The sequence below is a fragment of the Paractinoplanes durhamensis genome (genome assembly GCF_016862175.1).
GTDB classification, from domain to species: Bacteria; Actinomycetota; Actinomycetes; order Mycobacteriales; family Micromonosporaceae; genus Actinoplanes; species Actinoplanes durhamensis.
This window is the reverse complement of sequence record NZ_BOML01000085.1, coordinates 1-57,426: the sequence shown is the minus strand read 5'-3', so window position 1 is coordinate 57,426 and position 57,426 is coordinate 1. Positions and strand designations below refer to the sequence as shown.

Here is a 57,426-nt window from a genome sequence, read left to right as displayed (position 1 = left end):
CCGACGCGCACGCCGAGCCGGGCGAGGCCGACCTCATGGAAACCGGACCGGTGAACGCCGGACTGGTCGACGAGGACCTCGGCGATGCCGACGACGACGATCCGGCCGACGAGCCGCTCCCGCAGGTGGTCAGCCCGGGCGACGCGGTCCGGGTGGCCCGGCTCGACGCCGAGGTGCTGGTCGTCGACGGCCGTCCGCGCTACCACGTGTCCGACTGTCAGCACCTGGTCGGCAAGCTGAGCGAGCCGATCCCGGTGAACGAGGCGGTCGAGCTGGGCTTCAGCCCCTGCGGCCTGTGCCGCCCGGTCGACCGCCTGGTGGCGGCGGCCGCCCGGCACTAACGGGGTGCAGCGGCACCTGCACAATGGGGCATGGTCAACCACCCGCCGAAAAGCGCAGGTCTGTCCGTCGCCGTCCGGGTTCGCCCGGGGGCGGGGCGCACCCGGGTCGGCGGGCGGTATGAGGGGCCGCACGGCCCGGCGCTGATCGTCGCGGTCGGTGCGCCGGCGGTCGACGGCAAGGCCACCGAGGCGGTGCGGCGCGCGCTGGCCGACGCGCTCGGCGTACGCCCGGCGGCGGTGGCGCTGAAACTCGGCGCGACCAGCCGGGACAAGGTCTTCACGGTGACCGCGGACGGCGACGGCATCCCGGCCCGCCTGGTCACCCTGCGCGACGGCGCCGGATCGGCGTGACCGGCTACCTCGATCTCGCCCTTCTCGTCGGGGCCGCGGTGCTGCTGGTCGCGGTGTTCGCGGTGCGCGTCTCCACCCGGCTCGGCCTGCCCAGCCTCCTGGTCTACCTCGGGATCGGCATGGTCATCGGGGAGGGCGGCTTCGGCATCCGCTTCGACGACGCGGAGCTGACCCGCACGCTGGGCTTCTGCGCGCTCATCGTGATCATCGCGGAGGGCGGGCTGACCGCGCGCTGGAGCACGCTGCGCCCGGTGCTCGGCCTGTCGGTCTCGCTGGCCACGGTCGGGGTCGCGGTGAGCGTCGCGGTCGTCGGGGTCGCCGGGCACTTCATCCTCGGCCTGGACTGGCGGCTGGCGCTCCTCTACGGCGCGGTGCTCTCCTCCACCGACGCCGCCGCGGTCTTCGCCACGCTCCGGCGCCTGCGGCTTCCGCCACGGCTGGTGACCACCCTGGAGGCCGAGTCCGGCCTCAACGACGCCCCGGTGGTCCTGCTGGTCGTCCTGCTGAGCGCCACGACGGCGGCCACCCACCCCTGGTGGTACGAGATCTCGATCGTCACGTACGAGCTGGTCGCGGGCGCCGCGATCGGGTATCTGGTGGGCGCGGCCGGGAAGTGGACGCTGCGCCGCGCCGCCCTGCCGTCGGCCGGGCTCTACCCGATCGCCGCGGTCGGGCTCACCGTCCTCGCCTACGCGGCCGGCGCCGTCGCGCACGCCTCCGGCTTCATCGCCGTCTACGTGGCCGGGGTGGTGCTCGGCAACGGCCGGCTGCCGCACCGCCGGGCCGTGCTGGGCTTCGCCGACGGTCTGGCCTGGGTGGCCCAGATCGGCCTGTTCGTGCTGCTCGGCCTGCTCGCCTCGCCCGACCGGCTGGCGGCCGCGCTGGTGCCGGCCCTGGTCGTCGGGGTGGCCCTGGTGCTGCTGGCCCGGCCGATCTCGGTGCTGGTCGCCGCGGTGCTGGCCCGGCCGGTGCGCGGCCCGCGCCGGCCCGGCAACCGGGTCGGCTGGCGGGGCACCGCGTTCCTCTCCTGGGCCGGGCTGCGCGGGGCGGTGCCGATCGTGCTGGCCACCATCCCGCTCTCGGCCGGCACCCCGGGCGCGGACGGTCTGTTCGATGCGGTGTTCGTGCTGGTCTTCCTGTTCACCCTGGTGCAGGCGAGCACGCTCGCCCCGGCCGCCCGGCTGCTCGGGGTGACCGCGCCGGCCGAGCTCGCCGAGATCCACGTGGAGATCGCGCCGCTGGAGAACATGCAGGCCGACCTGCTGCAGCTGGACGTGGCGCCGGGATCGCGGCTGTCCGGCGTCTACATCGACGAGCTGCGCCTGCCGGTGGGGGCCTCGGTGACGCTGGTGGTGCGCGACGGCGCCGGTTTCGTGCCCGGCCCGGACACCCGGCTGCGCACCGGCGACGCGCTGCTCATCGTGGCCACGGCGGCGGCCCGGGACGTGGCCGAGCGGCGGCTGCGCGCGGTGAGCCGGCGCGGCCGGCTGGCCCGGTGGTTCGGCGAGGACGGCCGCGAGGAGTCGCCGTAATCGGGAACGGTCGGGTATCTGACCGGCCTGTTTGTGACCTTTGCCCGGTCAAGATCGGGGGGCCGTGTTGTCGGTGCCGGATACGTTCCGTATCCTTGCGAACCTCCGGAGTGCGCGGCTGCCCGTTCAGCCGCGCCGTTTGTGCAGGTGGGGCAAGATCTAACGGCGCGCCCGCGCCCGGGGAAGTGCTACGCCGCCCGTCGGGAACCCTTCCGAGGGGCGCGCGGCCGGCTGTTTCTGGGGGGATCCCGCCGGCAATTTCAGGAGACAGGCAGGCGCGGCCCGGCAGGGGCCGGGACCGGCTGGTCTCGAGGACCGCTGATCGCCGCGCCGGGGGTGCGGCCGAGGGAGCGACGATGGCCAAGGCAACCGATACTCCGACCGCCGCCACCGCCAAGGCCGCCACCAAGCGGACCCGCAGCACGGCCGAGACCGAGAAGATCCGGGTCGCACTCACCGACCGGCTCACCGAGCTGCAGACGGAGTACGACACGTCGATCACCGAGCTCACCGAGCTGCAGCGGGAGCGGCTCGCCGACTCGGCCGGGGACGACCAGGCGGACACCGGCACCAAGACGCTCGAGCGTGAGCAGGAGATCACTCTGGCGAACAATCTGCTGGAGCGGATCAATCAGGTGGAGCGCGCCATCGACCGGCTCGGCGAGGGCAACTACGGTTGGTGCGAGCGGTGCGGCAACGCGATTCCGGTCGAGCGACTGGCGGCGTTCCCGTCCGCGACTCTCTGTGTCTCTTGCAAGCAGTTGGAGGAACGACGCTGAACGCCGACGAGGCAGCGGGCGCGACGGTCGTGGGCGAGCCGGAGCCGGGTCCGAAACCCGGTTTCAGCGGCCGCGCCGTCGCCGTGCTGGGCGCTACCGCGGTGCTGGCCGTGGCGCTCGACCAGTGGATCAAGTGGCTCTCCACCGAGCACCTCACCGAGGGCGAGCCGGTACGCATCCTGGGCGGGCTGATCTATCTGTCGCTGCTGCGCAACAGCGGGGCAGCGTTCAGCATGGGCGAGAACCACACCTGGGTCTTCCCGGTGATCACCCTGGTGGTGATCGGCTGGATCGGTTACATGGCGACCCGGCTGCGGTCGGTGCCGTGGGCCGTCTCGCTGGGCCTGGTGCTCGGCGGCGCCTTCGGCAACCTCGGCGACCGGCTGTTCCGGGCGCCCGGCCCGTTCCACGGGCACGTGGTCGACATGATCAGCCTCTTCGCGCCGTACGCGGAGAAGTTCGCGGTCTTCAACATCGCCGACAGCTGCCTCACGGTGGGTGTCTGCCTGGCGGTGCTCCTCGAGTTGACCGGACGACAGCGCGACGGCCGACGGGTCGTACGCAAGAAAGTGGAGCCGGCGTGAGCGAGCGCACCGAGCGCGAGTTGCCCAGTGGCGCGACCAGCCGGCCGAGGGCCACGAGTCCACGCCCAGGAGGCGCAGCGTGACCCAGCGCTCCCTGCCGGTGCCCGACGGGTTGGACGGCATGCGGCTCGACCAGGCCGTGTCCAGGCTCTTCGGGCTCTCCCGGACCGCCGCCGCGACCCTCGTCGAGGCGGGTGACGCGCTTGTCGACGGCTATCCCCGGCCGAAGTCGGACAAGGTCGCGGCCGGCTCCTGGCTCGAGGTCACGCTGCCCGCGCCGGTCGCGCCGCCGAGCGTGGTGGCCGAGCCGGTGACCGGGCTGACCATCATCTACAGCGACGACGACATCGTGGTGGTGGACAAGCCGGTCGGCGTGGCCGCGCACCCGAGCCCCGGCTGGACCGGACCGACCGTGATCGGCGGGCTCGCCGCGATGGGGCAGAACGTCGCGACCAGCGGCGCCGCCGAGCGGCAGGGCATCGTGCATCGGCTCGACGTCGGCACCACCGGCCTGATGGTGGTGGCCAAGAGCGAGATCGCCTACAGCGTGCTCAAGCGGGCCTTCAAGGAGCGCGAGGTCGACAAGCGCTACCACGCCGTGGTGCAGGGGCACCTCGATCCGCTGCGCGGCACCATCGACGCGCCGATCGACCGGCACCCGACCGCCGACTACAAGTACGCGGTGATGAACTCCGGCAAGCCGAGCGTGACCCACTACGACACGCTCGAGGCGTTCCGCTCGGCCAGCCTGATCGACGTGAAGCTGGAGACCGGGCGCACCCACCAGATCCGGGTGCACTTCTCGGCGATGCGGCACCCGTGCGTCGGCGACCTCACCTACGGCGCCGACCCGACCCTCGCCGCCCGGCTCAAGCTGCACCGACAGTGGCTGCACGCCCGAGAATTGGGGTTCGTCCATCCCCGAACGCACGATGAGGTTCGGTTCGTCAGCGACTATCCTGATGACCTGAAGTACGCGCTGGACGTCCTTCAAGACGCGAGCTGATCTTCGGGGGAGCCATGGGGCCCGCGGAACCCGCGCGGGAGCCGACCGTGGACCGCGCGGCACTCCTACGCATCGCGAGCGGCATGGCCGTCGTCGCGGCGGCCGCCCTCGTGCTCGGCATCATCCTGGCCGGTCGTCATGAGGTCGCGATGTCCGGTGCGGATCCCGGCGCCGTGGTCAAGGTCGGCGTGGTGCAGGGGCAGACGGTCGGCGGCTATCTGCAGTCCACCGAGACCGAGCTGGCCGCGCTCACCGATCCCTCCGCGCCGGCCACCGGCGTCACCTGGGCGCTGGTGAGCCTGGACGACTACATGCCGCCGGGCGCCCTGGCCGGGCTGCTCGACGGTGCCGCGGTGGCCCAGGTCTACACCCGGGTGCCGCTGCCCGGGGCGCACACCCAGGTGGTCCGGATCCCGGTCTACCGGCTGCCGGCCGACGTGCTCTCCGGGATGCTCGATGCCGCCCTCCAGCGCGATCAGGAGCAGGCCGGCTATCAGCAGCTCAGCGAGCGGCTCGACGACAGCGACGTGAACCAGCGGCGGGCCCGCGCGGCGTACGACGCGTCGGCCCGCACGGCGCACGCCGAGGCCGAGGCATACCGGTCGGGGTGTTCGTGCGTCTTCGCGGCCGTGGTGCGGGCCAGCGCGGCCGGTCTGCAGACGGTCGCGGACCGGCCGGGCGTGCGTGCGGTCGACCCGGCGCCCGAGGTTCGGCAGCTCGATCGGGCCGAGTTCCGGCCGCCGCTTCCGGAGCAGGAGGGCACGATTCCGGCAGAGCCGAGCGGATCTCCGATTCCTGTGCCAAACGGCGGTTCAGCCATTGCTTCCCGTACGCCCGCGCCGATACTGTCTTCGTCCGGAGCCCCTGTGACATCTACCTCACCGGTTGTCTCCGACCTCTCGCCTGATTCATCAGCCGCGGCACCGGAGGAGCGGGCTGCGGTGCCCTCAGCAACAGACGCGAGCGCTGCTCAGGGCGTGCCGAGCCCGTGACGAACACATCTCGACAGTCATCCGGCCGTTAGGTTTCTCGTCCGCGAACCGTACGGACGGCCATACGCGTGTGACCTTTGAGGCGTTGTTCGATCAAGGAGACCGGCCAGGGTTGGTCGCTCGGGCAGTGGCCCGAATAGGGTTCGCTCCGTAGCCTGTCATGGGCATAGCACGAGCCGTGGGCATCACCGGAAGTAAGCGCAGGGAGGACGAGCCGTGGATGGGACCGAGACCGGCTGGGGCCGGCCTGCGGAACCAGCCCCGCGTTGGCGGGCGCTGCTCGACCGCGCCCGGCACGGCGCACGCGCCGCCGAGGAGCAGGCCGCCGAGACGGAGCGGGAGGCACCGCCGGCACCGCCGCAGCAGTTCGGCCAGCCACTGCCGACCCGCCGGCCCTACAACCCGCTCGACCCGCGCTCCCAGCAGCCGCCGGCCGGCCAGCAGCCCGGCTACGAGCAGTCCGGTTACGAGCAGCCCGGCTTCGACCAGCGGGCGCCGGAGCAGCAGTTCGAGCCGCGCCCGATGCCGCAGCGGCCGATCAATCCGCTCGACCCGCGCCACCAGGTCCGGCAGCCGTCGCCGCAGCCGCAGCCTTCACCGCCGCCGCACCCCGAGCCGAACGGCCGGCGCGGCGTCCCGGAGCAGCCGCACAGCTTCTTCAGCCCGGCCCCGGCGCCGGCCAGGTCCACCCCGGTGGCCCCGCCCGCGCCGATCGCCCCGCCGCCGATCGCCCCGCCACCGGCCCCGCAGCGTGACTACCCGCGCGGTCGCGCCTCGGCCGCCGCCCCGGTGCGCGCGCCGTCGCCCGCGCCCGCGCCGACCTCACCGGCCGGTGCCCGCATCGAGTGGCGGCAGACCGAGCCGTCCGGCGAGATGGAGCGCGCCGTCGCGGTGCTGCGCCGCAAGCTCGGCAAGCCGCGCGTGCTGGCCTTCGCCAACCCCAAGGGCGGCGTGCACAAGACCACCGCCACCGTGCTGGCCGCGGCCACCATCGGCAGCGTCCGCGGCCGTGGCGTGCTCGCCTGGGACGACAACGAGCTGCGCGGCACGCTCGGCCTGCGGGCCGGCAGCGCCCGGCACGCCCGCACCATCAAGCACCTGCTCGCCGACCTGATGCAGATCGAAAATCTGCACGGCGACGGCCTGCTCAGCGAGCTCGACGCCTACCTGCGGCACGCCTCCGACGGCTCCTACGACGTGCTCGCCGGCGAGGAGAACCCGCGCTTCGCCCAGCGGCTCGACCAGGGCACCGTGCGCCGGGTGATGGACCTTCTGCGCCGCACCCACGACGTGATCTGCGTCGACACCGGCAACAACGTGGAGAGCGTCAACTGGCAGACCGTGATGCGCCAGGCCGACCAGCTGGTGATCACCACCGTGCCCCGCGAGGACGCCGCGTTCACCGCCGACTGGATGCTCGACGTGCTCGACGAGAGCGGCATGGGTGACCTGGTCGCCAACGCCGTGACGTTGATCTCCTGCCCGTCGCCGGGACCGCTGCCGATGCTCGCCGATTTCGCCAAGCATTTCGCCACCCGGACCCGCGGCGTCGCGGTCGTGCCCTACGACCCGTCCCTCGAGGTCGGCTCCTCGATCGAGTACCAGGATCTCCAGCCGGAGACCAAGCAGGCGTGGCTCAAGGCCGCGTCGATGATGATCGAGCCGTTCGCCGAATAGGCCCAGCGCGCCCCTCGAATCTTGTCGGGGGGTCGGACTAGAGTCGCTCGGGTCGTCACAACTTAAGGGGGCCCCGGGTGTCTGACTCGTTCGTGCATCTACATGTGCACACCGAGTATTCGATGCTCGACGGGGCCGCCCGGATCAAAGAGTTGCTCGGCGAGGCCAAACGGCTGGGCATGCCGGCCGCGGCGATCACCGACCACGGCAACATGCACGGCGCCTACGACTTCTACACCCAGGCCAAGGCGGCCGATCTCATCCCGGTGATCGGCGTCGAGGCCTACGTCGCGCCCGACTCCCGCCTCACCAAGAGCCGCGTCAAGTGGGGTCGTCCCGAGCAGAAGGGCGACGACGTCTCCGGTAACGGTGCGTACACCCACATGACGATGTGGGCGCGCAACGCGGTCGGCCTGAAAAACCTCTTCCGGCTCAACTCGCGGGCCTCGATGGAGGGGCAGCTCGGTAAATATCCGCGGATGGACTTCGACATCATCGCGGAGCACGCCGAGGGCATCATGGGCACCACCGGCTGCCCGTCCGGCGCGGTGCAGACCCGGCTGCGGCTCGGCCAGTTCGACGAGGCGCTGAAGTCGGCCGCGATGTACCAGGAGGCCCTGGGGAAGGACAACTACTTCCTCGAGATCATGGACCACGGCCTGTCGATCGAGAAGCGGGTCCGTGACGGCCTGCTGGAGATCGGGCAGAAGCTCGGGATCAGGCCGCTGGTCACCAACGACTCGCACTACGTCTACGAGGCGCAGTCCGAGGCGCACGACGTGCTGCTGTGCGTGCAGACCGGCAGCAACGTGGCCGACCCCAACCGGTTCCGCTTCGACGGCAACGGCTACTTCGTGAAGTCGGCCGACCAGATGCGCGCGGTCGACTCCTCCGATGCCTGGCAGGAGGGCTGCCGCACGACGCTGCTGGTGGCCGAGAAGGTCGACATCGACGGCATGTTCACCTTCAAGAACCTGATGCCCCGGTTCCCGATCCCGGAGGGGTATTCGGAGGAGGAGTACTTCCGGCACGTCGCGTTCGAGGGCCTGCACCGGCGCTTCCCGGACGGCATCCCGGAGACGCACATCAAGCAGGCGGAATACGAGTTGGGCGTGATCATCCAGATGGGCTTCCCGGCCTACTTCCTGGTGGTCGCCGACTTCATCCAGTGGTCGAAGAACAACGGCATCGCGGTCGGCCCCGGCCGTGGTTCCGCCGCGGGCTCCCTGGTGGCCTACGCGATGGGCATCACCGACCTCGACCCGCTGCCGCACGGCCTGATCTTCGAGCGGTTCCTCAACCCCGAGCGCATCTCGATGCCCGATGTCGACATCGACTTCGACGAGCGCCGGCGCGGCGAGGTCATCAAGTACGTGACCGACCGCTGGGGCGAGGACAAGGTCGCGCAGATCGCCACGTTCGGCACGATCAAGGCGAAGGCCGCGATCAAGGACTCGGCCCGGGTTCTCGGTTACCCCTACTCGGTCGGCGACCAGATCACCAAGGCGATGCCGCCGGATGTGATGGGCAAGGGCATCACGCTCTCCGGCATCTTCAACAAGGACGACAAGCGGTACAGCGAGGCCGGCGAGGTCCGCTCGCTGTACGAGGGGAACCCCGACGTCAAGAAGGTGATCGACACCGCGCGCGGGATCGAGGGCCTGATCCGGCAGACCGGTGTGCACGCGGCCGGCGTGATCATGTCGGCCGAGCCGATCATCGACCACATCCCGCTGATGCGCCGGGCCTCGGACGGCGTGATCATCACGCAGTTCGACTACCCGACCTGCGAGACGCTCGGCCTGCTCAAGATGGACTTCCTGGGCCTGCGAAACCTGACGATCCTCGACGACGCCGTCAAGAACATCAAGCTCAACCACAGCCTCGACCTCGACCTGCTGGCCCTGCCGCTGGACGACCCGGCAGCATACGAATTGCTGGCCCGGGGCGACACGCTCGGCGTCTTCCAGCTGGACGGCGGGCCGATGCGGTCGCTGCTGCGGCTGATGAAGCCGGACAACTTCGAGGACATCTCGGCCGTCCTGGCGCTCTACCGGCCCGGCCCGATGGGCGTCGACTCGCACACCAACTACGCGCTCCGGAAAAACCAGCTCCAGGACATCACCCCGATCCATCCGGAGCTGGAGGAGCCGCTGCGCGAGATCCTCGAGCCCACCTACGGCCTGATCGTCTATCAGGAGCAGGTGCAGCGCGCCGCGCAGATCCTGGCCGGCTACACGCTCGGCCAGGCCGACCTGCTCCGCCGGGCGATGGGTAAGAAGAAGAAGGAGATCCTCGACAAGGAGTTCGGCCCGTTCCAGCAGGGGTGCATGGAGCACGGCTACTCCAAGGAGGCCATCCAGGCGGTGTGGGACGTTCTGGTCCCGTTCGCCGGCTACGCGTTCAACAAGGCGCACTCCGCGGCGTACGGTCTGGTGTCCTACTGGACCGCCTACCTCAAGGCGCACTACCCGGCCGAATACATGGGTGGGCTGCTCACCAGCGTCGGCGACGACAAGGACAAGATGGCGATGTACCTGGCCGAGTGCCGGCGCATGGGCATCCAGGTCCTGCCGCCCGACGTCAACGAGTCGGCCGGCCCGTTCACCCCGGTCGGCAAGGACATCCGGTTCGGTCTGGCCGCGGTCCGCAACGTCGGGCACAACGTGGTCGAGGCGGTCGCCCGCTGCCGTAAGGAGAAGGGTAAGTATCAGGACTTCTACGACTTCCTGTCGAAGGTGGATGCGGTCGCCTGCAACAAGAAGACGATTGAATCGCTGATCAAGGCGGGCGCCTTCGACTCGATGGGGCACAGCCGCAAGGGCCTGCTCGCCGTGCACGCCGAGGCCATCGACGCGTACGCGGATGTGAAGCGCAACGAGGCGGCCGGCCAGTTCGACCTGTTCGGCGCGTTCGGCGACACCGACGGCGGCAGTGCCGCGACCGTCGCCATGCCGACCATCGGCGACAGCGAGTGGGACAAGCGCGACAAGCTGGCCTTCGAGCGCGAGATGCTCGGGCTCTACGTCTCCGACCACCCGCTCGCCGGTCTCGAGCAGCTGCTCGCCAACTCGGCCGACACCACGATCGCCGCCCTCAACGAGGAAGGCTCCGTCCCGGACGGCCAGGTGGTCACCCTGGCCGGCATCCTGACCGGCGTGCAGCGGCGGATCACCAAGCAGGGCCGGGCGTGGGCGTCGGCGACCCTGGAAGACCTGGCCGGCGGGGTCGAGGCGCTGTTCTTCCCGAACACGTACGAGGTGATCGGGCAGTACATTGCCGAGGACGCGATCGTGATCGTGAAGGGCCGGATCGACCGGCGCGACGACACCCCGCGCATCATGGCGATGGACATGTCGCTGCCGGATGTCACCCACAACCCGGACAGCAAGCCGATCACCCTCACCATGCCGATCACCCGCTGCACCCCGCCGCTGGTGACCGAGCTGAAGGACATCCTGATCAGCCATCCCGGCGACGCCGAGGTGCACGTCCACCTGCAGAACGGCAGCCGCACCACGGTCCTGCGCCTGGGCGCGGTCCGGGTCGCGCCGACCCCCGCGCTGCGTGCCGACCTCAAGACGATCCTCGGCCCCTCCGCAGTTGCCTGACCGGACCTGGCAGGATCGTAGGGTGAATCCGAGTGAGGAGACGCCCGGTTACGGCCTGGCCCATCCGTCCGGTCCCGAGCCGGAGCCCGAGGCGGCTCCGCGCTGGTGGGAGCTGAACATCACCACGCGCCGGCCGTGGCGGCGCACCGCCGCGGTCGCGGTGCTGAGCGCGGCCGTCGTGCTCGCCCTCGGCGCCCCGTTGGGCCTGCTGTGGGCGTGGCTCGCGCCGGCCGTGCCGGTCGTGCAGACCGGGCAGGGCATCGTCATCAACGACTCCTCGCCCGAGGAGTACATCGCCGCCGACGGCTGGTACACGTTGCTCGGCCTCGGCTTCGGCCTGCTCGTGGCGGTGGTCGCCTGGCTGGTGCTGCGCCGCGACCGCGGCCCGTTCCTGCTGGCCGGCGTGATCGCCGGGGCGCTCGGCGCCGGTTACCTGGTCGGCCCATGGGTCGGCGAGATGGTCGGGAAGAGCGCCTACCAGCAGTGGAGCGAGACCGCCGCGCGCGGCGCCACCTACCTGGCGCCGCCCGAGGTGCACTCGACCGGGCCGATGCTGGTGCCGGCGTTCGCGGCGGCGATCGTGCTCACCCTGCTGGCCGGCTGGTCGAACGACCCCGACCTGGAGCATCCCGGCGCGCGACCCGGTTACGGGCCGAACAACGTCGCGGCCGAGAACGAGTGGCCGCCGCCGCAGGAGCAGTTGGTCGAGGAATCCGAGCCGGGCCGCCCGATCAGTTAGGGCTGGCGGGCCGGGCCAGATCCGACAGCGGCACCGGCACCGCGCGGACCTTGGCGAGCAGCCCGGCCTCACGGTTGAGCAGCTTCAGCTCGGCGCGCAGCCGGCTCGCCGTGTCCGGCGCGGCCAGCAGCAACTGCCGCTCGTCGGTGGTCAGCTGGGCGGTGGCGGCGATCAGGTGCGACAGCACGGTCGGGTCGGCGGGGACCGCGTCGAGCGCCTCCGAGTCGGGGCGCAGCAGGTCGAGGTAGGTGCGGAAGGCAGCCAGCGCGCGCGGGGCCAGCGCCGCGGCGATCTCGTCGGCGGACTCCTCGGGCAGCCACTCGACCCGGGCGGTCAGGTAGGGCTCGGCGCCCTGCTGCACGTCGAGGATCGTGAAGCGGCGGCGGCCCACGGTCATGATGTCGAAGCGACCGTCCGGCAGCTCGGTCACCTGGCGCAGCTCGGCGGTGCAGCCGACCGGGTAGAGATCGTCGGTCTTCACCGCCGCGGGCTCCGGGCCGGAATCGTCGTCGGCCGCCGGGGACGGTGCCTCGGCGCCGCGGCGGAGAGTGACCACCCCGAACTCGTGCGGGCCGTCCTCCGGGCTGGCCACCAGCTCACGGACCAGGGAACGGTAGCGTTCCTCGAAGATGTGCAGGGGCAGCACGAGGCCGGGAAACAGCACCGTACCCAGGGGGAATACAGGTAGCCGCTCGCTCACGGCCTCAGCCTATCGGCCGCCTCACCATGGTCAACCCTGGCACCGCCGTGGCGGGGTAAAGGGGCGGGGTGCGGGGGGCACCGCGGACGCGAGGAACTTTTGTATAGTGCCGCCGTGTCCCCATCGAGTACCGCCACTGTCGACGACACGGTCGTCATGACGTACGACGAGCCGTCCGGCTGGCGGCAGCGGCTCGCGCCGTGGCGCCCGGCGCTCGTGGCGGCGTTCGGTTCCTGGCTCGCCGCGAACGTCGCGTACGTGGTGGCCAGCGTCTACACCTGGCGGGTCACCAAGACGCCGGCGCCGGGCCTGCCCGACATCGGCAACACCTGGCACCACCAGGACGCCACCTTCTACACCCAGATCGCCGAGCGGGGCTATCACGCCAACCCGGACTCGGTGGCGTTCTACCCGCTCTACCCGATCACCGTGCGGGTGGTCGACTGGGTGCTGCCGGGCCGGGCGCTGATCGCCGCGTTCGCGGTGACAACGGTCTGCGCGTACCTGCTGCTGGTGGTGATGTTCCGGCTGGTGGAGACCGAGTTCGACACGAGGGTCGCGGGCCGGTCGATCGCCTTCCTGGCCGCTTTCCCGACCGCGTTCTTCCTGTTCGGGGCGTACAACGAGTCGATGTTCGTGCTGCTCTGCGTGGCCAGTCTCTACGCCGCGCGCCGGTCGAACTTCTGGCTGGCCGGGGCGTTCGCCGGGCTGGCCGGTGGCACCCGGCTGTTCGGGCTGCTGCTGGCGGTGCCGGTCGCCTGGGAGTATTTGCGGCAGCGCGACGGGAAGCTCGGCCGGATCCGCTGGGACGTGCTGAGCTTCGGCCTGATGCCGCTCGGCCTGATCGCGTACATGATCTATTGCAAGGTTTCCTGGGGTAACTGGCTCGCGTTCGTCGACGCGCAGAAGCACTGGGACCGGCAGTACACCTGGCCCGGGCACGCGCTGTGGGACGGGATGAAGGCGATCGGCGGCATGCCGTGGCTGAACGAGTGGCACACGCTCACCCTGTTCGAGGTGGCTGCCACCCTGTTCGCGATCGTGCTGACCGTGCTGGGCTTCGTCGGCCCGTGGAAGTTCCGCAAGGATCAGTATTATCTGCTGCTCGCCACGGTGCTGCCGCTGCTGCTGACCAACTGCACCATCGTCGGCAACAACCGCTGGCTGATGTCGGCGCCGCGGTTCGTCCTGGAGTACACGGCGATCTTCATCGTGCTGGCCCGGATCGGGAAGAGCCCGGCCTTCGAGAAGGTCTACATCGCCGCCGGTTACATGCTGCAGGCGCTGATGCTGGCGACCTTCCTGCTGGACGTGACGTTCGTGGCTTGAGAGCCGCGTCTCACGCGGTGGGCCCGGGCCGGTGGCAGGCGCCGGGCCGGGGAGCGGGCCGCCTAGAATTGCGGCGTGCTGAAACTGACTGACCTGCGTGGCTCCCGCCGGGATCCCCGGGGCATCCTGCCCCGGGCACAGCTGGACGTGTCTGTCGCCGTCGAGCGGATCCGTCCGGTGGTCGAGGCGGTCCATCAGCGCGGCTTCGCCGCCATCCAGGAGGCCACCAGCCGGTTCGACGGGGTCGAGCTGACCCGGCTGCGGGTGCCCAAGGAGGCCATCACGGCCGCCGGAGAGGCCCTGGAACCGGAGATCCGGGAGGCCCTGCTCGAGTCGATCAAGCGGGCCCGCAAGGTGCACCGCGACCAGCGCCGCTCGGATGTCACCACTCAGGTGGTCGACGGCGGCACGGTCACCGAGCGCTGGGTGCCGGTCGAGCGGGTCGGGCTGTATGTGCCCGGCGGCCTGGCCGTCTACCCGTCGACCGTGGTGATGAACGTGGTGCCGGCCCAGGAGGCCGGGGTGGATGCGCTGGTCGTGGCGTCGCCCCCGCAGAAGGAGAACGGCGGCCTGCCGGATGCCCGGGTGCTCGCCGCCTGCGCGCTGCTCGGCGTCGACGAGGTCTACTCCGTCGGTGGCGCCCAGGCCGTCGCGATGCTCGGCTACGGCTCCGACGGCGCCGACGAGGGTGACCGCTGCGAACCGGTCGACGTCATCACCGGGCCGGGCAACATCTGGGTCACCGCGGCCAAGCGCCTGCTGCAGGGCACGGTCGGGATCGACGCCGAGGCCGGGCCGACCGAGATCGCCATCCTGGCCGACGAGACCGCCGACCCGCGGCACGTCGCCGCCGACCTGATCAGCCAGGCCGAGCACGACCCCCTGGCGGCCAGCGTGCTGGTCACCGACTCGGAAGCGCTGATCGCGTCGGTCGAGGCCGCGCTCGCCCCGATGGTCGCGGCCACCAAGCACGCCGAGCGGGTGCGCACCTCGCTGACCGGCGAGCAGTCCGGCGTGGTGCTGGTCGACGATCTGGAGCAGGGGCTGGCGGTGGTCGACGCGTACGCGGCCGAGCACCTGGAGATCCAGACGCGCGACGCGCGGCAGTGGGCCATGCGGGTCCGTAACGCCGGCGCGATCTTCGTGGGGGCGTGGTCGCCGGTCTCGCTGGGGGACTACGCGGCCGGCTCCAACCACGTGCTGCCGACCGCGGGCTGCGCGCGGCACTCCTCGGGGCTGTCGGTGCAGTCGTTCCTGCGCGGCATCCACGTCATCGAGTACGACGAGGCCGCGCTCAAGGACGTCGCCAAGCACGTGGTCACCCTGGCCAACGCCGAAGACCTGCCGGCGCACGGCGAGGCGGTCCAAGTGAGGTTCGGCCGATGAGGATCGACGATCTGCCGATCCGGGACGATCTGCGCGGGCAGACGCCCTACGGCGCGCCGCAACTCGACGTGGCGGTGCGGCTCAACACCAACGAGAACTCGTACGCCCTGCCGGACGACGTGGTCGAGGCGATCGGCAAGGCGATGCAGGCCGAGCTGCGCGATCTCAACCGCTACCCGGACCGGGATGCGATTGCTTTGCGTACGGCGCTGGCCGATTACCTGGGGCACGGGCTGACCGTGGCCAACGTGTGGGCGGCCAACGGGTCGAACGAGGTGCAGCAGCAGTTGCTCCAGGCGTTCGGCGGGCCCGGTCGGTCAGCCCTCGGGTTCGGGCCGTCGTATTCGATGCACCCGCTGCTCGCGCTGGGGACCGGAACGCGCTGGATCGGCGCGCTCCGCGACCCTGATTTCAGCCTGAATCCGGATAAAGCGGTGGCAGCGCTCGAAGAGCACGACCCGGACCTGGTCTTTCTCTGCTCGCCGAACAACCCGACCGGGACGGCGCTCGACCCCGACGTGATCACGGCGGTCCTTGAGGCGGCTCGCGGCATGGTCATCGTGGACGAGGCTTACGCGGAATTCGCCCGCGAGGGCACCCTGAGTGCGCTGACGCTGCTGCCCGAGCACCCGCGCCTGGTCGTCAGCCGCACGATGAGCAAGGCGTTCGGGTTCGCCGGCGGCCGGCTCGGCTACTTCGCGGCGGGCCCGGCGGTGGTCGACGCCGTCCAGCTGGTGCGACTCCCGTACCACCTGAGCTCGCTGACCCAGGCCGCCGCCCGCGCGGCGGTGGCGCAACGTGACGCTCTGCTCGCGACCGTCGAGGCGATCAAGGAGCAGCGTGACCGGATCGTCAGCACGCTGCGTGAGCGCGGCCACCGGGTGGCCGACAGCGATGCCAACTTCGTTCTGTTCGGGGTAGGCGGCGACCAGAAAATCGCTTGGCAGCGCCTGCTCGACCAAGGTGTATTGATCCGCGACGTCGGCCTGGCCGGCTGGCTGCGGGTGACCGCCGGGACCCCGGCCGAGACCGACGCGTTTTTGCAGGCAACGGAGGCCCTGAAGTGAGTCGCACCGCGAAGGTGGAGCGCGTCACCAACGAGACCAAGGTGCTCGTCGAGATCGACCTCGACGGCACCGGCAAGGGTGACCTGAACACCGGGGTCGGCTTCTACGACCACATGCTCAACCAGCTCGCCAAGCACGGCGGGTTCGACCTGACCGTGCGCACCGAGGGCGACCTGGAGATCGACGCGCACCACACGATGGAGGACACCGCCATCGCCCTCGGCGAGGCGTTCGCCCGCGCGCTGGGCGACAAGGCCGGCATCCGGCGGTACGGGTCGGCGACGATCCCGATGGACGAGGTGCTGTGCCGGGCCGCGGTCGACCTGTCCGGCCGGCCCTATGTGGTGCACGACGAGCCGGAGCTGGCGCCCTACGTCGGCCCGGTCTACCCGACCAGCATGACCCGGCACATCTTCGAGTCGTTCGGCTTCGCGGCCAAGGTGACCCTGCACGTCAGCGTGCTGCGGGCGGCCCGCGACGGCGGCAAGGCGGACGCCCACCACGTGGTCGAGGCGCAGTTCAAGGCGTTCTCCCGGGCGCTGCGCGAGGCCGTCGAGATCGACCCGCGCAACGCCGGCGCGCTGCCGTCCACCAAGGGCGTGCTCTGATGGCGGTCGTCTGCTTCATCGTCGCCGGCTTCCTGGTCGGCGGCGTGATCCAGCTGGTCAGGTCGGGTGCCACGAAGTTCAGCGTGGGGCTGGTCGGCGTGCTCGCCGCGCTGGCCGTCGCGGGCGGCGTGGCCTGGATGCTTCCCGGAGGCTCGTGATGACCTCGGTCGTGGTGCTCGACTACGGGTCGGGCAATCTGCGGTCGGCCGAGCGGGCCGTCGCGCGCACCGGTGCGGACGTGACGGTGACCAGTGACCTCGACGCGGCGGCGGCCGCGGACGGGCTGTTCGTGCCGGGGGTGGGCGCCTACGCGGCGTGCATGGCCGGGATCGAGCAGCTCGGGGCCGGGCCGGTGATCGCCGAGCGGGTCGCGGCCGGCAAACCGGTCATCGGGGTCTGCGTCGGCATGCAGATCTTCTTCGACTCGGGCGTCGAGCACGGGGTGGAGACCAAGGGCCTCGGCCTGCTGCCCGGCGTGGTCAGCAAGCTCGACGCCGCGCGCATCCCGCACATGGGCTGGAACACCGTCGAGATTCCGGACAATTCCGAAGTGTTCCAGGGCCTGCCCGCGGATGTCCGGTTCTACTTCGTCCACTCGTACGCAGCACGGGATCTTGATCTTCTGAAGAGCGCCGGCGCCACGGTGACCACCGCGAGCCACGATCGGCCGTTCGCGGCCGCGGTCGAGCTCGGCAGCCTCACCGTCGCCCAGTTCCACCCGGAGAAGTCGGCCGACGCCGGTTACGCGGTGTTGCGCAACTGGGTCGCCGGGCTGTAACCGAAGTGTCCAAGGAGCGGGCGAAGAGACGCGCCGAGCGGCTGGCCGTACTCGAGAAGCAGAAGGCCGGCCGGGCCCGGAAGGTGGCCCGCCGGCAGCGTCGCCGGCAGTTGGTCCGCAAGCTCACCCCGCGGGTGGGCCGCACCGGCCGGCTGTACCGCCGCAGTCGCCGCGAGCGCCTCGGCATCCTGGTGGTGGCGCTGGTCGCCGCGGCCGCGGTCTGGCTGTTCGTGCCCGAGCTCGGGCTGCGCATCGTGCTGACCATCGTGATCGTTATGGCCCTGCCGGCCCTGGTAGTCCTCGTCCTGGGCCGGAAAGCATGAAGGAGAAACCGTGACCCTGACCCTGCTGCCGGCCGTCGACGTCGCCGACGGCCAAGCCGTCCGCCTCGTGCAGGGCGCCGCCGGTTCGGAGACCGCCTACGGCGACCCGCTCGACGCCGCGCTGGCCTGGCAGAACGACGGGGCCGAGTGGGTGCACCTGGTCGACCTGGACGCGGCGTTCGGGCGCGGTTCCAACGCCGGCCTTCTCGCCGACGTGGTGCGGCGGCTCGACGTGAAGGTCGAGCTGTCCGGCGGTATCCGCGACGACGAGTCGCTGACCCGTGCCCTCGCCACCGGCGCGGCCCGGGTCAACATCGGCACCGCGGCCCTCGAGGACCCGGAGTGGTGCGACCGGATCTGCGGCGAGTACGGCGACCGGGTCGCGATCGGCCTCGACGTGCGCGGCCGTACTCTCGCGGCGCGCGGCTGGACCAAGGACGGCGGCGACCTCTACGAGGTTCTCGCCCGGCTCGACAAGGCGGGCGCGTCCCGCTACGTCGTCACCGACATCACCAAGGACGGCACCATGCGCGGGCCCAACCTGGACCTGCTGCGCGAGGTGTGCGCGGCCACCGACAAGCCGATCATCGCCAGCGGTGGCGTGTCCACCCTGGACGACCTGCGCGCCCTGGCCACCCTGGAGTCGATCGGGGTGGAGGGCGTGATCGCCGGCAAGGCGCTCTACGCGGGCGCGTTCACGGTGGCCGAAGCCCTAGCGGTGTTGGGCCCACGCTGATCGGAGGGCTCGCTCGGCCGCTTTGATGGCCGGGCGGGCCGCCGCGGCCTCGCGCCAGGCGATGACGATCTTCCGGCGGGGCTCCGGGGTGAGACGGACGACCCGGACGCCCTCGGGGAGCGTGGGGCGGCCGAGCCGCGGGATGACCGCCACCCCGAGCCCGGCCGCGATCAGCGTCAGCTGGGTCTCGAACTCGACCACGTGGAAGTCGGGCTGCACCCCGGGCTGCACCCGGACCAGCCACTCGTGGCAGATGTCGCCCATCTTCGCCGCGATCCAGCGTTCGTCCCGGCACTTCGCGAGCGTCGTCGAGCCGGTCAGGCGGTGGCCGCTCGGCACGATCAGGTCGGCGGTGTCCCAGCCGAGCTCGACGTGCGCGATGCCGGCCGGATAGTGCAGCGCGACCTCCGGCCAGTCGTCCAGCACCGCCAGGTCGACGTGGCCGCGGTGCAGCGCTTCCAGGCCCTCGTGCGGGTTCACCTCGATCAACCCGGTGGACAGCTGCGGATGCTCGGACGCGAGCCGGTGCAGCGCCCACGGCAGCAGCGCGCGGCAGGCGGTGGCGAACGCGGCCACGGTGAGCCGGCCGGTGACCGTGTCGCGGTGCGCGGCGAGGGCCGCCTCGGCCTCGTCGACGGTGGCGAGGACCCGCTCGGCGTGCTGGGCCAGCAGCCGCCCGGCCTCGGTGAGGCGCAGGCCGCGCCCGTCCTTCTCGACCAGTGTGGTGCCGGTCTCCCGCTCCAGCTTGGCGAGCTGCTGGGACACCGCCGACGGGGTGCAGTGCAGGGCCTGGCCCGCCGCCAGGACGGTCTTGTAGCTGGCCACGGCGTGGAGGGCGCGCAGGCGGCCCAGGTCAATCATGTAGTGAAGCTACAACATGACTAAAGCACTATTCGATGGTGCTTAACGGTTTTTCGGGCCAGCGTTGAGCATATGAAATCGAGGGACATCGCGCTGGCCGTGGCCGTGATGGCGATCTGGGGCGTCAACTTCGTCGCCATCGAGACCGGGCTCGACCACTTCCCGCCACTGCTGTTCAATGCGCTGCGCTTCACCCTCGCCGCGTTCCCGGCCCTGCTCTTCGCCGGTCGCCCGCGGGTGCCGTGGAAGTGGGTGATCGCGGTCGGGCTGGCCCTCGGGGTGGTGAAGTTCTCGCTGCTGTTCGCGGGCATGGCGGCCGGGATGCCGGCCGGGCTCAGCTCGCTCGTCCTGCAGAGCCAGGCCGTGTTCACCGTGCTCTTCGCGGTGCTGCTGCTGCGCGAACGCCCGCGGCCGGTGCAGGTCGCCGGGCTGCTGGTGGCGCTGGCCGGGGTCGGCGTGGTCGCCACCCGGATGGGCACCAACCTCGGCGCGTTCCTGCTGATCATCGGGGCGGCCGCGGCCTGGGGCCTGTCGAACATCGCCACCCGCAAGGCGTCGCCGCCGGACACGCTGCGCTTCATGGTCTGGGTCAGCGCCGTCGCGAGCGGCCCGCTGATCGTCCTCTCGCTGCTCATCGACGGCCCGGCGGCCGACCTCGCCGCGCTGCGCGCGATCGACGGCGAAGCCCTGCTGGCCTTGGCGTACGTCGCGCTGGTCTCGACCCTTGCGGGCTTCGCGGGCTGGGGCTTCCTGCTCAAGAAGTACGGGGCCTCGACCGTCGCCCCGTTCTCGATGCTCGTCCCGCTGTTCGGCATGGCCTCGGCCGCCCTGGTGCTCGGCGAGAAGATCCACCCGACCGACCTGATCGGCGGCGCCCTCGTCGTCGGCGGCATCCTGATCGGCCTGGCCCGGGCGCGGGCGCCGCGGCCCGCGCTGGTTAGGGTTGAAGCATGACGGTGGCGGTGCGGGTGATCCCTTGTCTCGACGTGGATGCCGGGCGGGTGGTCAAGGGGGTCAACTTCGTCGACCTGCGGGACGCCGGTGACCCGGTCGAGCTGGCCGCCGCCTACGACGCGGCCGGGGCCGACGAGCTCACCTTCCTCGACGTGACCGCCTCCTCCGACGCCCGTGGCACCATGCTCGACGTGGTCCGGCGCACCGCGGAGAGCGTGTTCATCCCGCTCACCGTGGGTGGCGGCGTCCGCTCGCCCGGCGATGTCGACGTGCTGCTGCGGGCCGGTGCCGACAAGGTCGGGGTCAACACCGCGGCGATCGCCCGGCCGGCGCTGATCTCGGAGATCGCCGAGCGGTTCGGCAACCAGGTGCTGGTGCTGTCGCTCGACGTGCGGCGGACGGCCGAGCAGCCCGGCGGGCGGTCGGCTGGGCAGCCCGGTGGGCGGTCGGCTGGGCAGCCCAGCGGGTGGGAGGTCACCACGCACGGCGGGCGGCGCAGCGCCGGGCTGGACGCGATCGAGTGGGCGCGTACGGTCGCCGAGCTCGGCGCCGGGGAGATCCTGCTCAACTCGATGGACGCGGACGGCACCAAGGCCGGCTTCGACCTCGACCTGATCCGGGCGGTGCGAGCCGTGGTCGGCATCCCGGTCATCGCCAGCGGCGGCGCGGGCGCGGTGGAGCACTTCCCGCCGGCCGTGGCGGCCGGGGCGGACGCGGTGCTGGCGGCGAGCGTCTTCCACTTCGGAGACCTCAGCATCGGCGAGGTCAAGGACAGCCTGCGGGCCGCCGGCAGCCCGGTGCGCTAGCGGCCGTCGGCCAGCCGCAGCGAATACTCGCGGACGGCGGTGTTGTAGGTCTGCTCGTCGAGCACCCAGTCGTGGACGCCGGGGCTGGTGGCCCGGTTGAGCTGCGCCTGCAGGGTCATCACCGCGGAGGACAGGCCGCTGAACGGGCGGGTGCGCCACAGCTGCTCACCGGCCGGGGCGACCTCGACGATGTCGTCCTCCACCACGATCAGGCCGGCTCCGGCCAGGCGGCGGATCGACTCCTCCAGCTCCTCGCGGGCCGGCACGGCGTGGTGCAGGAAATCGGCGGCGGCCAGCACGTCGGCCAGGCTCGCCCCGGTCACCGGCAGGGCGGCGTGCATGGCCCGGTCGCGCTCCAGGCGCTCGGCGATGACCGCGGACACGAAGATCCAAGCGTCGTTCCACTGCCAGCCGCCAGCCCCCATGGCGCAATGATGCCGCGTCGCGGCTCCGCCCGGAAGGAAATGTGTCCGGATGATCACCGAGGTGTATCGGTGAACAATTGTCAACCTGCCATCGGGCCTGCGGTTCCGGTCCGATGACTGGCGCCGGGAGCTGCAGCCCTCGCCATGTTGAGAAAGGTTCAGTCCACAGGGGCCAGTCTTCCCGCGGGCTGGGACGGGACCGTGCACAGCGGCAGGAACAGGTGCACCAGGGGGCCGATCGCCAAGGCGTACGCCACCGTGCCGATCCCGGCGGTGCCGCCGAGCAGGAAACCGGCACCGAGGACGGACAGCTCGATGGCGGTCCGGACGACGCGGATCGACAGCTTCGGGAAACGACCCGTGATACCGGTCATCAGGCCGTCGCGCGGGCCGGTGCCGAACCGGCTGCCGATGTAGAGGCCGGTCGCCAGGCCGTTGAGCAGGATGCCGGCCACCAGGTAGCCGACCCGGGCCGGGAGGTCGTGGCCCTCCGGGAGCACGGCCAGCGCGCCGTCCACGGCGAAGCCGATGACCACCAGGTTGGCGATCGTGCCGAGGCCGGGGCGCTGCCGCAGCGGGATCCACAGCAGCAGGACCGGGATGCCGACCAGGAACACCACCGCGCCGAAGCTGATCCCGGTGACGTCGGACAGGCCCTGGTGGAACACGTCCCAGGGGTTGAGACCCAGGCCGGATTCCACCATGAAGGCCATGCTCACCCCGTACAGCACCAGGCCGATGAAAAGCTGGATCAGTCGCCGGGTGAGACGGCGATCTCCGTTGCCAGGTGCGGTCATAGATGCCACTCTGGGGGCCAATTGACGCTGGCTGAATAGCCAATTTCCGGGAGGTGGCTGTGACGAGCACCGTACGAGGGGCGCAACTGGCCCGGCTGCTCGGTCAGTGGCACTCGCTGCCCGGCCGCCACCGCAGCCCGGACTACGCCGCCCTCGCCGGTGCCGTGCGCGGCCTGCTCTCCGACGGGCGGCTGCCGCTCGGTGTCCGGCTGCCGGCCGAGCGCGAACTCGCCGAGTCCCTCGCGGTCAGCCGGACCACGGTCAGCGCCGCGTACCGGACCCTGCGGGAGAGCGGCCACCTCACCAGCCGGCGCGGCGCCGGCAGCTGGACCACCCTGCCGTCCGGGCACCGGGTGGCCACCTCCGGCCTGTGGGCGGCCGGCGACGACCGCGACATCCTCGACCTCGGGGTGGCCGCCCACCAGGCACCCGAGGAGCTGATCGGGGCGGCCCGGGCCGCCGTCGACGACCTGCCGCGCTACCTGGGCAGCGCCGGCTACCTCCCGAGCGGGCTGGTCGAGCTGCGCGACGCCGTCGCGGCCGGCTACACCGCCCGCGGGGTGACCACCTCGGCCGAACAGATCCTGATCACCGCCGGCACCCAGCAGGCCCTCGACCTGGTGCTGCGGCTCAGTGTCCCGGTCGGGTCGCCGGTGCTGGTCGAGACGCCCACCTATCCGAACGCGCTCGCCGCGCTCGCCGCCCGGCGGGCCCGGATCAGCACCCACGGCCTCGACTCGGCCACCGGCTGGGACTCGGAGATGCTGCTCGAGGCGTTGCGGCAGGGCCGGCCCCGCTGCGCCTACCTGATCCCGGAGTTCCACAACCCGACCGGCCACCTGATGGACGCCGGGCTGCGCGAGCGGCTCGTCGCCACCGCGCACGCGGCCGGCACCGAGCTGATCGTCGACGAGTCCTTCGTGGACCTGCCGCTGGACGGCGACGGGATGCCGCCGCCGGTCGCCGTCTTCGACCGGCACTCCCGGGTGGTGTCGATCGGCGGGATGAGCAAGGCCTACTGGGGTGGGCTGCGGATCGGCTGGGTGCGGGCGTCGGCGCCGCTGGTGCAGCGGCTCGCCGCCATCCGGGTCGGCGTCGACATGGCCAGCCCGGTGCTGGAACAGCTGGTCGCGGTGCGGCTGCTGGCCCAGGCCGGGCGGATCGTGGCGGCCCGGCGGGCCGAGCTGCGGGCCCGGCGGGACACCCTGGTCACCGCGCTGCGCGAGCAACTGCCGGAGTGGACCTTCACGGTTCCGCGCGGCGGGGTGATGCTCTGGGCCGAGCTGGACGGGCCGATCTCCAGCGCGCTGGCCCGGGCGGCCGAGGACGTCGACGTCCGGCTCGCGCCGGGGCCGCGGTTCGGCCTCGACGGCACGCTCGAACGCTTCCTCCGGCTGCCGTTCACGCTGCCGGAGGACGACCTGGTCGAGGCGGTGAAGCGGATCGCGTCGGTCCGCTACGACCTGGACCGGGCGGTCCGGCCGTCCTGGCGGACTTCCTCGGTGATCACGTAGAGCGGGTCTGCTCCAGCCAGGACGCGTAGAGCTTGGCGTAGATCGAGTTCTCGTCGGCGACCAGGGCGGCGTGCGGGCCGCGCTGCACCACCCGGCCCGCGTCCACCACGATCACCTCGTCGGCGGACTGGGCGGTGGAGAGGCGGTGCGCGATCGCGACCGTGGTGCGGCCCCGGGTCACCGTGTCGAGGGCGCGCTGCAACCGCACCTCGGTGGCCGGGTCCACGGCACTGGTCGCCTCGTCCAGCACCAGCAGGTCGGGGTCGGCGACGTACGCCCGTACCAGAGCAACCAGCTGACGCTCGCCCACGCTGAGCGCCTCACCGCGCTCGCCCACCGGGGTCTCCATGCCGGCCGGCAGGCCGTCGACCCAGTCGGCCAGGCCGAGCTCGGTGAAGGCCGCCGCCAGATCGTCGTCGCTCAGCGACGGCGCCGCGAAGCGGATGTTCTCCGCGATGGTGGCGTCGAAGAGGAAGCCGTCCTGCGGAACCATCACCACCCGCGCCCGCAGCGACGAGAACCGCACCGACGGCAGCGGCGTGTCGGACAGCAGCACCTCGCCGGCCGCCGGGTCCATCAGCCGGGTCAGCAGCTTCGCGAACGTGGTCTTGCCGCTGCCGGTCTCGCCGACCACCGCGTACTTCTTCCGCGCGTCCAGCCTCAGGTCGACGTCGGCGAGCACGACCGGGCCGTCCGGGTAGCGGAACGAGACGTCCCGGAAGTGCACCGACAGCGGGCCGGCCGGCAGGTCGACGCCCTGGTCGTCGGGGTCGGCGACGTCCGGGTCGAGGTCGAGCACGTCGAGGACGCGGCGCCAGCCGGCCACCGCGTTCTGCGCCTCGTTGAGCATGTCGGTGGCGATCTGCACCGGCTGGATGAAGAGCGTGACCAGGAACAGGAACGCGGTCAGCTCGCCGACGGTGAGGCCGCCGTCGAGGCCCATCAGGGTGCCGATCACCACCACCGCGGCCAGCGCCAGGCCGGCGCCGATCTCGCCCGAGGAGAAGCTGGTCACGCTGGTGCGCAGGGCCTGCTGCTGGGACACCCGCAGCCGCTCGATCGAGGTGTCGAGGCGCTCCTCGGTGCGGCCGGCCACGCCGTACGCCCGGATGACGGTGGCCCCGACGACGCTCTCCGCGACCGCGCCGAGCATCACGCCGGTCCGCTCGCGGACCTGGCGGTAGGTGCCGGCGAGCCGCTTCTGGAAGAGCCGGATGATCACCACCGACGGACCGAAGGCGAGGAGTACGACGAGGGTCAGCTGCCACGAGTAGAAGAGCATGACCAGCGTCGACACCAGCAGCTGACCCGAGGAGAGCAGCAGTTGCACGCCGCCGAACTGCAGGAACTGGGAGATCTGGTCGACGTCGCTGGTCACCCGGGACACCATCGAGCCGCGCCGCTCGGACTGCTGGTGCAGCATCGACAGGTCGTGGATGTGCCGGAACGTGCGGGACCGCAGGGCGCCCAGCGCGGTCTCGGAGACCGTGAACAGCCGCCGGGTCATCAGGTAGCCGGCGATCGTGGAGATGGTCAGCGCGACGAAGGTGATCGCCACGACCTTGACCACGAAGCCGAGGTCGGGGCCGCCGGCCGCCCGGATGCCGTGGTCGATGCCCTGCTGGACGGCGATCGGCACGGCGACCCGGCCGCCCATCTGGACGAGGGCGAGGGCGATCGTGCCGGCCATGCCGGGCCGCAGCTCGGGGGAGAGGGCGAGCCCGCGGCGGACCGTGGCGAGGGTGCCGTCACTCATGCGTTCTGCTCAGCCTTCTCGTACGCGGTGACCAGGTCGGCGTAGCCCTGGTTGGTGGCCAGCAGGCCGGCGTGCGTGCCGGTCGCCACCACCTTGCCCTGCTCCAGGTAGACGACCTGGTCGGCGAGCGCGATGGTGGCCCGGCGGTACGCGACGACCAGGATCGACGCGCCCGCGCCGGCGGATCGCAGCGACGAGAGGATGGCCGCCTCGACCCGCGGGTCGACCGCGCTGGTGGCGTCGTCGAGGACCAGCAGCCGGGGGTGGTCGGCGAGCGCCCGGGCCAGGGTGATCCGCTGGCGCTGACCGCCGGAGAGCGAGGTGCCGCGCTCGCCGACCGCGGTGTCCAGACCCTCCGGCAGCTTCTCGACGAACCGGTCGGCCTGGGCCAGCCGCAACGCCGACCAGGCTTCCTCGTCGCCGAGGCCGTCCCGGTCGAGGGTGACGTTGCTGCGGACGGTGTCGTCGAAGACGAACGGGATCTGCGGGACGAGGGCGGTGGTCCTGGCCAGCGAGGCGGCGGTGAGATCGTGCACCGGGACGTCGTCGAGGACGATCCGGCCGCTGTCCGGGTCGACCAGCCGGATCGCCAGGGCGGCGATGGTCGACTTGCCGGAGCCGGTCGGCCCGACCAGGGCGACGGTCCTGCCGGCCGGGACGTCGAAGGTGACGTCGTGCAGGACGAGCGGGCCGTCGCCGTAGCTGAAGTCGACGTGCTCGAATGTCAGCGTCGCCGGAACTTTACGATCAAGAGCGACATTTCCGTACGCCAAATCGCCTGTTGCCGTCAAAACGGCCTGGACCCGTTCCCAGCCCGCCACGCTTCGTGGCAGCTCGGCCACCACCCAGCCGATCGCCCGCACCGGGAACGCCAGTACGGTGAACAGGAACGACACCGTGACCAGCTCGCCGACGCTGATCGCGCCGGACTCCAGGCGCCACGCCCCGAGCAGCAGCACCGCCAGGGTGCCGACGCTGGGCAGGCTGTCCATCACCGGGTCGAACAGGCCACGCAGCCGGCCCACCGAGATCAGCGCGTCGCGCAGCTCGGTCACGAAGACCGCGAACCGCTGCGACTCGTCCTCCTCGCGGCCCATCGTCTTGACCACCAGGGCGCCGTCGAAGCTCTCGTGCGCCACCGCGCTGACCTTCGCGCGCATCTGCTGGGCGCGGATCTGCCGGGGCGACATGTAGCGGGAGTAGATGACGTTGAGGCCGAACAGGGTCGGGAACAGGGCCACCCCGACCAGGGCGAGCACCCAGTCGGTGAGGAACAGGATGAGCACCGCGGCGAACACCATGATGATCGTGCCGACCGCGAACGGCAGCGGCGCGATCGGCACGAACGCCGCCTCGACGTCGGAGTTCGCGTTGGACAGCAGGGTGCCGGTGGCGTGCTTCTGATGCCAGGACGGGGGCAGCGACAGGTAGCGGCGGGTCACCGCACGGCGGTAGCGGGCCTGCAGCCGGAACTGCATGAACCCGGCCCCGAGGCGGCGGCCGAAGACACCGGCCACCCGCAGCGCGCTGATGCCGAGGAAGGCCGCGGCGACCAGGGCGAGCGAGCCGGTGGCGACCCGGTGGTCGGTGAACGCGGGCACCACGACGTGGCCGATGACGGCGCCGACGACGTACGAGTTCGCGATGATCAGCAAGCCGAACAGGCTGCTGCCGACCACGCCGATGGTGAACATCCGCGGTTCGGTCCGGATCGCCTGCCCGAGCACCCGCAGTCCCCGTCCCAGCACGTCTCGGCTGGGTCTGCTGTGGCTCATTTCCTACCTGACTGGTAAGGGTTAGCCGGGGTTGCCGGCCTTACCGACCCATCCTGCCGGGCGGGCGCGATCGTTTACATACATGACAATGTGTCTACGATCACGTTCGTGACCGCCTTTGCGAAGAGCGAGCGTCATCTACTCGCCGACCTGCTGCTGCGCCTCGGTCCCGACGCGCCGACGCTGTGCGCCGGCTGGACCACCCGCGACCTGGCCGCCCACCTGGTGGTGCGGGAACGCCGGCCGGATTCCGCGGCCGGGATGCTGCTGCCGCCGTTGCGCGGCTACGGGGAAAGGATCCGCCTGGCCAAGGCGGCCGAGCCGTTCGAGCAGGTGGTCGCGCAGGTGCGCACCCCGCCCTGGTGGAGCCCGGTGAGCAACCCGCTGACCGGCGAACTGGCCAACGCCGGCGAGTTCTTCATCCACCACGAGGACGTGCGCCGGGGCGCCGAGGGGTGGCAGCCGCGCGAGCTGACCCGGGAGCATCACGCCGCGCTGTGGCGCGGCGCCCAGTTCGCCGGGCGGATGGGCCTGCGCCGGGCGAAGATCGCGGCCCGGGTGGTCGAGTCGGGCGGCCTCGGCGAGTTCACCGTGGGGGAGAACCCGCAGGTCACCGTGCGCGGGACGGCCGGCGAGCTGACGCTCTTCCTGTCCGGCCGGCAGCGGGCCGCCCGGGTCGAGATCGACGGCCCGGACACGGCGATCCGGCAGGCCCGGCTGGGTCTGTAATGGTCCAAGCGGTTAGCGCGTAATTGGCTCGAACGGCGAGCCAATCCCGCCGTACGTTGCCGGTATGAAGCTTTCCGTGGCGCAGGGGACCGCGCTCAGCGTCGGGGCCGTGCTCGGCACCGGCGTGATCTCCATGCCCGCCCTCGCGGCCGGCGTCGCCGGGCCGTCCTCGCTGGTCGCCTGGCTCGCGCTGATCGTGCTGTCGGCCCCGCTGGCCTGGACGTTCGCCGCGCTCGGCGCCCGCCACCCGGACGGCGGCGGGGTCTCCACCTACGTCCGGCTGGCGTTCGGGCCGCGCGCCGCGGCCGCCGTCGGCTGGTGCTTCTACTTCGCGGTGCCGCTCGGCACGCCGGCCGCGACCGCGTTCGCCGGCGGCTACGTGGCCGACGTCCTCGGCGGCGGCGACACCACCGTGCTCGTCACCTTCCTGGCCGTCGTCGGCCTCGTCTACACGATGAACTGGTTCGGGCTGCGGATCTCCGGCCGGGTCCAGCTGGTGCTGACCGCCGTCCTGGCCGCGTTGCTGCTGGTCACCGTGGTGATCGCGCTGCCGCACGCCGATCTCGGAAATCTGCGGCCGTTCGCGCCGCACGGCTGGGCCGGGATCGGCGCGGCCGCGGCCCTGCTGGTGTGGGGCTTCGCCGGCTGGGAAGCGGTCTCCTCGCTGTCGCCCGACTACCGCAACCCGCGCCGGGACGTGCCGCGCGCGACCGCGGTCGCGGTGATGGTCGTCGGCGGGCTCTACCTCGCGGTCGCCGCGACCAGTGTGCTGGTGCTCGGGCCGGCGCTGGGGGACAGCCGGGCGCCGCTGGCCGACCTGCTCGCGATCGGGGTCGGCGGGCCGGTCCGGATCGTCACCGCGGTGGTCGCCGTGCTGCTGACCGTCGGTGCGGTCAACGCCTACCTGGCCGGGACGTCCCGGCTCGGCGCGGCGCTGGCCCGCGACGGCGCCCTGCCCGCCCGGATCTTCGGCACCCAGCGGAAGTCGCTGACCTTCGTGCTGGTCGCCAGCCTGGTCTCGGTCACCCTGCCGGTCGGCCTGCACACCATGATGCTGCTGGTCACCGGCTGCTTCACGCTGGTCTACGTGCTCGGCACCGCGTCCGCGCTGCGGTTGCTGCCGCGCGGTGCGTCCCGTCGCGGGGCGGCCGTCGCGTTCGTGGGGGTGATCGCGCTGCTCGTGCTCACCGGGCGGCCGGCCCTGCTCAGCCTGGTCGTCGCGGCCGGCGCGGTCGCCTATCAGACGTGGGCGGCCAGGAGGCCCGCGAAGATCGCCATCCCCTCGTCGATCAGCGACGGGTCGATCGCGCCGAACCCGAACACGAACCCGGCGTGCGAGGTGGCGTAGCCGGCCAGATCCTCCACGGCCAGCCCTGCTGCGGCGGCCGCGGCGACCACGGGGGCCGCCGATCCTGCCCGCAGCAGGGCGGTCACGTGCAGGCCGGCCGCCGACGGCAGCACCTCCAGGCCGGGCATGCCGCTCAGCGCGGCCACGATCCGGGCGTGCCGCCGGGCGTACTCCTTGCCGGCCCGGCGCACGTGCCGGGCCAGCCGGCCGTCGTCGATGAAGCGGGCCAGCGCGGCCTGGATCGGCGGCGAGCCGTAGCCGTCGCCGAGCTGGCGGGCCGCCGCCATCGCGGCCCGCAGACCCGGCGGCACCAGCACGAACCCGGTGCGCAGCGACGGCAGCATGCTCTTGGAGAAGGTGCCCGCGTAGATCACCCGGCCCGCGGTGTCCAGGCTGTAGAGCGGCTCCAGCGGCCGGGCCTCGAAGCGGAACTCGCTGTCGTAGTCGTCCTCGATCACCGCGGCCGCCCGGCCCCGCGCCCACTCCAGCAGCTCGCGTCGGCGGGCCAGACTCATCGGGCGGCCCAGCGGGAACTGGTGCGACGGGGTCGCGTAGACCAGCCGGCAGCCGGCCGGCAGGGCCGTCACCACCAGGCCCTCCTCGTCGACCGGCACGCCGGTCACCCGGCAGCCGAGCGCCTCGAACAGCATCCGGGCCGGCGGATAGCCCGGGTCCTCCACCGCCACCACGTCGCCCGGCCGCAGCAGCACCCGGGCGATCAGGTCGAGCGCGTGCTGGGTGCCGTTGGTGATCACCACGTCGTCGGCGGTCACCCGCACCGAGCGGGACACACCCAGGTAGCGGGCGATCGCCGCGCGCAGGGCCGGATGCCCGGCCGGTGCGGCGTACGTGCCCGGGCTGTTCGCGCCGATCCGGATCTCCGCGGCCACCAGGCGCCGCCAGGTGTCGAACGGGAACAGCGTCGCGTCCGGCACGCCGGTGCGGAAGTCGTAGCGCGGCACGGGTTGCTCGTCGCTGGTCGGTCGCAGGGTCAGCGGGCGGCGCGGGCGCAGCGGATCGGCGGCGGCCCGGCGCGGGCCGGGTGCGTCCGGGACCAGGGCGACGTACGTGCCGGAGCCCACCCGCGACACCAGGTAGCCCTCGGCGACCAGCCGTTCGTAGGCGGTGGTCACGCTGCCCCGGGACACCCCGAGGTCGGCGGCGAGGGCCCGGGTCGGCGGCAGCCGGTGCGACACCGGGAGCCGTCCGTCCACGATGGCCCGGCGCAGCGCCCGATAGACGAGCAGCGTCTTCTCGCCGCCGGGTTCAAGGACCAGATCCACCCTTCCATTCTGGTATGAGGTAAGCGGTATGCAGGTGGCGGCCCCTTTCCCGCCTACGCTCTTGATCATGCGGAGCGGCGGCCGTCGCGCTGACGGGCCACGAGCCCGAAGACGGCCGCCGACCGAGTTGCGCGAATCGCGTGCGGTAAATATGTTGCGCTAGGTGACCGGGGTGCTACCGAGTGGGGTCGAGCGATGACCACCACTCTCTGGCGTAACCGGGACTTCAATCTCCTCTGGGGCAGCCAGGCGCTCTCCGACCTCGGCGCCTCGATCGCGCAGCTCGCCGTGCCCCTGCTCGTGCTAGAGCTGACCGACTCGGCGGTCAAGGCCGGCCTGGTCGGCACCGTGGCCCTGGTCGCCCGGCTCCTGGCCCGGCTGCCGGCCGGCGTCCTCGCCGACCGGATCGACCGCCGCCGGGCGCTGCTCGCCTGCGACGCCGTGCGGCTGCTCGCGTTCGTGGCGCTCGCCGTCGCGGTCGCCACCGGGCGGGCCGGTCTCACCGCCATCATCGTGGTGGCGGTGGTCGACGCGATCGGCAACTCGCTGTTCAGCACGGTCGAGTACGCGTCGCTGCGCAGCATCGTCGCGCCCGCCCAGCTGCCGGCGGCGGTGGCCCGCAACGAGGCCCGCGCCTACGGTGCCTCGCTGACCGGCCCGCCGCTGGGTGGGCTGCTCTTCGGCCTCGCCCCCGCGCTGCCGTTCGTCGGCAACGCGCTCTCCTATCTCTTCTCGCTGACCGGTGTCGCGCTGATCCGCCGCCCGATGCAGGCCCGGCGCGACCGGGACCCGCCCGGACATGCCGCCGCGCTGGCCGAGGGGCTGCGCTTCGTCTTCGGCAACCCGTTCCTGCGGGCCGTGCTGGCCATCGCGGCGCCGCTCAACTTCGCACTCAACGGGGCCGTCTTCACCATCATCGTCACCCTGCAGCGGCACGACGTACGGCCCGGCGTGATCGGCCTGACCGAGACGATCGTCGGGGCCGGCGGCCTGGCCGGCGCGCTGGTGGCGCCCGGCCTGCAGCGCTGGATCCCGTTCCCGCGACTGATCCGCTCGATCTGCTGGGCCTCGGCCGGGGTGCTGGTGTGCAGCGCCTGGCTGACCACGACGGTCGCCGCCGCCGTGCCGCTGGCCCTGGTCATCTTCATCGGGCCGGCCTGCAACGCGGCGCTCTTCGGCTACCAGGCCGCGATCACTCCGGACCATCTGCAGGGCCGGGTGCTCAGCGTGATCTTCATGGCCGCGATGTCGGCGTCGGCCGGGGCGCCGCTGCTGGCCGGCGTGGTCGTCACCACCTGGGGGAGCCCGGTCGCGATCCTGATCTTCGCGACCTCGGTGGCGGTGTCGGCGCTGATCGCGAGCCTGGCCGCCGGCATCCGGGAGATGAAGCCGATCGACGAGGTCAGCGCCGTCTGGCCAGCTCCGCCCGATCGATGAAGCAGTCGGCGCCGACCGGGCGGGTGCACGCGTACGCCCCGGCGACGACCGCGTCGCGCAGGCAGTCCGCGTCGGCATCGCCGGCCAGCCAGGCGGCCAGGAAGGCGGCGGCGAACGCGTCGCCGGCGCCGTTCGTGTCGGCGATCGGCGCGCCCGGATCCGCTGCCGGCCGGTGCACCGCGCCGTCGCGGGTGTGCAGGGTGGCGCCCTTCGCGCCGTCGGTGACCAGCACCCGTGACGCGACCCCCTCGGCCAGGATCCGGTCCGCCGCGCCCGCGGCCAGTTGCACCGCGCTCACGAAGACCAGGTCGGCGCCGAGCGCGAAGTCCAGGTGGTGTGGATCCGTCCCGTCCCAGTCGTGAAGGTCGGTAGAGACGGTGTGCCCGGCCCTTCGCAAATCAGGCAAAAGGTGCCGTGCGAAGTCCACGATTGTCAGGTGCACGTGCCCTCCGCCGGACAGAAGCGGCTGGTAGACCGAGAGAGGGAGCCGATAATCGGGAACGTCGCGGCCGTCGTAAAGGGAGAGACGGCGGCCGTCCGGGCTCATCAGGTTGACCGCCCGCCGCGTCCCGCCCGGCGACACCGCCGTGTGCAGCGGAATGTCCCAGCCGGCGAAGGCCTCCGCGACCCGGCGGCCGGCGTCGTCGGCGCCGATCGTGTCGGCCACCGCGACCTCCACGCCGAGTGCGTGCAGCGCCAGCGCCACGCAGGTGCCGGTGTGTGACACGTCGTCATGGATGGGGCCGGTGGGCCGGGCGGAGTCGGCGCCGAGCACCGGCAGGCCCGCCACGGGCACCACGGTGTCGATGCCGGTGCCGCCGACGACAAGCACGCTCATGCTTCGCGAGGTTACCGGCCGGCCGGTCGATAGACTCGCGGTACTAGCCCTCCAGCCGCACGTTCAATACTCTGCGGTAACTAGTACGCAATATTCCCCCAAAGCCCAGGTTCGAAGGCGGCGCTCGATGGCTCTCGAGGTTCCCTACCGGTCGATTCCCGACATGTTCTTCAAGCGCGTGGCGGCGACTCCGAACGGTCAGGCGTTCGCGACGCCCAACGCGGATGACACCGCCATGGTCTGGCACACCTGGGCCGAGGTGGGCGAGCGGGCCACCCGGATCGCCGCCGGCCTGCGTGCGCTGGGGGTCGGCCTGGAGGACCGGGTCGCGATCCTGGCCGGCACGAGTTACGAGTGGGTCCTGGCCGACCTCGGCATCAACTGCGCCGGCGCCGCGACCACCACGGTCTACCCGACCACCGAGCCGGAGGACGCGAGCTACATCGTCGCCAACTCGGGCTCCAAGGTGCTGTTCGCGGAGACCCCGAAGCAGGCGCTGAAGATCGCCGGCGCGGAAACCAGCGTCACGGCCGTCGTGCTGATCGAGGGGGCGGCCGACGCCGGCGCCACCCCGCCGCAGCTCACCCTGGCCGAGCTGGAGGAGCGCGGGGCCGCCGCGCTGCGCGACAACCCGAAGCTGATCGAGGAAGTGGTCGCCGGCATCGGCCCCGAGCACCTGGCCACCCTGATCTACACCTCCGGCACCACCGGCCGGCCCAAGGGCGTGCAGCTGCTGCACAGCGGCTGGACCTGGGAGGGTGTCGCGCAGGAGAGCCTCGGCCTGTTCGAGGCCACCGACCTGCAATACCTGTGGCTGCCGCTGTCCCACTCGTTCGGCAAGACGCTGCTCTGCGGCATCATCCACGTGGGCGTGCCGACCTACGTCGACGGGCGCGTCGACAAGCTGGTCGACCTGCTCTCGGTGGTGAAGCCGACGCTGATGTGCGCGGCGCCCCGCATCTTCGAGAAGGTCTACAACAAGACCGTCACCACCGCGCTCGGCGGCGGCGGCGCCAAGGCCAAGATCTTCGGCTGGGCGGTCGCCACCGGCAAGCAGAAGGTCGCGCTGGAGCAGGCCGGCAAGCCGGTGCCCGGCGGCCTCAAGGTGAAGTATGCGGTGGCCGAGAAGCTGGTCTTCTCGAAGCTGCAGGAGCGCCTCGGTGGCCGGCTGCGGGTGCTGGTCAGCGGCTCGGCGCCGCTGAGCCGGGACATCGCCGAGTTCTTCGCGGCCGCCAACCTTCCGATCATGGAGGGTTACGGCATGACCGAGAGCAGCGCGGCCAACTTCGTCAACCGGGCCGGCAAGCTCAAGATCGGCACGGTCGGCCAGGCGCTCGGCGACCTCGAGTGCAAGATCGACACGGATGGCGAGATCCTGCTCCGGGGCGCGCCGGTCATGCGGGGCTACCACGACCTGCCGGCCGAGACCGCGGAGGCGTTCACCGAGGACGGCTTCCTGCGCACCGGTGACATCGGCGAGCTCGACAGCGACGGCTACCTGACGATCACCGACCGCAAGAAGGACCTGGTCAAGACGTCCGGCGGCAAATACATCGCGCCGTCGGCGATCGAGGGCATGTTCAAGGCGGTCTGCCCCTACACGTCCCAGGCGGTCGTGGTCGGCCAGGCCCGCAACTTCGTCAGCATGCTGGTCTCGCTGGACGAGGACGCGATCGTGGCCTGGGCCGCCGGTGGCCCCCTCGACGGCAAGAGCTACGCCGAGATCTGCGCGGCCCCCGAGACCCAGAAGCTGGTCGGGGATTACATCGAGGAGCTGAACGGCAAGCTCAACAAGTGGGAGACGGTGAAGAAGTTCGCCATCCTGCCGCGCGACCTGAGCATCGAGGCGGGCGAGATCACGCCGTCGATGAAGATCAAGCGGCGGAGCGTGGAAACCAACTTCTCCGCCGAGATCGACAAGATGTATGCGGGCAGCCTCGCCCAGATCTAAGCGATCGGGAGGCCGCGCGAGCGGCCTCCCGAATCATGATGATCAGCGCGCGTAGAACTCGACGACGAGCTGCTCGTCGCAGAGCACCGGCACCTCTTTGCGCTCCGGGTTCCGCAGCACCGTGATGCGCAGCTCCTCGAGAGCGGTCGACAGGTAGGGCGCGGTCGGCCCGTCCAGGTGCGCGCCGGCGGCGGCGATCTGGAACGGCGGCTTCGGCCGGCTCTTCTCCTTGACCTCGACGATCTGGCCCGGACGCAGGCGGTAGCCCGGCCGGTCCACCTTCTTGCCGTCGACGATGAAGTGACCGTGCACGACCAGCTGGCGGGCCTGGTAGATGGTGCGGGCCAGGCCGGCGCGGTGCACGACGGCGTCGAGGCGGCGCTCCAGCAGGGTCACCATCGCCTCGCCGGTCTTGCCCTCGGCGCGGTGGGCGTCCTCGTAGGCCTTGCGCATCTGCGCCTCGCTGATGTTGTACTGGTGCCGCAGCCGCTGCTTCTCGAGCAGTCGGACCTGGTAGTCCGAGGCCTTACGCCGGCTGCGTCCGTGCACGCCCGGCGGGAACGGCCGCTTCTCGAAGTACTTCACGCACTTGGGCGTCAGCGGTATGCCGAGGGCGCGGGACAGTTTGGCCTTGGGCCGGGAGTTGTTCATGAAGTCTCCGAGAATGAGAGTGCTTGAGGCCGCTTGGTTTTGATCCGGTGTTACGGTTAGCCTCACCTTACTAAGGCAAGCCTAACCGGTCCCCGGAGGTACCACGCATGCAGCCCAGCCACGCCGAGGTAGCTCGTACGCTCGCCGCCGGGCACCTGCCCGCGGTCGCGCACATCGCCTGCCGCCCAGGGCCGCTTCCGGTTCGGCACGTGACCGACGCACACGGCCGTGTGCTGCTGCTTTCCCCGGCCGACGGCGCGTTCACCGCGGCGCTGCGCCCGCAGCCCGGCACCGACGACACCGCCATGGTTCTCGACATCACCGACGTGCCGCCGATGGCCGGCTCGCCCGCCCTCGGCCGCGTCTGGGTGTCCGGCTGGGCCGTCCGCCTCGACGGCGACGAGGCCCGGCAGGCCGTCCTCGACTACGCCGACATCGACGCCTCCGGCGACCTGCTCGACGTCGGCGAGAGCAAGGTGCTGCACCGGATGGACGTGGCCGAGGTGCGCTACGAGCGCAACGAGAAACTCGTCGACGTGGACCCGGACGACTTCGCGGCGGCCACCCCCGACCCGCTGCGGCAGATCGAGTTCGACCTGATCGCCGACCTCGCCGACCACCACCTGGCCGAGATGAGCGCCTACGTGCGCCGCCAGCTGGGCTCGTCGTTCCAGCCGAAGAAGGAGCCGGAGGTGGTCCGGATGGACCGCTACGGTTTCATGGTCCGCCTCGACGACAAGCTGGCCCGGCTGTCCTTCCCGCGCCCGGTCGCCGACCGCCACGACCTCGCCCACCTGCTGCACCCGGTGCTCTGCCACCGCTGCGGGCACTGAACGGCTAGATCGGCCCGTTCAGGAATCGCTGCACATTCGGTCCCATCGCCGCGACCAGCAGCTCCGGTTCCGCACTCGCGAGCGGCTCGATCTTCAGCACATAACGCGCCATGATCATGCCCGCGATCTGCGTCGCCACCAGCGCCGATCGCAGCGCGGCCTCGTCCGGGTCGGCGACCATCTGGCTGACCGCCTTGCGCAGGATCTGGGTGACCACGAACTCGCGCAGAAGCCGCGCCGTCCATTCATTGCTCAGCGCCGAGCGGAACATCGCCAGTGCGGCACCTCCGGCTGGCGAATCCCACACGCTCAGCACCAGCCTGATCAGCCGTTCCCCGGCCTTTTCCGGGGGTCCGGCCAGCGCTTGCGGGATCAATTCAGCCGGATCGATCGGCGCGTTCATGGCCGCCAGGAAGAGCTTCTCCTTGGTGCCGAAATAGTGATGCACGAGAGCCGGATCGACACCGGCGTCCCCCGCGATCGCCCGGATCGACGCCTTGTCGAAACCCTTCTCGGCGAACGTCCGGCGAGCGGCCTCCAGAATGGACGACTTGGTGTCCTGATTGCCCGGGCGCCGCCCGCTGCGCTTGACCAACAAAGCTCCTCAAATATGCCGCCGCCGCGAACTCTACGGAACAGCAAGAACGCAAAGGCCAATATAAGTACGGCGTAGCACGAGTCCCCAAGTCAGCGGCCGGCTGAGTGGGTGGCCAAGGCCGTCGCGACGACCGGCCGGCGTCGGCGGGCCCTTAAAACAGCCGCGTGCTCGCCCGCAGCCCTTCGATGCCGACGTCGAGGGCGGCCTCCAAGTGGGTGATGCGCCCGGTGCTGAGGAAGATGATCACGCCGCCCTGAATGCCGGCGATCAGTGCGGCGGCGGCCCGCTCGGCGTCGACCGCGGCCGCGATCTCACCGGCGGCCTGCATCCGGTGGATGCCGATGACCAGCGCCTCCAGCCATTGGCGGATCAGCTCGGCGGTCACCGCCCGCGCGCCGGGGGAGCGGCTGCCGCTCTGGCCGAGCAACGAGTTGAGCGGGCATTCCTGGCCCTGCGCCAGGTAGCGCCGCACCACGCTGTCGCGCCACTGCTGCCAGGCCGCCCACGACGACAGGTCACCGAGCATCGGCTGCTGATCGGCGAGCACCTGATCCGCTTCGTGCCGGGCCACCGCCAGCAGCAGCTCCTCCTTGCCGCCGGGGAAGTAGTGGAACAGCTGGCTCTTGCTGGTGCTGGTGCGAGTCATCACATCCTCGAGCCGGGCAGCGGCGACACCGCGCTCGCGGATCTCGGCCGCCGCGCCGGTCACGATGCGCAGACGGGTCTGCTCGCCCTTGCGGGTCAGCACGGTCATGGGCGGCCTCCATTTCTGGACTTGCGGGTCCAATTCTAGCGACGCATCGTGGGGCGCGCAGCACCCCCACGAACGGAGACAGCACCATGACCGCATCCCTGACCGGCCGGACCGCCCTGGTCACCGGCTCCACCGACGGCATCGGCGCCGCGATCGCCCGCACCCTCGCCGACGCCGGCGCGCACGTGGTCGTCAGCGGCCGGGACACCGCCCGCGGCGAGAAGGTGGTGGCCGGGATCGCCGAGCGCGGCGGCAGCGCGACCTTCGTCCGCGCCGACCTGGCCGAGGGCGGCCCGGCCGTGCGCGCCCTCGCCGCGGCGGCCGGCCCGGTCGACATCCTGGTCAACAACGCCGCGATGCTGATCACCCCGGCGCCGACCGCGGACGTCGACGAGGAGCTGATCGACCGGGCCCTCGCGATCAACGTGAAGGCCGCGTTCCTGCTGACCGGTGCGATCGCCCCGGCGATGGCGGCCCGCGGCGGCGGCGCGATCGTCAACATGGGCTCGGTCAACGGGCTCGGCGGCACCGCGCGGTCCGCTCTCTACAGCGTCACCAAGGCCGCGATCCACTCACTGACCATGTCGTTCGCCGACGAATACGCGCCGGTGGGCGTCCGGGTCAACACGGTGGCACCCGGCCCGACCATGACCGACAAGGTGATCGGCATGGGCGAGCACATCACGGCGATGGTGGCCCGCTTCCCGTCCCGCCGGGCCAGCACCCCGGACGAGGTCGCGAAGGCCGTGCTCTTCCTGGCCGGCGACGACGCGGCGAACATCCACGGCGCCACCCTCTCGGTGGACGGCGGCGCCGCGGCGATGGCTGTCTGAGATCTCCTAGAGCGCCAGGATGCGGTCGAGGAACTCGCGGTAGCCGCGCATCGCCATCCGCATGCTCTCGGTGTCCGGGGTCGAGTTGCCGCGCAGCGGGTCCAGCTCGTCCCGCTCGGCCAGCAGGGCCTCGGTGAGTTCGTTGACCGCGTCGGTGAGCAGGTCGTGGGCCCGGGTCAGGGCCCGCTCCGGGTCGTCGACGAACTCGGCCTTCACCTCGTGCCAGGCGGCCCGGAAGTGGCGGGTGGCGTCGTCGTCCCAGAAGGCGATGTGGCCGGCCTCGACGTCGCCGGGGCGCAGCGGCTGGCCGTCGCCGCCGAGCTCGTCGTCCTCGTCGGGAGCGGCGCGGCGGCCGCGCCGGACCGGCTCGGCGTCCTCGAGGCTGGCCGAGCGGCGCGGCGCCGGCGGGCGCAGAACGCTCTCGTCCTCCCACGGGCGGCGCAGCGACGCATCCTCGGCGGTGCGCACGGCGGCGACGGCCGCGATGGCGTCGGCGGCGGACGGCTTGGTCAGCTCCTCCGCGGCCGGGGTCACGGCCGACCGGGTGACCGGGGCCGGCGGGCTGACCGGCCGGGCGATCGCCGGCGGGGGTACGGACGGCGGGGTCACCGACGCCGGGCTCACCGACGCGGGGCTCACGGACGCCGGGCTCACGGACGCCGGGGTGATCGGCGGCGGGGTCACCGACGGCCGGGTGGCGGGCGAGATCGGGCGCAGGCTGTCCGCGTCGGCGGGCGGCTTCGGCAGAGCGGGCTTCGGCAGGGCCGGCTTCGGCGGGGCCGGCGACTCGGCCGCCGGGTGCGCTGCGTGCGCGGGCGGCGACTGCGGGGCCGGGGAGAGCGGGGCCGACGGGAAAGGTGCCGGCGAGAGCGGCGCGGTGCCGTTGGTGGCCGGCGGCGCCGAGAACGACTGCGGGGTCAGCGGCGAGGTGCCACCGCGCGGCACCGGCACGCCGGAGACCGGCCCGGAGGACGGGTCGGGCAGCGCGGGCACATAGGACGGCGGCTGGCCGTAGGCCGGCGGCGCGAAACTCGAGGCCGGCGGCGGGAAGCCGGCCGGCGGCGGGGTGAAGCCGGGGGAGACCGGCGCCGACGAGACCGGAGCGCCGGAGGTCGGGGTCACCACCGGGTGGGTCGAGGTGGGCACGGACGCCCAGCCGGTTGCCTGGCGGCGCGACTCGGGAGTCGGCTCGTCGCCGTCCCGCGTCTCGTTCGCTGCCGGGTCACCGGGTGCGGTGAAACCGGGAATCCCGGCCCGTCCGTTCATGTCGTCACGCCCGTTCTCGTCGGTTGCTTCCGCCGGGCCCGTCTTCGCGGCCGGCTCGCCCGTCGCCGGGCCATCCACAGTAGATGGCTCGTCGTCCGGTTGCTTCGCCCGTCCGTTCAGTTCCGGACCGCTGTGCCCGTTCGGGCCGGATCGCGGTTCGTCGGCGGTGTTGCGCCCGCCGAACAGGAACCGGCCGTTGCGACCGCTCAAACCGAAGCCACCGAACGTCGCGGTGTCCCGGTCCCACGGATTAGCTCGCCGAGACTCTACGTCCTGAGCTGCGTCTTCGCCGGTGTCCGACGCGCCGGAGTGATCTGGATCGCCCTCCCGCGCCTCGTGCTGCCCGCCGGTGGCCGGGCCGCCTGCTTTACCGCTCTTACCCGCGTCGGCGTTGCCGTCCCCGCCGGCGCGGCCCGCGGCGTCGCGGCCGTTGCCGCTCGCGCTGAGCCGGCTGCCGAGCGAAAGGCCGATCTCATCGCCGGGCGTGTCCCCGGCCGAGCCGCGCGGAGATCCGACCGCCGGCTTGCCGTGCGAAGGCTTGCCGGCCGGGCCGCCGGGCTTTCCGCCGTTCGGGCCGCCGGAAGAGTCGCTCGTCGTGCCGCCGGGCGTTTCGCCGAACGGGCCGTCGGCCGAGCCACCCGCTGGGCCACTCACCGGGCTGCCTCCCGGGCCACCCGCAGGGCTGCCTCCCGGGCCGCCGAACGCGCCGCCGGTCGAGCCGCCCAACGATCGGCCGGGCGCGCCACCGAGCGGACCGCTGCCGGGACCGCTGCCCGGGCCGGAGGCGGGCGACGCGGCGGGCTTCGGAGCGTCCGGTGACGGCGGGCCTCCGGCCGGTGGCCGGGCCGCGCCGAACGGTGACGCCGGCGCGAGCCCGCCGTGCCGGCCCGGGGCCAGCGGCACCGGGCTGCCGTGCACCGGCACCGGCGGCGGGCCGGGGGTGGGTGGCGGCCCGAAGAGGCCGGTGTCGGTCTGATCGGTGCGCCGCGAGCCGAGCGCGACCATCTGAGGTTCACCCGGAAGGACTACCGAGATCTCGGGGTGCTCGGCGGTATCGGCCGTGTCGTCGGCGTCCCGGTGGACCGGCCAGAAGCGGGACAGCCCACGGGCTGACCGGTTGTTCTCGGGGGTGGACGTCGGCTCCATCGGTGTAAGACTCCCGTCGCGAGGCTGCCCCACCCGCGCCCGTGAGCTGCGCGGACCCGTATCCGGCGGGCGGGCGCCCGCACCCTGGGCCGGGCGCGGCGCAGCACGACGGTACCGTCCCGGGCGTCCGGGCACATCCCCTGTGCCCGGATCGTGGCCCCCGCCGTGGGGTGCCGCCGCGGGCGGAGCCGTGGGGTGGATCAGGGCGGTGCCCGGTCGCGGTGGACAATCGTTGACGTGGCAGTGAAGACCTCTCTCGATCCGGACATCGCGGCACGTCTCAAGCGGACCTCCGACGGCCTGGTCGCCGCGATCGTGCGCGAGCACGGCAGCGGCGACGTGCTGATGCTCGCCTGGATGGACGACGAGGCGCTGCATCGCACGCTGACCACCGGCCGGGCCACCTACTGGTCGCGCAGCCGCGAGGAGTACTGGGTGAAGGGCGCCACCTCCGGCCACCACCAGTACGTGAAGTCGGTCGCCCTCGACTGCGACGGCGACGCGCTGCTGGTCACCGTCGAGCAGGTCGGCGCGGCCTGCCACACCGGCGCGGCCAACTGCTTCTTCGACGAGCTGCCGGTGACGAGCGAGTCGCCAACCACGGGGGAGCAGGGATGACCAGCGGAGCGGTCCAGCCGGACGAGACCGAGTTCCTGCGGCAGCGGCGCCGGGTGGTCCCGGTGACCCGCCGGCTGCTCGCCGACGGTGAGACGCCGGTCGGTGTCTACACCAAACTGGCCGGCGGCCCCGGCACCTTCCTGCTGGAGTCGGCCGAGCAGGGCGCCGGCCCGTCCGGCGCGGCCTGGTCGCGCTATTCGTTCATCGGCGTGCGCAGTGCCGCCACCCTGGTCGAGCGGGACGGCGAGGCGGCCTGGCTGGGCACGCCCCCGGCCGGCCTGCCGACCGGCGGCGACCCGGTCACCGTGCTGCGCGAGACGGTCGCGGCGCTGGCCGACGGCCCGGTCGCGGAGGGGCTGCCGCCGCTGACCGGCGGCATGGTCGGCTATCTGAGCTACGACCTGGTGCGCCGGTTCGAGCGGCTGCCGGCCACCGCCACCGACGACCTGCTGCTGCCCGAGCTGGGCATGATGCTCGCCACCGACCTGGTGGTGCTCGACCACTACGACGGTTCGGCGATCCTGGTGGCCAATGCCGTGGTGTCCGGCGACGCCGGCGACGACGAGCGCCGGGCGGCCTATCACAACGCGGTCGGCCGGCTCGACGCGATGACCACCGCACTGTCCCGGCCCACCCCGCCGATGATCTCCACGGTGGACCGGCGCCCGGCCGGCGAGCCGGTCAGCCGCACCGCACCGGGGGAGTATCAGAAGGCGGTCGAGGAGGCCAAGGAGGCGATCCGGGCCGGCGAGTGCTTCCAGATCGTGGTGGCCCAGCGGTTCGAGCGGCCCACCGACGCCAACCCGCTCGACGTCTACCGCGTGCTGCGGGCGACCAACCCCAGCCCGTACATGTATCTGTTGCGTTTTGATGATTTTGACATCGTCGGGTCGTCGCCGGAGGCGCACCTCAAGGTCAGCGCCGACGAGGAGGGTGTCCGCCGGGCGCTGCTGCACCCGATCGCCGGCACCCGCTGGCGAGGGGCGACCCCCGAGCAGGACGCGGCGCTCGCGGCCGAGCTGCTGGCCGACCCGAAGGAACGCTCCGAGCACGTCATGCTGGTCGACCTGGGCCGCAACGACCTGGGCCGGGTGTGCAAGCCGGGCACGGTCGAGGTGCCGGAGTTCGCCCGGATCGAGCGGTACAGCCACGTCATGCACATCGTCTCGACGGTCACCGGCGAGCTGCGCGACGAGCAGACGGCGTTCGACGCGCTGGCCGCCACCTTCCCGGCCGGCACCCTCTCCGGCGCGCCCAAGGTCCGGGCCATGGAGATCATCGAGTCCCTGGAACCGACCCGGCGCGGCCTCTACGGCGGCACGGTCGGCTACTTCGGCTTCGCCGGCGACATGGACATGGCGATCGCGATCCGCACCGCCCTGCTCAAGGACGGCGTCGCCTACGTGGGCGCCGGCGCGGGCATCGTGGCCGATTCGGATCCCGCGGCCGAGGAGACCGAGACCCGCAACAAGGCGGCCGCGGTGCTGGCCGCCATAGCCTCGGCGGAAACGTTGCGCGCGGCGCGATGAACGGCCGCCGCTCCTACGTCCTGACCCTGCTGGCCGCGCTGGCCGGCGCGGCCCTGGCGCTGTACGCGATCACCCGTACGTGGTCGGTCCACCTGATCCCGCGGACCGGCCTGTCCGACCTGCGCGAGGCCCGCACCGGCACCGACGTGGAGCCGTGGGTGACCGGCCTGGCCGTGGTCGCGCTGGCCGGCACGGGCGCGCTGCTGGCCACGTCGGGCTGGGTCCGCCGCGCCCTGGGCGTGCTGCTGGCCCTGGCCGGCGCGGGCGTGACGGCCGGCGCGATCCTCGGCCGGGCCGGCCTCGACCCGGGTTCCGCAGGCGCCGCCGGCTGGGCCTGGCCGATCACCTGCGCGGCCGGCGGCCTGATCATCGCGCTGGGCGGCCTGACCGCAGCCGCCCAGGGCCACCGCTGGCCGCGTATGTCCGCCCGCTACGACCGAAAGCCGGCCCCGGCCACTTCCGCAGCCACCGAGAAGCCGACGGCGGCCGCTGACCACCGCGCCACCTGGGACGCCCTCGACCGCGGCGACGACCCGACGGCAGGCTGACCGGCCCGGCGGTAACTCGGGCGGGTGATCATGGGTCGGCCGGAGCAGCGGATCCTCATCGGAGTCCGCAGCGAAGAGGAAGCGCGGCGTCGGCCGGGGGCCCGGCTGAGGGGCGGGGCTGCCATGTGGTGCTCCGGGGCGGGGGCGGCCACGGTGGGGGTGGGTGGGGTGAGACCGCGTACCTCAAAAGAGGTTTTATCGGGTTTTGGCCATGTTCTGGCGAGGTGAAGTTGCCAGCATGGCGGCTACCTCGCGGGTCAGGTCGTCGCGGGCCTGGTTGCGGGCGCGGTCGGCGAGCATGGCGAAGTAGGCGTTGTCGCGAGCCGTCGGCACGTTTGCCGGGCCGGCCATCGCGCGCTGGACGTTGGTCACCAGGGTTGCCGCCACCGAGACGACTGCCCGGGACACCTCGGCGAGGGATGGGGACGGGGTCTGCTGCGAATCGGCCACGGTAAACTCCACGTCGATCATTTCCGCTGGTCGCGTCGGGGGACGGACCCTAGTCTGCCTCGGAATCAGCATGACCGATTCGTATTTCTGCGACATGACGTCGCCGTCAACGCGACGGGGTATCCACCGATCAGATGAGGTGTCCCTGCATGCGGCGATGTGACACGTGAGTTTTCTGTGACTGACGTGACACCGTCCGCGAGCACGCGGCATTATGCCGCAGCCCAACTGGTGAGGCGCGCCATACCCCGGGCGGTTGCGGATCATCGCGACCTCCTAGCATCGGGCGGAGGACACCCGGAGAGGGGAGTCATTACGTGACATCCGATCAGCAGGCGGAGGCGGGCACTGGCGGGCCGCAGAACGTGCTGGAGGAGATCCTCGCCGGAGTGCGCGAGGACGTGGCGGCCCGGCAGGAAAAGGTGCCGCTGGAGCAGGTTCGGGAACTCGCCGCGGCGGCACCTCCGGCCATCGACGCGTACGCAGCGTTGCGTAAGCCGGGCGTTGCCGTCATCGCCGAGGTGAAGCGGTCGTCGCCCTCCAAGGGCGCGATCGCCGACATCCCGGACCCGGCCGAGTTGGCCGGGGAGTATGCGGCGGGTGGCGCCCGGTGCATCAGCGTGCTCACCGAGGGCCGATGGTTCGGCGGATCCCTGGCGGATCTGGCGGCCGTCCGGCAGTCGGTCGGCATCCCGGTGCTCCGCAAGGACTTCGTGATCTCCAGCTATCAAGTGCATGAGGCACGGGCGCACGGCGCCGACCTGGTTCTGCTGATCGTTGCGGCGCTCGAGCAGAACGTTCTGGTCGGCCTGCTCGAGCGGATCGAGTCGCTCGGCATGACCGCCCTCGTCGAAGTGCACAACGAGGAGGAGGCCGACCGGGCACTCGAGGCGAACGCGAAGGTCATCGGGGTCAACGCCCGGGACCTGCGGACGCTCGAGGTGGACCGGTCGGTGTTCGAGCGGATCGCCCCCGGCTTGCCGAACAACGTGGTCAAGATCGCCGAGTCGGGCGTGCGGGGTCCGCACGACCTGATCCGCTATGCGTCAGCCGGCGCGGACGCGGTGCTCGTCGGTGAGGGCCTGGTGACCCAGAAGTCGCCGCGGGACGCGGTGGCCGAGCTGGTGAACGCGGGCAACCACCCGGCGACCCCGAGGCCGGTCCGATGACCGCGCCCGCTTTGCCCGACTTGTCGGGTCATTTCGGGCGATATGGTGGTCGCTTCGTGCCGGAGGCGCTCGTTCGAGCGCTCGACGAACTCGAAGCGGCCTACCGCTCGGCCAAGGCCGACCCGGAGTTCCAGGCGGAGTTCGAGGATCTGCTCCTCAACTACGCCGGCACGCCGTCGTTGCTCTACCCGGCCAAGCGGCTCTCCGCCAAGGCCGGGGCCGAGATCCTGCTCAAGCGGGAGGATCTCAACCACACCGGCGCCCACAAGGTGCGCAACGTGCTCGGCCAGGCGTTGCTCGCCAAACGGATGGGCAAGCCCCGGGTGATCGCCGAGACCGGCGCCGGCCAGCACGGCGTGGCCAGTGCGACCGCGGCCGCCCTGCTCGACCTCGAGTGCGTGGTCTACATGGGGGAGACCGACACCGAGCGGCAGGCGCTGAACGTGGCCCGCATGCGGATGCTCGGCGCCACCGTCATCCCGGTGACGAACGGCTCGCGCACGCTGAAGGACGCGCTCAACGAGGCCCTGCGGGACTGGGTCGCGTCGGTTGACCACACGCACTACCTGCTGGGCACGGCCGCCGGGCCGCACCCGTTCCCGGAGATCGTCCGCGACTTCGTGGGCGGCATCGGGATCGAGGCCCGGGCCCAGTGTCTCGACCAGATCGGGCGGCTGCCCGACGCGGTGGCGGCCTGTGTCGGCGGCGGCTCGAACGCGATCGGCATCTTCCACGCCTTCGTGCCGGACGAGCAGGTCGCGCTGTACGGCTTCGAGGCGGGCGGCGACGGCATCGCGACCGGCCGGCACGCCGCGTCGATCACCGGCGGCTCGTCCGGCGTGCTGCACGGCGCCCGGACGTACGTGCTGCAGGACGACGACGGCCAGACCGTCGAGTCGCACTCGATCTCGGCCGGCCTGGACTACCCGGGCGTCGGCCCCGAGCACGCCTGGCTGCACGACACCGGCCGGGCGGAGTACGAGCCGGTGACCGACGCCGAGGCGATGGCGGCGTTCCAGCTGCTGTGCCGCACCGAGGGGATCATCCCGGCGATCGAGAGCGCGCACGCGGTGGCGGGCGCCCTCCGGATCGTTCCGGCACTGACCGCCGAGCTCGGCCGCACGCCGACGATCGTGATCAACCTGTCCGGCCGCGGCGACAAGGACGTGCACACCGCCGGGGCCTACTTCGGCATCCTCGATCCGGTCGAGACGCTGGTCCCGGGAGAGCAAGAGTGAGCATCACCGAGATCTTCGCGAAGGCGAAGTCGGAAGACCGGGCCGTGCTGATCGGCTGCATGCCGGCCGGCTTCCCGACCGTCGACGACAGCATCGCGTCGATGATCGCGATGCACGAGGCCGGCTGCGACGTCATCGAGGTCGAGCTGCCCTACTCCGACCCGGTGATGGACGGCCCGGTCATCCAGAAGGCCAGCGACATCGCCCTCGCCGCCGGCGTGCGCACCCGCGACACGCTGCGGATCATCGAGGCGGTCTCGAACGCCGGCGCACCGGTCGTGCTGATGACCTACTGGAACCCCATCGAGAAGTACGGGGTGAACGCGTTCGCCCGGGACCTGGCCGCGGCCGGCGCCACCGGGATGATCACGCCGGACCTGATCCCGGACGAGGCGGAGGAATGGATCGCCGCCTCCGACGAGCACCGGATCGACCGCACCTTCCTGGTGTCGCCCTCATCGACCGACGAGCGGCTCGCGATGACCGTGGCGAACTGCCGGGGCTTCGTCTACGCCACCGCGCTGATGGGCGTCACCGGCGCCCGCACCGCCGTGTCGCAGCAGGCTCCGGACCTGGTCGCCCGGGTGCGGCACGCCGACCGGGAGATGCCGGTCGGGGTCGGCCTCGGGGTCGGCAACGGCAAGCAGGCGGCCCAGGTGGCGGCGTTCGCGGACGGCGTGATCGTCGGCAGCGCATTGATCCGGTGCGTGCTGGAGTCATCCGACCGCGCGACCGGACTGGCCCGCCTGCGGGCGCTCAGCACCGAGTTGGCCGAAGGCGTGCGTAACCCGGAAAAGTAGGCCCGCCCTGGGCGACCATGGTTGGCGTCGCGACGGTAGCGTGTGCACCCGTGAACTATGCCGCGATCCCGAGTCCGACAACGTCCGTCTGGCACGTTCTCGGCTTGCCCATCCGGGCGTACGCACTCTGCATCGTCCTCGGCATCGTTGCCGCCGTCCTCCTCATGGAGGTGCGTCTGCGACGCCGTGGAGTGGCGCCGTGGGCGTCGCTCGACATGGCGGTGTGGGCCGTCCCGCTGGGCATCATCGGAGCCCGCGTCTACCACCTGATCACCTCGCCGCAGGACTACTTCGGTTCCGGCGGCGACCCGATCCGGGCGCTCTACATCTGGGAGGGCGGCCTCGGCATCTGGGGCGCGGTCGCCGGTGGCGCGGTCGGTGCCTGGATCGCCGCCCGCCAGCTCGGCCTGCCGTTCGCCATCTTCGCCGACTCGCTCGCCCCGGCCCTGCCGGTCGCGCAGGCGATCGGCCGGTTCGGCAACTGGTTCAACAACGAGCTGTACGGCAAGCCCACCACGCTGCCGTGGGGCCTGCGGGTGCACGACATGGACACGTCCAACCCCGGGCACGCGACGGTGATCGACGGCGAGGCGGTCACCAAGGCCGGCCTCTACCACCCGACCTTCCTCTACGAGGCGGTCTGGGACGTCGGCGTGGCCGGCCTGGTGTGGGCACTGGACCGTCGCTTCAAGTTCGGCCGCGGGCGCGCTTTCGCGCTGTACGTGATGGCCTACACGGTCGGCCGCTTCTGGATCGAGATTCTCCGGGTCGACGAGGCCAACAAGATCTTCGGCGTACGCCTCAACGTGTTCACCGCGGCGGTGCTGTTCGTGGCCGCACTGATCTACTTCCTGGCCGTGCGCGGCCCGCGCGCCTACGTGGTGCCGGACGACGCGCCGGAGGTCGCACCGCCCCCGGCGGCCGAGGGCGACGACGCTGAGGCGGCCACCGAGCCGCCGCGGGCGCCGAAGAGCTACCAGGTGGTCAGCGAGTCCCGGTTCGAGGCCTATCAACGCACCGGCGTCCTACCCCCGGACACCGAGGCGGACGTCGCGCTCGAGGTCGCGGCGGGCGCCCATCCGCACGACGCCGCCGATCCGGCCGGCCCGGCCGGGGTCGGTGAGGCCGTGCTGGCCACCGGCGCCGCGGCGGGCACCGGGCCGGACGGCAAGAGCGGCAGCGACGCCGAACCCGCGTCCAAGCCTGACGAGCACTGAGCGCCGGGCCGGCCGGCGTGCGCACGGCGGTGGTGGTGGGCGCGGGGATGGCCGGTCTGGCCACCGCGGGTGCCCTGTCGCGGGCCGGCTGGCAGGTGATTCTGCTGGAGCGGGGGGAGCGGGTCGCCGCCCCGCCCACCGCGCTGGTGCTCTGGTCGAACGGGCGCCGGGCGCTCGAGTCCCTCGATCCGGACGGCGGCTGGTCCGGCATCGCCGCGCCGATGCCGGACGGCGGGGTCCGCCGGCCGGACGGGCAGTGGCTGGTGGCGCCGCGCAGCCGGGTCGGCGCCGGTCCCGCCCCGGCGGTGGTGCACCTGGAAGATCTGTACGACGCGCTGGTCGCCGGCCTCGGTGACCGGGTGGAGATCCGCACCGGCTTCGACGTGACGACGGTCCGGGTCGGCCGCCGGCAGCGGCCCGCCGTCGGCGACGGCCGCAGCCTGATCGAGGCCGACCTGGTGGTGGCGGCGGACGGCATCGACAGCCCGATCCGGCGTGCGCTGGCGCCCGAGGCGGTGGCGGTCGGGTCCGGTTTCGCGGCCTGGCAGGCGGTGATCCCGGGTTACCGGGTGCCCAAGCTGACCCCGGAGCAGGCGGCGGGCGGGGAGACCCTGGGCGCCGGCTATCGGTTCGTCTCCATCCCGCTCGGCGAGCGGGCGGCCGGCAAGGGCGGCATCTACTGGGTGGCCACCGCGGCCGGCGCGCCGCGGCCGGAGCCGGCCGCCACCCAGCTGGCGCTGCTGCGGCGCTGGTTCGCCGCCTGGCACCCGCCGGTCGGCGACCTGCTGGCCGCGACCCACCCCGAGGACCTGGTGCCGCAGGAGGTGCGCGAGCTGCGTCCGCTGCCCCGGGCGTACGGTTTCGCCTCCGGCCCGGGCGGCGTGGTGCTGCTCGGCGACGCCGCCCATGCCATGCCGCATCACCTCGGGCAGGGCGCCTGTCTCGCTTTCGAGGACGCGGCCACGCTCCGCCCGCTGGTCGCCGACGCCAAGCCCGGCCCCGATCTGGTGGCCGCGATCGAGGCCTACAGCCGGACCCGCCGGCCGCGCACCACCAGCGTGGTGCGGCAGACCCGGCGGATGTCGGCGGTCGTGCAGGCGCGTGGGCGGCTCGCGTTGCGCGCCCGCGATGCCGCCCTCAACCACATGCGGCCGCGGATCCTGGGCAACCACACCCACCTCGAAGCCGACTGGACGCCGCCCGAAGGCTAGGGCGCATCTGACGGATCACCCAGGGCTGCGGCGTGGTCCAGAGCGCGCCTGACGGCGCCCGCGACGCGCCCACATACAACCCCGGTATGAGGGCGCGTCGCGGGCGACGCCAGCCACACTCTGGACCTCGCCTCGCACTTGGGTGATCCGTCAGATGCGCCCTAGGGCGCCCTAGATCTGCGTGGCGGCCGGCTCGGCGATGCAGGCCGTGCCCAGCCGGCGGAAGCCGACCTTGGTGTAGAGGCGGGCCACGTCGTCGTCGCCGGCCGACAGGAAGACCAGCCGCACGCCGTCGGTCAGCGCCCGGCGGGCCAGCGTCGCGGTCAGCTGGGATGCGTAGCCGCGGCCGCGGGCCGTGGGCAGGGTGGCCACCCCGGCGATCTCGGCGACGTCGCCGTCGCGCATCAGGGCGCCGGTGGCCAGGATTCCCTCGGACGGGGAGGTCACCACGGCGGTGTGGTAGGCGCCGTCGGTGGCCCGTTTGCGGAATCCCGCGACCATGTCGGGGTGGAGTTCCTCGATCGCCGCGTCCCGCTCCGTGGGACCGGCGACGCCGGTGATCAGCGCCGTCTCGGTGGAGAGAGCGGCCACCGCGGACACCTCCTCCATCGGCGTCGCGTTGGGCGGGCTGCCGAAGCCCAGCTGGGCCACCGCGCGGGTCGCGGCCAGGTCGGCCGGGTAGGTGGTGCCGGCCGGATCGAGCACCGAGATCACCGCGTCGCGGACCGGGAGGTCGGGCACCAGGGCGGCCGGATCCAGCGTGAGCAGCGGCGCGAGCAGCACCTCGAGCCCGGCCGAGCGGGCCACCGCGAGCAGATCCGGGGTCGTCTCATGGACCCATTCGAATGCCTCGGGGATGCCCAGCTCTCGTTGCCGGCGCCGGACGGCAGTAATATCAGCGGCGGACGGCGTCTCCACCCCTATCCGGGGACGGGCGTAGTAGGGCCACCCATCGCCCTCGCGGACGAAGAGCACCAGCCCCCCGAACTCCTCCACACGTGCGTAGGGTCGGGGGAGGGCGTCATAGAAACGCTCAAGCCTGACGAAGACGTCGGTATCCGGAAGCGCCACCGCGCGAGACTACCGAATCCGGCGCGACGCTGCCCCTTACGCGTTTCCGGGCCCGCATATTTCCGCCGTGAAGGGCGTTTCGCCCCGACTCAAGTGTGATCCATCCGAACTGGCGGACATCGGTGGCCCTTAACGTAGACTCTAGAGACTTTGCAGGGCCGACGTCGTCCCGACCTTGATAGGAAACACCAGAGACGACAGGAGGCCCGGTGGCATATCCGCACCCCCAGGGGCTTTACGACCCAGCTTCCGAACGCGACGCCTGCGGTGTGGCCTTCGTGGCCGATCTGTACGGCCGCCGTTCTCACGATGTGGTCGCCAAGGGCCTGTCGGCGCTGATCCGCCTCGACCACCGGGGCGCTCGCGGCGCCGAGTACAACACCGGCGACGGCGCCGGGATCATGATTCAGGTCCCGGACGCGTTCTACCGCGAAGCGACCGGCATCGAGCTTCCGGAGCCGGGCTTCTACGCCACCGGCCTGGTCTTCCTGCCGAACGACGCGGACGCGCAGGCGCGCACCATCAAGATCTTCGAGAAGTACGCCCTGGTCGAGGGCGGCGAGGTGCTCGGCTGGCGGGACGTCCCGGTGCGGCCGGACGGGCTCGGTGCCACGGCCGAGGAGGCCCGCCCGTACATCAAGCAGGTTTTTCTTGCTGCTCATCGCCTGACCGGCAGTGCCGCGGGGCCGAAGGACGAGCCGCTGAGCGGCCTCGAACTGGACCGGGTCGCGTTCACCATCCGTAAGCAGGCCGAGCGGGAGTCCTCGCAGCGCAGCGTCGGTGCCTACTTCCCGTCGCTGTCCTCGCGGACCATCACCTACAAGGGCATGCTCACCCCGGACCAGCTGCCGGACTTCTTCCCGGACCTGACCGACGAGCGGGTCGCCAGCGCGATCGCCCTCGTGCACTCGCGGTTCTCGACGAACACGTTCCCGTCGTGGCCGCTGGCCCACCCCTACCGCTTCATCGCGCACAACGGCGAGATCAACACGATCCGCGGCAACAAGAACTGGATGGCCGCCCGCGAGGCGCTGCTCCAGTCGAAGGTGCTGCCCGGCAACATCAAGCGGCTGTTCCCGATCAACACGCCGGAGGCGTCCGACTCGGCCGGCTTCGACGAGGTGCTCGAGTTGCTGCACCTGGCCGGTCGCTCGCTGCCGCACGCGATGCTGATGATGATCCCGGAGGCGTGGGAGAACGACCCGCAGATGGAGCCGAAGCGGCGCGCGTTCTACCGCTTCCACTCCTCGCTGATGGAGCCGTGGGACGGGCCGGCCGCGGTCGCGTTCACCGACGGCTCCTCGATCGGCGCCGTGCTCGACCGCAACGGCCTGCGCCCCGGGCGCTGGTGGCACACCGCCGACGGCCTCGTCGTGCTCGGCTCCGAGGCGGGCGTGCTCGACCTCGACCCGGCCACCGTGGTCGCCAAGGGCCGCCTGCAGCCGGGCAAGATGTTCCTGGTCGACACGGCCGCCGGGCGGATCGTGCACGACGACGAGATCAAGGCCGGGCTGGCCGCCGCGCAGCCGTACGACGAGTGGCTGCACGCCGGGCTGATCAACCTGGCCGACCTGCCGCCGCGCGAGCACGTCATCTACACGCACGACTCGGTGACCCGCCGCCAGCAGGTGTTCGGCTACTCCGAGGAGGAGCTCAAGATCCTGGTCGCGCCGATGGCGCGGACCGGGGCCGAGCCGCTCGGCTCGATGGGCACCGACACCCCGATCTCGCCGCTGTCCACCCGGCCGCGGCTGCTGTTCGACTACTTCCACCAGCTGTTCGCGCAGGTCACCAACCCGCCGCTGGACGCCATCCGGGAAGAGCTGGTCACCTCGCTGGCGACCACGATCGGGCCGGAGGGCAACCTGCTCGACCCCGGCCCGGCGTCCTGCCGGCAGATCGTGCTGCCCTACCCGGTGATCGACAACGACGAGCTGGCCAAGCTGCTCTCCATCGACGAGGACGGCGACCTGCCCGGCTTCAAGGCGGTCCGGGTGTCCGGCCTCTACCCGCTGCGCGACGGCGCGGCCGGGATCAAGGCGCGGCTCACCCAGATCTGCCGGCACGTGTCGGAGGCGATCGAGGACGGCGTACGCATCCTGGTCCTCTCCGACCGCGACTCCAACGCGGACCTGGCGCCGATCCCGTCGCTGCTGCTCACCGCCGCCGTGCACCAGCACCTGGTCCGCGAGCAGACCCGCACCCAGGTGGCGCTGGTCGTCGAGTCCGGCGACTGCCGCGAGGTGCACCACGCGGCCACGCTGATCGGCTTCGGCGCCGCCGCGGTCAACCCCTACCTGGCGTTCGAGAGTGTCGACGACCTGATCGCGACCGGCCCGCTCGCCGGGCTCGACCCGCGGGTCGCGGTCCGCAACTACGTCAAGGCGCTCGGCAAGGGCGTCCTGAAGATCATGTCCAAGATGGGCATCTCGACCGTCTCGTCGTACTGCGGCGCCCAGGTGTTCGAGGCCGTCGGCCTCGACAACAAGCTGCTCCAGCGCTATTTCGCCGGCACCAGCGGGCGGATCGGCGGCTCCGGGCTGGCCGAGATCCACGCCGAGGTGAAGGCCCGGCACTCGAAGGCCTACCCGGCCAACCCGGCCGAGCGCTCGCACCGCCGGCTCGAGGTCGGCGGCGAATACCAGTGGCGCCGCGAGGGCGAGGTGCACCTCTTCAACCCGGAGACGGTGTTCCTGCTCCAGCACGCGACCCGGTCCAAGCAGTACGACGTGTTCCGCAAATACACCGCGAAGGTCGACGAGCTCGCCGGCCAGGCCGGATCGCTGCGCGGGCTGTTCGAGTTCGCCGGCGACCGGGTGCCGGTGCCGCTCGACGAGGTCGAGCCGGTCAGCGAGATCGTCAAGCGGTTCGCGACCGGCGCGATGAGCTACGGCTCGATCTCGGCCGAGTCGCACGAGACGCTCGCGATCGCGATGAACCGGCTCGGCGGCAAGTCGAACACCGGTGAGGGCGGCGAGGACGTCGACCGCCTCTACGACCCGCAGCGCCGTTCCGCGGTCAAGCAGATCGCCTCCGGCCGCTTCGGCGTGACCAGCGAATACCTGGTCAACGCGGACGACCTGCAGATCAAGATGGCGCAGGGCGCGAAGCCCGGCGAGGGCGGTCAGCTGGCCGGCAACAAGGTGTGGCCGTGGATCGCCAAGACCCGGCACACCACCCCCGGCATCGGCCTCATCTCGCCGCCGCCGCACCACGACATCTACTCGATCGAGGACCTCGCGCAGCTGGTCCACGACCTGAAGATGGTCAACCCGGCGGCCCGGGTGCACGTCAAGCTGGTCAGCGAGATCGGCGTCGGCACGGTCGCGGCCGGCGTCGCGAAGCTGAAGGCCGACGTCATCCTGATCTCCGGCCACGACGGCGGCACCGGCGCGTCCCCGCTCAACTCGCTCAAGCACGCCGGCTCCCCGTGGGAGCTGGGCCTGGCCGAGGCGCAGCAGACGCTGCTGCTCAACAAGCTCCGCGACCGGGTCACCGTGCAGGTCGACGGCCAGCTCAAGACCGGCCGGGACGTGATCATCGCGGCCCTGCTCGGCGCCGAGGAGTTCGGCTTCGCCACCGCGCCGCTGATCGTGAGCGGCTGCATCATGATGCGGGTCTGCCACCTGGACACCTGCCCGGTCGGCGTCGCCACCCAGAACCCGGTGCTGCGCGAACGCTTCAACGGCAAGCCCGAGTTCGTCGAGAACTTCTTCCTCTTCCTCGCCGAGGAGGTCCGCGAATACCTGGCCGAGCTGGGCTTCCGCACCATCGACGAGGCGATCGGGCACGCCGAGGTGCTCAACATCCGCCCGGCGATCAACCACTGGAAGGCGAAGGGCCTCGACCTGGCCCCGATGCTGTTCGTGCCGGAGCTGCCCGAGGGCGCGGCCCGCCGCGGCGTGGTCGCCCAGGACCATGGCCTCGACAAGGCGCTGGACAACAAGCTGATCGAGCTGGCCCAGCCGGCCCTGACCGGGGACGCCAAGATCAGCGAGGAGCTGGCGGTCCGCAACGACCAGCGCAGCGTCGGCGCGATGCTGGGCGGCGAGGTGACCCGCCGGCTCGGCGGCGCCGGGCTGCCCGACGACACCATCACGTTCACCCTGCGGGGCACGGCCGGCCAGTCGTTCGGCGCGTTCCTGCCGCGCGGCGTCACCCTGCGGCTGATCGGCGACACCAACGACTACGTCGCGAAGGGCCTGTCCGGGGGCCGGGTGATCGTCCGGCCCGACGAGAGCGCGCCGTTCGTGGCCGAGGACAACATCATCGCCGGCAACACCATCCTCTACGGCGCGACCACCGGCGAGCTGTTCCTGCGGGGCCGGGCCGGCGAACGCTTCGCGGTCCGCAACTCCGGCGCCGCCGCCGTCGTCGAGGGCGTCGGCGACCACGGCTGCGAGTACATGACCGGCGGCACCGTCGTGGTGCTCGGCCCGACCGGCCGCAACTTCGCGGCCGGCATGAGCGGCGGCACCGCGTTCGTGCTCGACCTGCTGCCCACCCGGGTCAACCCGGAGCTGGTCGACCTGACCCCGCTCACCGCCGACGAGCAGGGCGTGTTGCGCAGCCTGGTGGAGAAGCACTTCGCCGAGACCGGCTCGGCGGTGGCCGAGAAGCTGCTGGCCGACTGGCCGGCCGCGGTCGAGCGGTTCACCGCCGTGGTGCCGCGCGACTACAAGCGTGTGATGGAACTGATCAGGACCGCCGAAGCCGCCGGTCGCAATGTCGACGAGGCGGTCATGGGGGTCAAGAGTGCCTGATCCGAACGGTTTCCTCCGCTACGAGCGGCAGCTCCCGAAGCGGCGGCCGGTGCCGGTGCGCATCCGTGACTGGCGGGAGGTCTACCCGCCGGCCGGCGAGGAGCTCATCCGCGACCAGGCCACCCGCTGCATGGACTGCGGCATCCCGTTCTGTCACGAGGGCTGCCCGCTGGGCAACCGCATCCCGGACTGGAACGACCTGGTCCGCACCGGGGCGTGGCAGGCGGCGTCCGAGGCGCTGCACGCCACCAACAACTTCCCGGAGTTCACCGGCCGGCTCTGCCCGGCGCCGTGCGAGGCCGCCTGCGTGCTGGGCATCGCCGACGACCCGGTGACCATCAAGCAGGTCGAGGTGGAGATCGCCAACCACGCGTTCGACCTCGGCTACGTCAAGCCGCAGCCGGCACCGGCCGCGTCCGGCTACAAGGTCGCGGTGGTCGGTTCCGGCCCGGCGGGCCTGGCGGCCGCCCAACAGCTGGCGCGGGCCGGGCATGCGGTCACCGTCTTCGAACGCGACGACCGCATCGGCGGATTATTGAGGTACGGGATTCCCGACTTCAAAATTGAGAAGTCGGTGGTCGACGCCCGCCTGGCCCAGCTGGAGGCCGAGGGCGTGGTCTTCCAGGCCGGCGTGAACGTAGGCGTCGACATCACCGCGGATGACCTGCGCGAACGCTTCGACGCGGTGCTGCTCGCCACCGGTGCACTGGCCGGCCGGGACACCCCGTCGACCCCCGGGCGCACCCTGAACGGCGTGCACCTGGCCATGGAGCACCTGGTCCCGGCCAACCGGGTGGTCGCCGGCTTGCAGGACACCACCCCGATCGACGCGGACGGCCGGCACGTCGTGATCATCGGCGGCGGCGACACCGGCGCCGACTGCCTGGGCGTGGCCCACCGGCAGGGCGCGGCCAACGTGATCCAACTCGACCAGTACCCGTTGCCGCCGGACGTGCGCGCGGCCGACCTGCACCCGTGGCCGACCTGGCCGACCATCCTGCGCAACTACCCGGCCCACGAGGAAGGTGGCGACCGCGTCTTCGGCGTGGCCGTCCAGGAGTTCGTGGACGACGGTGCGGGGAACGTCGCGGCCGTCCGCATCGCGGAGGTCGTGGTCGAGCGAATCGACGGGGTCCGCACGGTTACGGTCACGCCCGGCTCGGAGCGCGACCTGCGGGCAGACCTGGTGCTGCTGGCGATCGGCTTCGACGGCACCGAGCAGCAGCCGTTGCTGGACCAGTTCGGCATCAGCCGCAACCGGCGCGGCGCCCTGGACGCCAACGCCGAGTGGCAGACATCAGCCGAGGGCGTCTTCGTGGCAGGCGACGCCCACAAGGGCGCGTCCCTGATCGTCTGGGCAATCGCCGAGGGCCGATCGGCGGCGGCCGCCATCCACTCCTACCTTGGGGCAAAGGGCGAACTGCCGGCGCCGGTGCTCTCCAGCGCACAGCCGCTGAGCGCCTGAGCAATCCCTGAAACGCCGGCCCGTTTTACGGGCCGGCGTTTTTGTATGAGGGCTCGGCGCACTGGTGGGGTGCGGGTGGGGTGGGGGTGGCGCTCTCACCGGGGGCGGGGCTGGGCTGGGCGGCGCAATCGCGGGGCGCGGGGCTGAGCTGGGCGGAATGCTCACGAGTGCGGGGCCGGGTGGGCGGCCCACTCACCGGGCGTGGGGCTGAGGCGGGCGGGATGCTCGCGGGGTGCGGGGCTGAGGTGGGCGG

The 57,426-nt window shown here is 72.0% G+C and carries 51 protein-coding genes (1 of these 51 only partly in view); 37 read left to right on the top strand and 14 right to left on the bottom strand.

Features of this window, described 5'->3' with window-relative positions; genetic code table 11:
* From Adu01nite_RS44620 to Adu01nite_RS44575, 10 genes are all read left to right on the top strand, one after another.
* Positions 1 to 341: the end of a hypothetical protein gene (locus Adu01nite_RS44620; RefSeq protein WP_203735486.1), read on the top strand. 640 nt of this gene lie to the left of the window's left edge; the window shows 341 of its 981 coding nt (coding positions 641-981); the start codon falls outside the window, past its left edge; it ends in the stop codon at positions 339 to 341.
* Between the two features lie 30 nt (positions 342 to 371).
* Entirely contained in the window at positions 372 to 692 is a 321-nt protein-coding gene (locus tag Adu01nite_RS44615; RefSeq protein WP_203735468.1) for a DUF167 domain-containing protein, read from the top strand.
* A complete protein-coding gene (locus Adu01nite_RS44610; protein ID WP_203735467.1) occupies positions 689 to 2,224 on the top strand; it encodes a potassium/proton antiporter in 1,536 nt (511 codons plus the stop codon). Before Adu01nite_RS44615 ends, Adu01nite_RS44610 begins: the two co-directional genes overlap by 4 nt.
* A gap of 356 nt (positions 2,225 to 2,580) precedes the next feature.
* Positions 2,581 to 3,003: a TraR/DksA family transcriptional regulator gene (locus Adu01nite_RS44605; protein ID WP_203735466.1), complete on the top strand. Its 423-nt coding sequence runs from the start codon at positions 2,581 to 2,583 to the stop codon at positions 3,001 to 3,003.
* Positions 3,004 to 3,032: 29 nt separating this feature from the next.
* Positions 3,033 to 3,587 (top strand): signal peptidase II, encoded by a 555-nt coding sequence (lspA, locus tag Adu01nite_RS44600; RefSeq protein WP_275414781.1) that lies wholly within the window; start codon positions 3,033 to 3,035, stop codon positions 3,585 to 3,587.
* A 121-nt stretch (positions 3,588 to 3,708) separates the two neighbouring features.
* Positions 3,709 to 4,593, top strand: a complete 885-nt coding sequence (locus Adu01nite_RS44595) for an RluA family pseudouridine synthase (protein ID WP_239133185.1) — start codon at positions 3,709 to 3,711, stop codon at positions 4,591 to 4,593.
* A 47-nt stretch (positions 4,594 to 4,640) separates the two neighbouring features.
* Complete coding sequence (locus tag Adu01nite_RS44590) at positions 4,641 to 5,585, top strand: ribosomal eL19 family protein (protein WP_203735463.1); 945 nt, start codon at positions 4,641 to 4,643, stop codon at positions 5,583 to 5,585.
* Between the two features lie 216 nt (positions 5,586 to 5,801).
* Positions 5,802 to 7,262 (top strand): MinD/ParA family ATP-binding protein, encoded by a 1,461-nt coding sequence (locus tag Adu01nite_RS44585; protein WP_203735462.1) that lies wholly within the window; start codon positions 5,802 to 5,804, stop codon positions 7,260 to 7,262.
* A gap of 77 nt (positions 7,263 to 7,339) precedes the next feature.
* The gene (gene dnaE, locus Adu01nite_RS44580; protein WP_203735461.1) at positions 7,340 to 10,873 is read left to right on the top strand and encodes a DNA polymerase III subunit alpha; all 3,534 of its coding nucleotides are present in this window, start codon (positions 7,340 to 7,342) and stop codon (positions 10,871 to 10,873) included.
* A gap of 22 nt (positions 10,874 to 10,895) precedes the next feature.
* A complete protein-coding gene (locus Adu01nite_RS44575; RefSeq protein WP_203735460.1) occupies positions 10,896 to 11,612 on the top strand; it encodes a hypothetical protein in 717 nt (238 codons plus the stop codon).
* Here the strand turns inward: Adu01nite_RS44575 and Adu01nite_RS44570 are convergent.
* Complete coding sequence (locus Adu01nite_RS44570) at positions 11,605 to 12,312, bottom strand: LON peptidase substrate-binding domain-containing protein (protein ID WP_203735459.1); 708 nt, start codon at positions 12,310 to 12,312, stop codon at positions 11,605 to 11,607. The genes Adu01nite_RS44575 and Adu01nite_RS44570 overlap by 8 nt on opposite strands.
* A gap of 114 nt (positions 12,313 to 12,426) precedes the next feature.
* Between Adu01nite_RS44570 and Adu01nite_RS44565 the strand changes: the two genes are divergently transcribed.
* From Adu01nite_RS44565 to priA, 8 genes are all read left to right on the top strand, one after another.
* Positions 12,427 to 13,641, top strand: a complete 1,215-nt coding sequence (locus Adu01nite_RS44565; protein WP_203735458.1) for a mannosyltransferase family protein — start codon at positions 12,427 to 12,429, stop codon at positions 13,639 to 13,641.
* Positions 13,642 to 13,716: 75 nt separating this feature from the next.
* Positions 13,717 to 15,027 carry a histidinol dehydrogenase gene (gene hisD, locus Adu01nite_RS44560; RefSeq protein WP_203735457.1) on the top strand — a complete coding sequence of 437 codons (1,311 nt, stop codon included), beginning with the start codon at positions 13,717 to 13,719 and terminating at the stop codon, positions 15,025 to 15,027.
* Positions 15,024 to 16,094 (top strand): histidinol-phosphate transaminase, encoded by a 1,071-nt coding sequence (locus Adu01nite_RS44555; protein ID WP_203735456.1) that lies wholly within the window; start codon positions 15,024 to 15,026, stop codon positions 16,092 to 16,094. The genes hisD and Adu01nite_RS44555 overlap by 4 nt, the downstream gene beginning before the upstream one ends.
* Complete coding sequence (gene hisB, locus Adu01nite_RS44550) at positions 16,091 to 16,702, top strand: imidazoleglycerol-phosphate dehydratase HisB (protein WP_203735455.1); 612 nt, start codon at positions 16,091 to 16,093, stop codon at positions 16,700 to 16,702. The genes Adu01nite_RS44555 and hisB overlap by 4 nt, the downstream gene beginning before the upstream one ends.
* The gene (locus tag Adu01nite_RS44545) at positions 16,702 to 16,860 is read left to right on the top strand and encodes a CG2302 family histidine operon protein (protein WP_203735454.1); all 159 of its coding nucleotides are present in this window, start codon (positions 16,702 to 16,704) and stop codon (positions 16,858 to 16,860) included. Before hisB ends, Adu01nite_RS44545 begins: the two co-directional genes overlap by 1 nt.
* Positions 16,860 to 17,480: an imidazole glycerol phosphate synthase subunit HisH gene (hisH, locus tag Adu01nite_RS44540; protein WP_203735453.1), complete on the top strand. Its 621-nt coding sequence runs from the start codon at positions 16,860 to 16,862 to the stop codon at positions 17,478 to 17,480. Before Adu01nite_RS44545 ends, hisH begins: the two co-directional genes overlap by 1 nt.
* A gap of 5 nt (positions 17,481 to 17,485) precedes the next feature.
* Entirely contained in the window at positions 17,486 to 17,803 is a 318-nt protein-coding gene (locus Adu01nite_RS44535; RefSeq protein WP_203735452.1) for a hypothetical protein, read from the top strand.
* Between the two features lie 10 nt (positions 17,804 to 17,813).
* Complete coding sequence (priA, locus tag Adu01nite_RS44530) at positions 17,814 to 18,539, top strand: bifunctional 1-(5-phosphoribosyl)-5-((5-phosphoribosylamino)methylideneamino)imidazole-4-carboxamide isomerase/phosphoribosylanthranilate isomerase PriA (protein WP_203735451.1); 726 nt, start codon at positions 17,814 to 17,816, stop codon at positions 18,537 to 18,539.
* Here the strand turns inward: priA and Adu01nite_RS44525 are convergent.
* Positions 18,516 to 19,400 (bottom strand): LysR family transcriptional regulator, encoded by an 885-nt coding sequence (locus tag Adu01nite_RS44525; RefSeq protein WP_203735450.1) that lies wholly within the window; start codon positions 19,398 to 19,400, stop codon positions 18,516 to 18,518. The two genes, priA and Adu01nite_RS44525, sit on opposite strands and share 24 nt — an antisense overlap.
* 72 nt (positions 19,401 to 19,472) lie before the next feature.
* On the opposite strand from Adu01nite_RS44525, the gene Adu01nite_RS44520 reads away from it, so the two are divergent.
* A complete protein-coding gene (locus Adu01nite_RS44520) occupies positions 19,473 to 20,354 on the top strand; it encodes an EamA family transporter (RefSeq protein ID WP_203735449.1) in 882 nt (293 codons plus the stop codon).
* On the top strand, positions 20,351 to 21,160 hold the full coding sequence (gene hisF, locus Adu01nite_RS44515; RefSeq protein WP_203735448.1) for an imidazole glycerol phosphate synthase subunit HisF: 810 nt from the start codon (positions 20,351 to 20,353) through the stop codon (positions 21,158 to 21,160). Before Adu01nite_RS44520 ends, hisF begins: the two co-directional genes overlap by 4 nt.
* Here the strand turns inward: hisF and Adu01nite_RS44510 are convergent.
* On the bottom strand, positions 21,157 to 21,585 hold the full coding sequence (locus Adu01nite_RS44510) for a hypothetical protein (RefSeq protein WP_203735447.1): 429 nt from the start codon (positions 21,583 to 21,585) through the stop codon (positions 21,157 to 21,159). The genes hisF and Adu01nite_RS44510 overlap by 4 nt on opposite strands.
* Before the next feature lie 158 nt (positions 21,586 to 21,743).
* On the bottom strand, positions 21,744 to 22,382 hold the full coding sequence (yczE, locus tag Adu01nite_RS44505) for a membrane protein YczE (RefSeq protein ID WP_203735446.1): 639 nt from the start codon (positions 22,380 to 22,382) through the stop codon (positions 21,744 to 21,746).
* 59 nt (positions 22,383 to 22,441) lie between these two features.
* On the opposite strand from yczE, the gene yczR reads away from it, so the two are divergent.
* Positions 22,442 to 23,896: a MocR-like transcription factor YczR gene (gene yczR / locus Adu01nite_RS44500; RefSeq protein WP_203735445.1), complete on the top strand. Its 1,455-nt coding sequence runs from the start codon at positions 22,442 to 22,444 to the stop codon at positions 23,894 to 23,896.
* Here yczR and Adu01nite_RS44495 read toward each other — a convergent pair.
* Together Adu01nite_RS44495 and Adu01nite_RS44490 are read right to left on the bottom strand one after the other, a co-directional pair.
* Positions 23,889 to 25,652: an ABC transporter ATP-binding protein gene (locus Adu01nite_RS44495; protein WP_203735444.1), complete on the bottom strand. Its 1,764-nt coding sequence runs from the start codon at positions 25,650 to 25,652 to the stop codon at positions 23,889 to 23,891. The two genes, yczR and Adu01nite_RS44495, sit on opposite strands and share 8 nt — an antisense overlap.
* Entirely contained in the window at positions 25,649 to 27,427 is a 1,779-nt protein-coding gene (locus Adu01nite_RS44490) for an ABC transporter ATP-binding protein (protein ID WP_203735443.1), read from the bottom strand. The genes Adu01nite_RS44495 and Adu01nite_RS44490 overlap by 4 nt, the downstream gene beginning before the upstream one ends.
* Before the next feature lie 108 nt (positions 27,428 to 27,535).
* Between Adu01nite_RS44490 and Adu01nite_RS44485 the strand changes: the two genes are divergently transcribed.
* Together Adu01nite_RS44485 and Adu01nite_RS44480 are read left to right on the top strand one after the other, a co-directional pair.
* On the top strand, positions 27,536 to 28,156 hold the full coding sequence (locus Adu01nite_RS44485) for a TIGR03085 family metal-binding protein (RefSeq protein WP_203735442.1): 621 nt from the start codon (positions 27,536 to 27,538) through the stop codon (positions 28,154 to 28,156).
* 64 nt (positions 28,157 to 28,220) lie between these two features.
* Entirely contained in the window at positions 28,221 to 29,504 is a 1,284-nt protein-coding gene (locus Adu01nite_RS44480; protein WP_203735441.1) for an APC family permease, read from the top strand.
* On the opposite strand, the gene pdxR is transcribed toward Adu01nite_RS44480, so the two are convergent.
* A complete protein-coding gene (gene pdxR, locus Adu01nite_RS44475; RefSeq protein ID WP_203735440.1) occupies positions 29,396 to 30,787 on the bottom strand; it encodes a MocR-like pyridoxine biosynthesis transcription factor PdxR in 1,392 nt (463 codons plus the stop codon). The genes Adu01nite_RS44480 and pdxR overlap by 109 nt on opposite strands.
* 195 nt (positions 30,788 to 30,982) lie before the next feature.
* Here pdxR and Adu01nite_RS44470 point away from each other — a divergent pair, with 195 nt between their 5' ends.
* Positions 30,983 to 32,224, top strand: coding sequence for an MFS transporter (locus Adu01nite_RS44470; RefSeq protein ID WP_203735439.1), 1,242 nt, complete (start codon positions 30,983 to 30,985; stop codon positions 32,222 to 32,224).
* Here the strand turns inward: Adu01nite_RS44470 and Adu01nite_RS44465 are convergent.
* Complete coding sequence (locus Adu01nite_RS44465) at positions 32,190 to 33,062, bottom strand: carbohydrate kinase family protein (protein ID WP_203735438.1); 873 nt, start codon at positions 33,060 to 33,062, stop codon at positions 32,190 to 32,192. The two genes, Adu01nite_RS44470 and Adu01nite_RS44465, sit on opposite strands and share 35 nt — an antisense overlap.
* Before the next feature lie 127 nt (positions 33,063 to 33,189).
* Here Adu01nite_RS44465 and Adu01nite_RS44460 point away from each other — a divergent pair, with 127 nt between their 5' ends.
* On the top strand, positions 33,190 to 35,013 hold the full coding sequence (locus tag Adu01nite_RS44460; protein ID WP_203735437.1) for an AMP-dependent synthetase/ligase: 1,824 nt from the start codon (positions 33,190 to 33,192) through the stop codon (positions 35,011 to 35,013).
* Positions 35,014 to 35,055: 42 nt separating this feature from the next.
* Here the strand turns inward: Adu01nite_RS44460 and rpsD are convergent, their stop codons facing one another.
* On the bottom strand, positions 35,056 to 35,664 hold the full coding sequence (rpsD, locus tag Adu01nite_RS44455) for a 30S ribosomal protein S4 (RefSeq protein ID WP_203735436.1): 609 nt from the start codon (positions 35,662 to 35,664) through the stop codon (positions 35,056 to 35,058).
* Between the two features lie 107 nt (positions 35,665 to 35,771).
* On the opposite strand from rpsD, the gene Adu01nite_RS44450 reads away from it, so the two are divergent.
* Positions 35,772 to 36,497: a DUF2470 domain-containing protein gene (locus Adu01nite_RS44450; protein WP_203735435.1), complete on the top strand. Its 726-nt coding sequence runs from the start codon at positions 35,772 to 35,774 to the stop codon at positions 36,495 to 36,497.
* A gap of 4 nt (positions 36,498 to 36,501) precedes the next feature.
* Here Adu01nite_RS44450 and Adu01nite_RS44445 read toward each other — a convergent pair whose 3' ends face one another.
* Entirely contained in the window at positions 36,502 to 37,092 is a 591-nt protein-coding gene (locus tag Adu01nite_RS44445) for a TetR/AcrR family transcriptional regulator (RefSeq protein WP_203735434.1), read from the bottom strand.
* Positions 37,093 to 37,246: 154 nt separating this feature from the next.
* Positions 37,247 to 37,849, bottom strand: coding sequence for a TetR/AcrR family transcriptional regulator (locus Adu01nite_RS44440; protein ID WP_203735433.1), 603 nt, complete (start codon positions 37,847 to 37,849; stop codon positions 37,247 to 37,249).
* 86 nt (positions 37,850 to 37,935) lie between these two features.
* Here Adu01nite_RS44440 and Adu01nite_RS44435 point away from each other — a divergent pair, with 86 nt between their 5' ends.
* A complete protein-coding gene (locus Adu01nite_RS44435) occupies positions 37,936 to 38,682 on the top strand; it encodes an SDR family NAD(P)-dependent oxidoreductase (RefSeq protein WP_203735432.1) in 747 nt (248 codons plus the stop codon).
* Between the two features lie 6 nt (positions 38,683 to 38,688).
* On the opposite strand, the gene Adu01nite_RS44430 is transcribed toward Adu01nite_RS44435, so the two are convergent.
* Positions 38,689 to 41,094 (bottom strand): hypothetical protein, encoded by a 2,406-nt coding sequence (locus Adu01nite_RS44430; protein ID WP_203735431.1) that lies wholly within the window; start codon positions 41,092 to 41,094, stop codon positions 38,689 to 38,691.
* Between the two features lie 237 nt (positions 41,095 to 41,331).
* Between Adu01nite_RS44430 and hisI the strand changes: the two genes are divergently transcribed.
* Genes hisI through Adu01nite_RS44415 form a run of 3 tightly spaced genes read left to right on the top strand, consistent with a single transcriptional unit; the run spans position 41,332 to position 43,789 of the window.
* Positions 41,332 to 41,712 (top strand): phosphoribosyl-AMP cyclohydrolase, encoded by a 381-nt coding sequence (gene hisI / locus Adu01nite_RS44425; protein WP_203735430.1) that lies wholly within the window; start codon positions 41,332 to 41,334, stop codon positions 41,710 to 41,712.
* On the top strand, positions 41,709 to 43,241 hold the full coding sequence (locus Adu01nite_RS44420) for an anthranilate synthase component I (RefSeq protein WP_203735429.1): 1,533 nt from the start codon (positions 41,709 to 41,711) through the stop codon (positions 43,239 to 43,241). Before hisI ends, Adu01nite_RS44420 begins: the two co-directional genes overlap by 4 nt.
* Entirely contained in the window at positions 43,238 to 43,789 is a 552-nt protein-coding gene (locus Adu01nite_RS44415; RefSeq protein ID WP_203735428.1) for a Trp biosynthesis-associated membrane protein, read from the top strand. Before Adu01nite_RS44420 ends, Adu01nite_RS44415 begins: the two co-directional genes overlap by 4 nt.
* Positions 43,790 to 43,984: 195 nt before the next feature.
* On the opposite strand, the gene Adu01nite_RS44410 is transcribed toward Adu01nite_RS44415, so the two are convergent.
* Positions 43,985 to 44,239, bottom strand: a complete 255-nt coding sequence (locus tag Adu01nite_RS44410; protein WP_239133183.1) for a hypothetical protein — start codon at positions 44,237 to 44,239, stop codon at positions 43,985 to 43,987.
* A gap of 365 nt (positions 44,240 to 44,604) precedes the next feature.
* Between Adu01nite_RS44410 and trpC the strand changes: the two genes are divergently transcribed.
* From trpC to Adu01nite_RS44385, 5 genes are read left to right on the top strand one after another with little or no spacing between them, the layout of a single operon-like run.
* On the top strand, positions 44,605 to 45,408 hold the full coding sequence (gene trpC, locus Adu01nite_RS44405; RefSeq protein ID WP_203735484.1) for an indole-3-glycerol phosphate synthase TrpC: 804 nt from the start codon (positions 44,605 to 44,607) through the stop codon (positions 45,406 to 45,408).
* Positions 45,405 to 46,646: a tryptophan synthase subunit beta gene (trpB, locus tag Adu01nite_RS44400; protein WP_203735426.1), complete on the top strand. Its 1,242-nt coding sequence runs from the start codon at positions 45,405 to 45,407 to the stop codon at positions 46,644 to 46,646. The genes trpC and trpB overlap by 4 nt, the downstream gene beginning before the upstream one ends.
* On the top strand, positions 46,643 to 47,446 hold the full coding sequence (trpA, locus tag Adu01nite_RS44395; protein ID WP_203735425.1) for a tryptophan synthase subunit alpha: 804 nt from the start codon (positions 46,643 to 46,645) through the stop codon (positions 47,444 to 47,446). The genes trpB and trpA overlap by 4 nt, the downstream gene beginning before the upstream one ends.
* 17 nt (positions 47,447 to 47,463) lie before the next feature.
* On the top strand, positions 47,464 to 48,663 hold the full coding sequence (gene lgt, locus Adu01nite_RS44390; protein ID WP_203735424.1) for a prolipoprotein diacylglyceryl transferase: 1,200 nt from the start codon (positions 47,464 to 47,466) through the stop codon (positions 48,661 to 48,663).
* Positions 48,664 to 48,680: 17 nt separating this feature from the next.
* Complete coding sequence (locus Adu01nite_RS44385; protein WP_203735423.1) at positions 48,681 to 49,874, top strand: FAD-dependent oxidoreductase; 1,194 nt, start codon at positions 48,681 to 48,683, stop codon at positions 49,872 to 49,874.
* A 171-nt stretch (positions 49,875 to 50,045) separates the two neighbouring features.
* Here the strand turns inward: Adu01nite_RS44385 and Adu01nite_RS44380 are convergent, their stop codons facing one another.
* Complete coding sequence (locus Adu01nite_RS44380) at positions 50,046 to 50,945, bottom strand: GNAT family N-acetyltransferase (RefSeq protein ID WP_203735422.1); 900 nt, start codon at positions 50,943 to 50,945, stop codon at positions 50,046 to 50,048.
* Between the two features lie 209 nt (positions 50,946 to 51,154).
* On the opposite strand from Adu01nite_RS44380, the gene gltB reads away from it, so the two are divergent.
* Positions 51,155 to 55,708 (top strand): glutamate synthase large subunit, encoded by a 4,554-nt coding sequence (gene gltB / locus Adu01nite_RS44375; RefSeq protein WP_203735421.1) that lies wholly within the window; start codon positions 51,155 to 51,157, stop codon positions 55,706 to 55,708.
* The gene (locus Adu01nite_RS44370) at positions 55,701 to 57,173 is read left to right on the top strand and encodes a glutamate synthase subunit beta (protein ID WP_203735420.1); all 1,473 of its coding nucleotides are present in this window, start codon (positions 55,701 to 55,703) and stop codon (positions 57,171 to 57,173) included. The genes gltB and Adu01nite_RS44370 overlap by 8 nt, the downstream gene beginning before the upstream one ends.
* The last annotated feature ends 253 nt before the right edge of the window (positions 57,174 to 57,426 follow it).

Excerpts from the sequence above, each read along its gene's own strand:
- Adu01nite_RS44470 (WP_203735439.1), top strand. The coding sequence starts at position 30,983 with ATGACCACCACTCTCTGGCGTAACCGGGACTTCAATCTCCTCTGGGGC.
- lgt (WP_203735424.1), top strand. The coding sequence starts at position 47,464 with ATGGTTGGCGTCGCGACGGTAGCGTGTGCACCCGTGAACTATGCCGCG.
- Adu01nite_RS44555 (WP_203735456.1), top strand. The coding sequence starts at position 15,024 with ATGAGGATCGACGATCTGCCGATCCGGGACGATCTGCGCGGGCAGACG.
- Adu01nite_RS44520 (WP_203735449.1), top strand. The coding sequence starts at position 19,473 with ATGAAATCGAGGGACATCGCGCTGGCCGTGGCCGTGATGGCGATCTGG.
- Adu01nite_RS44490 (WP_203735443.1), bottom strand. The coding sequence starts at position 27,427 with ATGAGCCACAGCAGACCCAGCCGAGACGTGCTGGGACGGGGACTGCGG.
- Adu01nite_RS44420 (WP_203735429.1), top strand. The coding sequence starts at position 41,709 with ATGACCAGCGGAGCGGTCCAGCCGGACGAGACCGAGTTCCTGCGGCAG.
- Adu01nite_RS44495 (WP_203735444.1), bottom strand. The coding sequence starts at position 25,652 with ATGAGTGACGGCACCCTCGCCACGGTCCGCCGCGGGCTCGCCCTCTCC.
- Adu01nite_RS44430 (WP_203735431.1), bottom strand. The coding sequence starts at position 41,094 with ATGGAGCCGACGTCCACCCCCGAGAACAACCGGTCAGCCCGTGGGCTG.
- hisF (WP_203735448.1), top strand. The coding sequence starts at position 20,351 with ATGACGGTGGCGGTGCGGGTGATCCCTTGTCTCGACGTGGATGCCGGG.
- Adu01nite_RS44415 (WP_203735428.1), top strand. The coding sequence starts at position 43,238 with ATGAACGGCCGCCGCTCCTACGTCCTGACCCTGCTGGCCGCGCTGGCC.
- Adu01nite_RS44545 (WP_203735454.1), top strand. The coding sequence starts at position 16,702 with ATGGCGGTCGTCTGCTTCATCGTCGCCGGCTTCCTGGTCGGCGGCGTG.
- Adu01nite_RS44615 (WP_203735468.1), top strand. The coding sequence starts at position 372 with ATGGTCAACCACCCGCCGAAAAGCGCAGGTCTGTCCGTCGCCGTCCGG.
- Adu01nite_RS44440 (WP_203735433.1), bottom strand. The coding sequence starts at position 37,849 with ATGACCGTGCTGACCCGCAAGGGCGAGCAGACCCGTCTGCGCATCGTG.
- rpsD (WP_203735436.1), bottom strand. The coding sequence starts at position 35,664 with ATGAACAACTCCCGGCCCAAGGCCAAACTGTCCCGCGCCCTCGGCATA.
- Adu01nite_RS44595 (WP_239133185.1), top strand. The coding sequence starts at position 3,709 with ATGCGGCTCGACCAGGCCGTGTCCAGGCTCTTCGGGCTCTCCCGGACC.
- yczE (WP_203735446.1), bottom strand. The coding sequence starts at position 22,382 with ATGACCGCACCTGGCAACGGAGATCGCCGTCTCACCCGGCGACTGATC.
- Adu01nite_RS44465 (WP_203735438.1), bottom strand. The coding sequence starts at position 33,062 with ATGAGCGTGCTTGTCGTCGGCGGCACCGGCATCGACACCGTGGTGCCC.
- trpB (WP_203735426.1), top strand. The coding sequence starts at position 45,405 with ATGACCGCGCCCGCTTTGCCCGACTTGTCGGGTCATTTCGGGCGATAT.
- Adu01nite_RS44510 (WP_203735447.1), bottom strand. The coding sequence starts at position 21,585 with ATGGGGGCTGGCGGCTGGCAGTGGAACGACGCTTGGATCTTCGTGTCC.
- Adu01nite_RS44480 (WP_203735441.1), top strand. The coding sequence starts at position 28,221 with ATGAAGCTTTCCGTGGCGCAGGGGACCGCGCTCAGCGTCGGGGCCGTG.
- hisH (WP_203735453.1), top strand. The coding sequence starts at position 16,860 with ATGACCTCGGTCGTGGTGCTCGACTACGGGTCGGGCAATCTGCGGTCG.
- Adu01nite_RS44435 (WP_203735432.1), top strand. The coding sequence starts at position 37,936 with ATGACCGCATCCCTGACCGGCCGGACCGCCCTGGTCACCGGCTCCACC.
- Adu01nite_RS44605 (WP_203735466.1), top strand. The coding sequence starts at position 2,581 with ATGGCCAAGGCAACCGATACTCCGACCGCCGCCACCGCCAAGGCCGCC.
- Adu01nite_RS44525 (WP_203735450.1), bottom strand. The coding sequence starts at position 19,400 with ATGATTGACCTGGGCCGCCTGCGCGCCCTCCACGCCGTGGCCAGCTAC.
- Adu01nite_RS44450 (WP_203735435.1), top strand. The coding sequence starts at position 35,772 with ATGCAGCCCAGCCACGCCGAGGTAGCTCGTACGCTCGCCGCCGGGCAC.
- Adu01nite_RS44460 (WP_203735437.1), top strand. The coding sequence starts at position 33,190 with ATGGCTCTCGAGGTTCCCTACCGGTCGATTCCCGACATGTTCTTCAAG.